The 56,367-nt window shown below is 67.4% G+C and carries 51 protein-coding genes (1 of these 51 only partly in view); 31 read left to right on the top strand and 20 right to left on the bottom strand.

Translation table 11 applies throughout. The features are described from left to right. Positions 1 to 106, bottom strand: partial view of a YggS family pyridoxal phosphate-dependent enzyme gene (locus PVZ72_RS00280; protein ID WP_273860892.1) — the 5' end (the start) only. 590 nt of this gene lie to the left of the window's left edge; the window shows 106 of its 696 coding nt (coding positions 1-106); its start codon is at positions 104 to 106; the stop codon falls past the left edge of the window. A 126-nt stretch (positions 107 to 232) separates the two neighbouring features. Between PVZ72_RS00280 and pilT the strand changes: the two genes are divergently transcribed. Then, positions 233 to 1,267, top strand: a complete 1,035-nt coding sequence (gene pilT / locus PVZ72_RS00275; RefSeq protein WP_007161666.1) for a type IV pilus twitching motility protein PilT — start codon at positions 233 to 235, stop codon at positions 1,265 to 1,267. Continuing rightward, positions 1,267 to 2,409, top strand: a complete 1,143-nt coding sequence (locus tag PVZ72_RS00270; RefSeq protein ID WP_133861457.1) for a PilT/PilU family type 4a pilus ATPase — start codon at positions 1,267 to 1,269, stop codon at positions 2,407 to 2,409. Before pilT ends, PVZ72_RS00270 begins: the two co-directional genes overlap by 1 nt. Here PVZ72_RS00270 and PVZ72_RS00265 read toward each other — a convergent pair. From PVZ72_RS00265 to PVZ72_RS00255, 3 genes are all read right to left on the bottom strand, one after another. After that, positions 2,406 to 3,848 carry a UdgX family uracil-DNA binding protein gene (locus PVZ72_RS00265; protein WP_273860891.1) on the bottom strand — a complete coding sequence of 481 codons (1,443 nt, stop codon included), beginning with the start codon at positions 3,846 to 3,848 and terminating at the stop codon, positions 2,406 to 2,408. The two genes, PVZ72_RS00270 and PVZ72_RS00265, sit on opposite strands and share 4 nt — an antisense overlap. Beyond that, positions 3,849 to 5,060 (bottom strand): putative DNA modification/repair radical SAM protein, encoded by a 1,212-nt coding sequence (locus PVZ72_RS00260; protein ID WP_017640984.1) that lies wholly within the window; start codon positions 5,058 to 5,060, stop codon positions 3,849 to 3,851. Between the two features lie 132 nt (positions 5,061 to 5,192). Further along, complete coding sequence (locus PVZ72_RS00255) at positions 5,193 to 5,750, bottom strand: C40 family peptidase (RefSeq protein ID WP_133861455.1); 558 nt, start codon at positions 5,748 to 5,750, stop codon at positions 5,193 to 5,195. A 434-nt stretch (positions 5,751 to 6,184) separates the two neighbouring features. On the opposite strand from PVZ72_RS00255, the gene PVZ72_RS00250 reads away from it, so the two are divergent. Further along, entirely contained in the window at positions 6,185 to 6,589 is a 405-nt protein-coding gene (locus PVZ72_RS00250) for an NINE protein (protein WP_133861454.1), read from the top strand. 50 nt (positions 6,590 to 6,639) lie between these two features. Here PVZ72_RS00250 and PVZ72_RS00245 read toward each other — a convergent pair whose 3' ends face one another. From PVZ72_RS00245 to gshB, 7 genes are all read right to left on the bottom strand, one after another. After that, positions 6,640 to 7,917 carry a dihydroorotase gene (locus PVZ72_RS00245; RefSeq protein ID WP_273860890.1) on the bottom strand — a complete coding sequence of 426 codons (1,278 nt, stop codon included), beginning with the start codon at positions 7,915 to 7,917 and terminating at the stop codon, positions 6,640 to 6,642. Then, complete coding sequence (locus tag PVZ72_RS00240) at positions 7,914 to 8,912, bottom strand: aspartate carbamoyltransferase catalytic subunit (protein ID WP_133861452.1); 999 nt, start codon at positions 8,910 to 8,912, stop codon at positions 7,914 to 7,916. Before PVZ72_RS00240 ends, PVZ72_RS00245 begins: the two co-directional genes overlap by 4 nt. Positions 8,913 to 8,927: 15 nt before the next feature. Continuing rightward, positions 8,928 to 9,437, bottom strand: coding sequence for a bifunctional pyr operon transcriptional regulator/uracil phosphoribosyltransferase PyrR (pyrR, locus tag PVZ72_RS00235; RefSeq protein WP_133861451.1), 510 nt, complete (start codon positions 9,435 to 9,437; stop codon positions 8,928 to 8,930). 2 nt (positions 9,438 to 9,439) lie between these two features. Beyond that, positions 9,440 to 9,892, bottom strand: a complete 453-nt coding sequence (ruvX, locus tag PVZ72_RS00230) for a Holliday junction resolvase RuvX (RefSeq protein WP_133861450.1) — start codon at positions 9,890 to 9,892, stop codon at positions 9,440 to 9,442. Then, on the bottom strand, positions 9,889 to 10,458 hold the full coding sequence (locus PVZ72_RS00225; RefSeq protein ID WP_133861449.1) for a YqgE/AlgH family protein: 570 nt from the start codon (positions 10,456 to 10,458) through the stop codon (positions 9,889 to 9,891). Before PVZ72_RS00225 ends, ruvX begins: the two co-directional genes overlap by 4 nt. 55 nt (positions 10,459 to 10,513) lie before the next feature. After that, entirely contained in the window at positions 10,514 to 11,392 is an 879-nt protein-coding gene (locus tag PVZ72_RS00220) for an energy transducer TonB (protein ID WP_187980360.1), read from the bottom strand. 103 nt (positions 11,393 to 11,495) lie between these two features. After that, the gene (gene gshB, locus PVZ72_RS00215) at positions 11,496 to 12,446 is read right to left on the bottom strand and encodes a glutathione synthase (RefSeq protein ID WP_273860889.1); all 951 of its coding nucleotides are present in this window, start codon (positions 12,444 to 12,446) and stop codon (positions 11,496 to 11,498) included. Between the two features lie 220 nt (positions 12,447 to 12,666). On the opposite strand from gshB, the gene pilG reads away from it, so the two are divergent. The 8 genes from pilG (at position 12,667) to PVZ72_RS00175 (ending at position 25,798) form a co-directional block, all read left to right on the top strand. Further along, positions 12,667 to 13,074, top strand: coding sequence for a twitching motility response regulator PilG (gene pilG / locus PVZ72_RS00210; RefSeq protein ID WP_007161679.1), 408 nt, complete (start codon positions 12,667 to 12,669; stop codon positions 13,072 to 13,074). Positions 13,075 to 13,114: 40 nt separating this feature from the next. Continuing rightward, positions 13,115 to 13,480: a twitching motility response regulator PilH gene (gene pilH, locus PVZ72_RS00205; RefSeq protein WP_007161680.1), complete on the top strand. Its 366-nt coding sequence runs from the start codon at positions 13,115 to 13,117 to the stop codon at positions 13,478 to 13,480. A gap of 49 nt (positions 13,481 to 13,529) precedes the next feature. Continuing rightward, positions 13,530 to 14,066 (top strand): chemotaxis protein CheW, encoded by a 537-nt coding sequence (locus PVZ72_RS00200; RefSeq protein ID WP_273860888.1) that lies wholly within the window; start codon positions 13,530 to 13,532, stop codon positions 14,064 to 14,066. 161 nt (positions 14,067 to 14,227) lie between these two features. Then, positions 14,228 to 16,258: a methyl-accepting chemotaxis protein gene (locus PVZ72_RS00195; protein WP_273860887.1), complete on the top strand. Its 2,031-nt coding sequence runs from the start codon at positions 14,228 to 14,230 to the stop codon at positions 16,256 to 16,258. A gap of 61 nt (positions 16,259 to 16,319) precedes the next feature. Next, positions 16,320 to 17,168 (top strand): CheR family methyltransferase, encoded by an 849-nt coding sequence (locus tag PVZ72_RS00190; RefSeq protein WP_273860886.1) that lies wholly within the window; start codon positions 16,320 to 16,322, stop codon positions 17,166 to 17,168. Positions 17,169 to 17,179: 11 nt separating this feature from the next. Next, a complete protein-coding gene (locus tag PVZ72_RS00185) occupies positions 17,180 to 24,307 on the top strand; it encodes a hybrid sensor histidine kinase/response regulator (protein WP_273860885.1) in 7,128 nt (2,375 codons plus the stop codon). Then, positions 24,300 to 25,319: a chemotaxis protein CheB gene (locus PVZ72_RS00180; protein ID WP_273860884.1), complete on the top strand. Its 1,020-nt coding sequence runs from the start codon at positions 24,300 to 24,302 to the stop codon at positions 25,317 to 25,319. The genes PVZ72_RS00185 and PVZ72_RS00180 overlap by 8 nt, the downstream gene beginning before the upstream one ends. 11 nt (positions 25,320 to 25,330) lie before the next feature. Next, entirely contained in the window at positions 25,331 to 25,798 is a 468-nt protein-coding gene (locus PVZ72_RS00175) for a chemotaxis protein CheW (RefSeq protein WP_007161686.1), read from the top strand. On the opposite strand, the gene PVZ72_RS00170 is transcribed toward PVZ72_RS00175, so the two are convergent. The 3 genes from PVZ72_RS00170 to PVZ72_RS00160 form a co-directional block, all read right to left on the bottom strand. Further along, positions 25,795 to 26,454, bottom strand: a complete 660-nt coding sequence (locus PVZ72_RS00170) for an HAD-IA family hydrolase (protein ID WP_273860883.1) — start codon at positions 26,452 to 26,454, stop codon at positions 25,795 to 25,797. The two genes, PVZ72_RS00175 and PVZ72_RS00170, sit on opposite strands and share 4 nt — an antisense overlap. A gap of 64 nt (positions 26,455 to 26,518) precedes the next feature. Beyond that, complete coding sequence (locus tag PVZ72_RS00165; RefSeq protein WP_273860882.1) at positions 26,519 to 27,247, bottom strand: 16S rRNA (uracil(1498)-N(3))-methyltransferase; 729 nt, start codon at positions 27,245 to 27,247, stop codon at positions 26,519 to 26,521. Between the two features lie 13 nt (positions 27,248 to 27,260). Next, positions 27,261 to 28,661: an adenosylmethionine--8-amino-7-oxononanoate transaminase gene (locus tag PVZ72_RS00160; RefSeq protein WP_133861439.1), complete on the bottom strand. Its 1,401-nt coding sequence runs from the start codon at positions 28,659 to 28,661 to the stop codon at positions 27,261 to 27,263. Between the two features lie 173 nt (positions 28,662 to 28,834). Between PVZ72_RS00160 and PVZ72_RS00155 the strand changes: the two genes are divergently transcribed. From PVZ72_RS00155 to PVZ72_RS00125, 7 genes are all read left to right on the top strand, one after another. Then, positions 28,835 to 30,412, top strand: a complete 1,578-nt coding sequence (locus PVZ72_RS00155; protein WP_273860881.1) for a flavin monoamine oxidase family protein — start codon at positions 28,835 to 28,837, stop codon at positions 30,410 to 30,412. 173 nt (positions 30,413 to 30,585) lie between these two features. After that, positions 30,586 to 31,140 carry a cytochrome b gene (locus PVZ72_RS00150; protein ID WP_064307485.1) on the top strand — a complete coding sequence of 185 codons (555 nt, stop codon included), beginning with the start codon at positions 30,586 to 30,588 and terminating at the stop codon, positions 31,138 to 31,140. Between the two features lie 35 nt (positions 31,141 to 31,175). After that, positions 31,176 to 31,754, top strand: a complete 579-nt coding sequence (locus PVZ72_RS00145; RefSeq protein WP_059313566.1) for a YceI family protein — start codon at positions 31,176 to 31,178, stop codon at positions 31,752 to 31,754. A gap of 347 nt (positions 31,755 to 32,101) precedes the next feature. After that, positions 32,102 to 33,295: an efflux RND transporter periplasmic adaptor subunit gene (locus PVZ72_RS00140; protein ID WP_187980355.1), complete on the top strand. Its 1,194-nt coding sequence runs from the start codon at positions 32,102 to 32,104 to the stop codon at positions 33,293 to 33,295. Between the two features lie 12 nt (positions 33,296 to 33,307). Continuing rightward, positions 33,308 to 36,445, top strand: coding sequence for an efflux RND transporter permease subunit (locus PVZ72_RS00135; RefSeq protein WP_133861435.1), 3,138 nt, complete (start codon positions 33,308 to 33,310; stop codon positions 36,443 to 36,445). Between the two features lies 1 nt (position 36,446). Beyond that, positions 36,447 to 37,949 (top strand): efflux transporter outer membrane subunit, encoded by a 1,503-nt coding sequence (locus PVZ72_RS00130; protein ID WP_273860880.1) that lies wholly within the window; start codon positions 36,447 to 36,449, stop codon positions 37,947 to 37,949. A gap of 118 nt (positions 37,950 to 38,067) precedes the next feature. Then, complete coding sequence (locus tag PVZ72_RS00125; protein ID WP_133861433.1) at positions 38,068 to 38,655, top strand: YajG family lipoprotein; 588 nt, start codon at positions 38,068 to 38,070, stop codon at positions 38,653 to 38,655. 60 nt (positions 38,656 to 38,715) lie between these two features. Here the strand turns inward: PVZ72_RS00125 and PVZ72_RS00120 are convergent, their stop codons facing one another. After that, on the bottom strand, positions 38,716 to 39,876 hold the full coding sequence (locus PVZ72_RS00120) for a 1-acyl-sn-glycerol-3-phosphate acyltransferase (RefSeq protein ID WP_187980353.1): 1,161 nt from the start codon (positions 39,874 to 39,876) through the stop codon (positions 38,716 to 38,718). Between the two features lie 107 nt (positions 39,877 to 39,983). Here PVZ72_RS00120 and PVZ72_RS00115 point away from each other — a divergent pair, with 107 nt between their 5' ends. The 4 genes from PVZ72_RS00115 (at position 39,984) to PVZ72_RS00100 (ending at position 41,954) form a co-directional block, all read left to right on the top strand. Then, positions 39,984 to 40,166, top strand: coding sequence for a CPXCG motif-containing cysteine-rich protein (locus PVZ72_RS00115; RefSeq protein ID WP_017639858.1), 183 nt, complete (start codon positions 39,984 to 39,986; stop codon positions 40,164 to 40,166). Further along, entirely contained in the window at positions 40,166 to 40,426 is a 261-nt protein-coding gene (locus tag PVZ72_RS00110; protein ID WP_133861431.1) for a putative signal transducing protein, read from the top strand. Before PVZ72_RS00115 ends, PVZ72_RS00110 begins: the two co-directional genes overlap by 1 nt. A gap of 10 nt (positions 40,427 to 40,436) precedes the next feature. After that, positions 40,437 to 41,054, top strand: a complete 618-nt coding sequence (locus tag PVZ72_RS00105) for an SOS response-associated peptidase (protein WP_273860879.1) — start codon at positions 40,437 to 40,439, stop codon at positions 41,052 to 41,054. A gap of 78 nt (positions 41,055 to 41,132) precedes the next feature. Beyond that, positions 41,133 to 41,954 carry a M48 family metallopeptidase gene (locus tag PVZ72_RS00100; RefSeq protein ID WP_133861428.1) on the top strand — a complete coding sequence of 274 codons (822 nt, stop codon included), beginning with the start codon at positions 41,133 to 41,135 and terminating at the stop codon, positions 41,952 to 41,954. Between the two features lie 126 nt (positions 41,955 to 42,080). Here PVZ72_RS00100 and PVZ72_RS00095 read toward each other — a convergent pair whose 3' ends face one another. Beyond that, the gene (locus PVZ72_RS00095) at positions 42,081 to 43,082 is read right to left on the bottom strand and encodes a class I SAM-dependent methyltransferase (RefSeq protein WP_273860878.1); all 1,002 of its coding nucleotides are present in this window, start codon (positions 43,080 to 43,082) and stop codon (positions 42,081 to 42,083) included. 29 nt (positions 43,083 to 43,111) lie between these two features. Continuing rightward, positions 43,112 to 44,071, bottom strand: coding sequence for a 2-hydroxyacid dehydrogenase (locus PVZ72_RS00090; protein WP_273860877.1), 960 nt, complete (start codon positions 44,069 to 44,071; stop codon positions 43,112 to 43,114). A 95-nt stretch (positions 44,072 to 44,166) separates the two neighbouring features. On the opposite strand from PVZ72_RS00090, the gene PVZ72_RS00085 reads away from it, so the two are divergent. Then, complete coding sequence (locus tag PVZ72_RS00085; RefSeq protein WP_273860876.1) at positions 44,167 to 44,754, top strand: acyl carrier protein phosphodiesterase; 588 nt, start codon at positions 44,167 to 44,169, stop codon at positions 44,752 to 44,754. Here the strand turns inward: PVZ72_RS00085 and PVZ72_RS00080 are convergent. Next, positions 44,697 to 45,494 carry a lysophospholipid acyltransferase family protein gene (locus PVZ72_RS00080; protein ID WP_273860875.1) on the bottom strand — a complete coding sequence of 266 codons (798 nt, stop codon included), beginning with the start codon at positions 45,492 to 45,494 and terminating at the stop codon, positions 44,697 to 44,699. The genes PVZ72_RS00085 and PVZ72_RS00080 overlap by 58 nt on opposite strands. Further along, positions 45,491 to 46,219 (bottom strand): GNAT family N-acetyltransferase, encoded by a 729-nt coding sequence (locus PVZ72_RS00075; protein ID WP_273860874.1) that lies wholly within the window; start codon positions 46,217 to 46,219, stop codon positions 45,491 to 45,493. The genes PVZ72_RS00080 and PVZ72_RS00075 overlap by 4 nt, the downstream gene beginning before the upstream one ends. Before the next feature lie 224 nt (positions 46,220 to 46,443). On the opposite strand from PVZ72_RS00075, the gene PVZ72_RS00070 reads away from it, so the two are divergent. The 8 genes from PVZ72_RS00070 to PVZ72_RS00035 all read left to right on the top strand — a co-directional run bounded on the left by PVZ72_RS00070 (position 46,444) and on the right by PVZ72_RS00035 (position 54,314). After that, positions 46,444 to 46,929: an FKBP-type peptidyl-prolyl cis-trans isomerase gene (locus PVZ72_RS00070; protein WP_017639847.1), complete on the top strand. Its 486-nt coding sequence runs from the start codon at positions 46,444 to 46,446 to the stop codon at positions 46,927 to 46,929. A 543-nt stretch (positions 46,930 to 47,472) separates the two neighbouring features. After that, the gene (locus PVZ72_RS00065; RefSeq protein WP_187980345.1) at positions 47,473 to 48,492 is read left to right on the top strand and encodes an isopenicillin N synthase family dioxygenase; all 1,020 of its coding nucleotides are present in this window, start codon (positions 47,473 to 47,475) and stop codon (positions 48,490 to 48,492) included. After that, positions 48,492 to 48,878, top strand: a complete 387-nt coding sequence (locus PVZ72_RS00060) for a VOC family protein (RefSeq protein WP_187980344.1) — start codon at positions 48,492 to 48,494, stop codon at positions 48,876 to 48,878. Before PVZ72_RS00065 ends, PVZ72_RS00060 begins: the two co-directional genes overlap by 1 nt. 20 nt (positions 48,879 to 48,898) lie before the next feature. After that, a complete protein-coding gene (locus PVZ72_RS00055; protein WP_443218228.1) occupies positions 48,899 to 49,990 on the top strand; it encodes a BMP family ABC transporter substrate-binding protein in 1,092 nt (363 codons plus the stop codon). 77 nt (positions 49,991 to 50,067) lie between these two features. After that, positions 50,068 to 51,582: an ABC transporter ATP-binding protein gene (locus PVZ72_RS00050; protein ID WP_273860872.1), complete on the top strand. Its 1,515-nt coding sequence runs from the start codon at positions 50,068 to 50,070 to the stop codon at positions 51,580 to 51,582. Continuing rightward, entirely contained in the window at positions 51,575 to 52,702 is a 1,128-nt protein-coding gene (locus PVZ72_RS00045) for an ABC transporter permease (protein ID WP_273860871.1), read from the top strand. Before PVZ72_RS00050 ends, PVZ72_RS00045 begins: the two co-directional genes overlap by 8 nt. Next, complete coding sequence (locus PVZ72_RS00040; RefSeq protein WP_187980340.1) at positions 52,699 to 53,625, top strand: ABC transporter permease; 927 nt, start codon at positions 52,699 to 52,701, stop codon at positions 53,623 to 53,625. Before PVZ72_RS00045 ends, PVZ72_RS00040 begins: the two co-directional genes overlap by 4 nt. Beyond that, positions 53,622 to 54,314: a cysteine hydrolase family protein gene (locus tag PVZ72_RS00035; protein ID WP_273860870.1), complete on the top strand. Its 693-nt coding sequence runs from the start codon at positions 53,622 to 53,624 to the stop codon at positions 54,312 to 54,314. The genes PVZ72_RS00040 and PVZ72_RS00035 overlap by 4 nt, the downstream gene beginning before the upstream one ends. Before the next feature lie 99 nt (positions 54,315 to 54,413). On the opposite strand, the gene PVZ72_RS00030 is transcribed toward PVZ72_RS00035, so the two are convergent. After that, positions 54,414 to 56,093 (bottom strand): ArnT family glycosyltransferase, encoded by a 1,680-nt coding sequence (locus PVZ72_RS00030; protein WP_273860869.1) that lies wholly within the window; start codon positions 56,091 to 56,093, stop codon positions 54,414 to 54,416. Positions 56,094 to 56,367 lie beyond the last annotated feature (274 nt).

Genomic DNA, 56,367 nt, shown 5'->3' with positions numbered 1-56,367 from the left:
TGCTCACCGCCAGCAGGCCGACAGTCGCGGGATCGCGGCCTGCCGTCCGGCTGGCGGCGGCGATGCGTTCGAGTACGGTTGCGCTATTCTCGGCTATCGTGGACATTCAGCCCCTGCTTGCGTCGGCGCATCCGGCAGGCCTCGGCGTACCGGATGAGTGAGTGGCGGTGACCAGGTCAGACCGCCAGTGCTGCGCGGCATTCTACCTGCTTGCTCGACATCTGGGAGTCCCATGGATATCACCGAATTGCTGGCCTTTTCCGCGCGGCAAGGCGCCTCCGACCTGCACCTGTCCGCCGGCCTGCCGCCGATGATCCGCGTCGACGGCGACGTGCGCCGCATCAACCTGCCGGCCTTCGAGCACAAGCAGGTGCACGCGCTGATCTACGACATCATGAACGACAAGCAGCGCAAGGACTTCGAGGAATTCCTGGAGACCGACTTCTCCTTCGAGGTGCCGGGCGTGGCGCGCTTCCGGGTCAATGCCTTCAACCAGAATCGTGGCGCCGGCGCGGTGTTCCGGACCATCCCTTCCAAGGTGCTGAGCATGGAAGAGCTGGGCATGGGCGAGGTGTTCAAGAAGATCACCGACGTTCCGCGCGGCCTGGTGCTGGTGACCGGGCCCACCGGTTCGGGCAAGTCCACTACCCTGGCGGCCATGCTCGACTATCTCAACAACACCAAGTACCACCACATCCTCACCATCGAGGACCCCATCGAATTCGTCCACGAATCCAAGAAGTGCCTGGTCAACCAGCGCGAGGTGCACCGCGACACCCTGGGCTTCTCCGAGGCCCTGCGCTCGGCGCTGCGCGAAGACCCGGACATCATCCTGGTCGGCGAGCTGCGCGACCTGGAGACCATCCGCCTGGCGCTGACCGCGGCCGAGACCGGGCACCTGGTGTTCGGCACCCTGCACACCACCTCGGCGGCCAAGACCATCGACCGGGTGGTGGACGTCTTTCCGGCGGAAGAAAAGTCCATGGTGCGCTCCATGCTGTCCGAATCCCTGCAGGCGGTGGTCTCCCAGACCTTGCTGAAGAAGGTCGGCGGCGGCCGGGTGGCGGCCCACGAGATCATGATCGGCACCCCGGCCATCCGTAACCTGATCCGCGAGGACAAGGTGGCGCAGATGTATTCCTCGATCCAGACCGGGGGCGGCCTGGGCATGCAGACCCTGGACATGTGCCTCAAGGCGCTGCTGGCCAAGGGATTGATCAGCCGCGACGCGGCCCGCGAGAAGGCCAAGACGCCGGAGAACTTCTGATGGATTTCGACAGGTTCCTGCAGCTGATGGTGGACAAGGGGGCGTCCGACCTCTTCATCACCACCGGCGTGCCCCCCTCGATGAAGATCAACGGGCGCATGACGCCGGTCACCAAGGATTCGCTCACGCCGGATCAGTGCCGAGCCATCGTGCTGGGGGTGATGAACGACGAGCAGCGCCAGGAATTCCAGCAGAAGCGCGAGTGCAACTTCGCCATCAGCGCCCGCGGCATCGGCCGCTTCCGGGTCAGCGCCTTCTATCAGCGCAACCTGGTGGGCATGGTGCTGCGCCGCATCGAGGTCAACATCCCCACGGTCGAGCAGCTGCGCCTGCCGGAGATCATCAAGAAGCTGGCCATGACCAAGCGTGGCCTGGTGATCTTCGTCGGCGCCACCGGCACCGGCAAGTCCACCTCGCTGGCGGCCATGATCGGCCACCGCAACAAGAACTCGGCGGGGCACATCATCTCCATCGAGGACCCCATCGAATACATCCACCAGCACCAGGGCTGCATCGTCACCCAGCGCGAGGTGGGCATCGACACCGAGTCCTTCGAGGTGGCGCTGAAGAACACCCTGCGCCAGGCACCGGACGTCATCATGATCGGCGAGATCCGTAGCCGCGACACCATGGAGCACGCCCTGGCCTTCGCCGAGACCGGTCACCTGTGCCTGGCCACCCTGCACGCCAACAACGCCAACCAGGCGCTGGATCGCATCATTCACTTCTTCCCGGCCGATCGGCACGGCCAGACCTGGATGGACCTGTCGCTCAACCTCAAGGGCATCGTCGCCCAGCAGCTGGTGCCCACCACCGACGGCCAGGGGCGGCGCGCGGTGATCGAGGTGCTGCTCAACACCCCGCTGGTCGCCGACCTGATCCGCAAGGGCGAGGTGCATGAACTCAAGGCGCTGATGAAGAAGTCCGGCGAACTGGGCATGCAGACCTTCGACCAGTCGCTCTACAGCCTCTATCGTGACGGTGAGATCAGCTACGAAGCGGCCCTGGCCCACGCCGATTCCGCCAATGACCTGCGGCTGATGATCAAGCTGGGGTCGGAGACGGATGCCGATCACCTCAATCAGACCACCCGCAATCTCTCGGTGGACATGGGCGACGATCCGCCCAAGCGCTTCCGCTAGCCTTCGCCTTCGGCTGCCAGGGTCCTGGCCTCGCGCAGGGCCGCCACCAGGGCCTGGCGCGCCTGCTCCTGCTGCTCGGCGTCCGGGGTGCGCAGGATGTAGGAAGGGTGATAGGTGGCGATGATCCAGCGCTCGTCCAGCCGCAGCGGTCGGCCCATGAACTGCGCCAGGCCCCGGGGCTTGCGCTTGAGCAGGGCTTCCAGGGCGGTCGAGCCCAGGGCCACCACCACCGTCGGCTGGATGTCGCGCAATTCCTGCTCCAGCCAGTAGCGGCAGGGGGCGATCTCCGGTCCCGGGGTGACGTGCTTGCGTCTGCGCCCCTGGGGAATCCACTTGAAGTGCTTGACCGCATTGGTCAGGAACACCTCGCTGCGCTCGAGGCCGGCCTCGGCCAGCGCCGCCATCAGCACCTGCCCGGCCGGGCCGACGAAGGGCCGACCCGCCAGGTCTTCCTGATCACCGGGCTGTTCGCCCAGCAGCAGGATGCGCGCGGTACGCGGGCCTTCGCCGGCCACCGGCTGGGTGGCCTTTTCCCACAGCTCGCAGCGGCGGCAGTCATCGAGGGTGGTGGGCAGCGGTCGCTCCGGCTGCGCACGTTCCGCGGCGATCAATACCTCGCGACCGCTCTGGCGACCCACGGCCTCGGCCTGGGCCAGGCGCTGGGCGCCAGCGCGGGCTTCGCTGAGCAGCGCCGGGATCAGCGACCCTTCCGGCAGATCCTTCCAGAAGCGCGCCGGCATGTTGCCCCTCAGGGTGCGCGGATTGGCCCGCGCCGGATTGAAGGTGCTGCGGTAATAGGCGCGCCAGAGTTCATCGCCGGCGTTGCGGTCATCGTCTTCCGGGGTCTGCCGCGCCAGCTGCTGTAGCTCGGCGGGGCAGGGCTCCACCAGTTGCAGCGCCTGGCCGTCCCAGAGCGCGGCCGCCTCGGGGGTCGCGATCAGCCAGCTGCTGTTGCCCATGCGGTCGCAGAAATGCGGCGCCGCCAGGGCCAGGACGTCGTGGGCCGGCTGGTGCCAGGCCACCCAGGCCGGCGGACCGGCGCTTTCCGCCCGCGGCCGAAAGCGCAGGAAGGCATGCACATGGTGGATCTCGCGGCGGATCGCCTTGACCCGGCGCTGCAATTCGCTGCCATCCTCGTCACCGGCCAGCATCGCCGCCCGTTCCCCCCGCGCGACCCGCCAGAGCACCTGGTAGAGCAGAGCCCAGCGATCATCGCTGCGAAAGCAGGCGGCGTAGTTCAGGGCCTCGGCCAGTTGGGGCGGAATGCGTATGGCGCCACTCGGCGGCGGTGCCGTGGCCTCGACCGGTTCGTCGAACAGATCGCCCAGCCCACGACTCTCCTGCCAGCTCACCTGGGCCGGGGCGATACCCGCCTGGAGCAACCGGCGCGCTTCCTTGCGCCAGCCGGCGAAGGTGCCGTCGAAATCGACTCTCTGCATCTAGAGCAGGGCGAGCTGAGCGGGCGGTTCGGCGAGTTGCCGGCGCAGGTCGAGGGACTCGGCCAGGCGCGGCTGTGGCCGGTAGTCCTGGGTGATGATGAAGGGTCGTGCCTTCTCGACGCTGCATTTCAGGCGGATCAGATCGGCGTAACGGATGCGCCGCTCGCGCCTGAGCTCCACCAGCCGCTTGGCCGAGAGCACGCCGATGCCGGGCACCCGGGCGATCAGCGCCTGGTCGGCCCGATTGAGATCCAGCGGGAAGATGGCCCGGTTGTGCAGCGCCCAGGCCAACTTGGGGTCCACGTCCAGCGGCAGCTGGCCGTCTTCGGTAGGCAACTCCTCCGCCTGGAAGCCATAGCCGCGCATGAGGAAGTCGGCCTGGTACAGGCGGTGCTCGCGCAGCAAGGGTGGCGGTTGCAGCGGCACCGTGCCGGGGCTTTCCGGAATGGGGCTGAAGGCCGAGTAGTAGACGCGCTTGAGGCGATAGGCGCCATACAGCGTCTGGGCGGTGTCGAGGATGGTGCGGTCGTCGGTGGCATCGGCACCCACGATCATCTGGGTGCTCTGGCCCGCCGGGGCGAAACGCGGTGCCTTGGCTTCGGCCTCGGCTTCCTCCAGGCCCAGGCGGATATTGCCCATGGTCTTGCGGATGCTGCTGCCGTTCTTTTCCGGCGCCAGCTTGATCAGGCTGCTCTCGGTGGGCAGCTCGATGTTGACCGATAGGCGGTCGGCATAGAGACCCGCCTGGGCGATGATCTCGGGATCTGCGTCGGGAATGGTCTTGAGGTGGATGTAGCCGCGGAACTGGTGCTGTTCGCGCAACAGCTGGGCCACCCGGGTCATCTGCTCCATGGTGTAGTTGGAGGAGCGGATGATGCCGGAGCTGAGGAACAATCCGCTGATGACATTGCGCCGGTAGAAGTCGAGGGTCAGCTGCACCACTTCCTCGGGCGTGAAGCGCGCCCGCGGCACGTTGCTGCTACGACGATTGACGCAGTACTGGCAGTCGTACTGGCAGAAGTTGGTCAGCAGCACCTTGAGCAGCGCTACGCAGCGCCCATCGGGGGTGAAGCTGTGGCAGATGCCCATGCCATCGGTCGAGCCCAGGCCGTCCTTGCCCTTCGAGCTGCGTTTGGGCGCACCGCTGCTGGCGCAGGACACGTCGTACTTGGCGGCATCGGCGAGAATGATCAGCTTGTCGGCGAGCTCCATCGAGATCTCCTGGACTGTGATTGCATACAGTATCCAGGAAGCGGAGCGTCGTTCAATGGCTTTGCGCCGGGCGGCGCCGAGTGGAGCGACACTCCGCCGGGCGGTAGCGACCCGGCGGAGCGAGGGGCGGGATCAGGACTTGCGGGTGCGCTTGGTGCGCGGCTTGTCCGCGACGGGATCGGTTTCCGCCGCCAGGGTATTGGGCTGCTGCAGTACGCGCTTGGCCGACGCGAACCTCTTGGTCCAGTAGGGCTTGCTCAGGTGGTCGACGCGCACGCTCTCGCCACTGCGCGGGGCATGGACGAAACGATCGTTGCCCAGATAGATGGCGACGTGATCGATGCCGCTGCGCTGTCCGGTCTTGAAGAACACCAGGTCGCCGGCCTTGAGATCGCCACGAGCGACCTTGGGGCCCTTGAGCTGGGACAGCTCACGGGAGGTACGCGGCAGCTTGACGTTGTGTACGTCGCGATAGACGTAGTTCACCAGGCCGCTGCAATCCAGGCCGTTCTGCGGATTGGTACCGCCGAAGCGATAGGGCGTACCGACCAGGTCCATGGCGCGGGTCGCGACCTGGGCACCGACGTTGCGGGTGGCAGCCTGGGCGGTGGCCTGCTTACGGTGCAGGGCGCTGGTGGCGCGGGCGGCGTGCTTGGCGCGGGCGGCGGAGGCGGCCTGGGTAGGGTCCACCTTCGCGACGCGGCGAGCGGCGGCCTTGGGTGCGGGAGCGGCGGAGGCGTGCCGGGCGGCGGTCTTGGGAGCTGAGGCGGCGGTGACATGCCGGGCTGCGACCTTGTGGACCGGAGCGGCAGTGCGCGCTGCAGAGTTCTCTTTCGCTTGCACTGCCGCTGGCAGTACAAGACAGGCGGAGAGCCATGTCAGAAGAAATAAACGCATTGTCGTAGGGGTGTCTGAAGATCGAAGCGAGGGATTCTATACCAACCCTGTGGATATTTTGTGCACCTCTCATCAAGAAATTATGTAATTTTTAGCGGAAAGTGAGGTCCCTTGAGCGCCAACCAGTGAGACTCCCTGGGCATTCATCCAGTTTTCGACATAAAGTCACGGTGAAGGTAAGGGTGTAGGTAAGGCGGGTCTTTTCCTTAAGTCGCGAGGTCGTAGGCATGCGGTATCAGGACACCCACAGCAAGGTCATGGGCTATCTGCTGTGGATCTTCGGTTTTCTCGGCGCCCATCGCTTCTACTATGGCAAGCCGGTCACCGGCACGATCTGGTTCTGCACCCTGGGCCTGCTGGGCATCGGCTGGCTGATCGATCTGTTCCTGATCCCGGCCATGGATCGCGAGGCGGATCTGCGCTTCCAGTCCGGCTCCCTCAACTACAGCCTCGGCTGGATCCTGCTGACCTTTCTCGGCCTCTTCGGCGTCCATCGCCTCTACCTGGGCAAGTGGATCACCGCCATCCTCTATTTCTTTACGGCGGGTTTCTTCCTGCTGGGCGTGCTCTACGACTTCTGGACGCTCAACTCGCAGATCTCCGAGGAGAACCGCCGGCGGCTGGTGCGCTAGGTTCGGTTGGGCGACAAGCAGAAGGGGCTCCGCGGAGCCCCTTCTGCTATTCAGGCATCACGCCGGTAGGTGGTGCGACCACCCACCAGGGTGCGCTCGACGCGTCCCGCCAGGGTGAGGCCCCGGAAGGGGCAGTTGCGGCCGCGGGACAGCCAGGGCGTCGCGGCCTGGGCGGTCGGCTGCTGGGCGAACAGCACCAGGTCGGCCGGCAGGTCCTTGGCCAGGCGGCCCGCGTCGAGGCGCAGGGCCTGGGCCGGACCCTGGGTCAGGCGGGCCAGCAGGGTCGGCAGATCCAGCAGGCCGTCTTCCACCAGCGTCAGGGCCAGCGGCAGCAGCAGTTCGACACTGCTGATGCCCGGCTCGGTGGCGGCGAAGGGGGCCAGCTTGGCATCCGCCTCATGGGGCTGGTGGTGGCTGGAGATGGCACCGATCACGCCGTCTCGCACCCCGGCTCTCAGGGCGTCGCGATCTCGCGCGGTACGCAGCGGCGGTTTGACGTGGTAGAGGCTGGAAAAGCCCTGCAGCGCCTCGTCGGTGAGCAGCAGCTGGTAGAGCGCCACATCGGCGGTCACCGGCAGGCCACGGGCCTGGGCGGCGGCGATCATCTCCACCGCACGGGCACTGGTCAGCTGCCCGAAGTGGGCGCGTACGCCGCTCTGCTCCACCAGCAGCAGATCGCGGGACAGGGCGATGGTTTCCGCCGTCTCCGGAATTCCGGTGAGCCCCAGGAAGCTGGCGGTGGGGCCTTCATGGGCCAGGCCGCCATGGGCCAGATCGGCGTCGAGGGCGGTAAAGACCACAGTGAGGTCGAAGGTGGCGGCATATTCCAGCGCGCGCCGCTGTACCCGCAGATTCTCGAACGGCTGCAGGCCGTTGGTGAAGGCCACGCAACCGGCGTCGCGCAAGGCCATCAGCTCCGACAGCTGCTCGCCAGCCAGGCCCTTGGTCAGGGCGCCGATGGGATGGACGCGGGCGTGATCGGCGGTGCGCGCCCGATCAAGGATGAGTTCGGCAACCGCGGTGGTGTCCAGCACCGGACGGGTGGTGGGCGGGCAGCACAGGCTGGTGACGCCTCCGGCCGCAGCGGCGCGGGTCTCGCTGTCGACATTGCCCTTGCGGGTCAGGCCCGGTTCGCACAGGGCGACATCCAGGTCGACCAGGCCGGGGGCCAGGATCAGGCCGCTGGCGTCGAGCTGCTCGTCGGCCTGAAAGCCCTGGGGCGCTTCACCGAGGGCCAGGATGCGACCCTGGTCGACATGGACATCGCTGATCTGGTCGAGACCGGTGGCCGGGTCGATCAGCCGGGCATTGCGGATGCTCAGGCTCACTGCGCATTCTCCTGTAGCTGACGCTGGGCCGTCTGCCCGCTCATGGTCATCGACAGCACCGCCATGCGGACCGCGATGCCGTAGGTGACCTGGTTCAGGATGACCGATTGCTCGCCATCGGCGACCGCCGATTCGATCTCCACGCCGCGGTTGATCGGGCCGGGGTGCATGACGATGGCATCGGGCTTGGCGCGGGCCAGGCGCTGGCGGGTCAGGCCGAACAGCCGGTAGTACTCGCCTTCGCTGGGCAGCAGGCCACCCTGCATGCGCTCGCGCTGCAGGCGCAGCATGATCACTACGTCCACGCCGTCCAGGCCCTCGGCCAGGTCGGTACAGGTGCGCACGCCATAGAGCTCTTCGAGGCCGACCGGCAGCAGAGTGCGCGGCGCGACCACGCGGATGTCGCGGCAGCCCAGGGTGCGCAGCGCCAGCATGTCGGAGCGGGCGACCCGGGAGTGCAGGATGTCGCCGACGATGGCCACCGAGAGGTTGGCGAAGTCGCCCTTGTGGCGGCGGATGGTCAGCATGTCGAGCATGCCCTGGGTGGGGTGCGCATGGCGGCCGTCACCGCCATTGATGATGGCCACGTCCGGGCAGACGTGCTCGGCGATGAAGTGGGCAGCGCCGGAGTCGGCATGGCGCACCACGAACATGTCGGCGGCCATGGCCTCCAGGTTGCGCAGGGTGTCGAACAGCGTCTCGCCCTTGCTGGTGGAAGAGGTGGAGACGTTGAGGGTGATGACGTCCGCCGACAGCCGCTTGGCCGCCAGCTCGAAGGTGGTGCGGGTGCGGGTCGAATTCTCGAAGAAGACGTTGCACACGGTCTTGCCGCGCAGCAGTGGCACCTTCTTCACCGCCCGGGCTCCGACCTCCAGAAAGGAGTCGGCGGTATCGAGCAATTCGGTGAGGAGTTCGGCAGGCAGGTCGTCGAGTGACAGGAAATGGCGCAATTGGCCCTGGGCGTTGAGTTGCAGCGAGCGCGTAGCGTCGGTCATGGCAGCGAATCCAGGTCAGGCGGCGGGGACGTCGCGGTATTCGAGGGCGAGCGGCGAGGGGCCGGTCAGCTTGACGCGCTGGGTGGGGGCCAGGCTCAGGGTGGCGCCCACCACGTCGGGCTGGATCGGCAATTCGCGGGCATTGACGTCCAGCAGGCAGACCAGGGTCACACTGGCGGGACGGCCATAGTCGAAGAGTTCGTTGAGCGCCGCGCGCACGGTGCGACCGCTCATCAGCACATCGTCCACCAGCACCAGGTGGCGACCATCGATCTCGAACGGCAGGGCCGAGGGGCGCACCTGCGGGTGCAGGCCCTTCTGGGTGAAGTCGTCGCGGTAGAAGGAGACGTCCAGGCTGCCCAGCGGGGTGTCCAGGCCGAGTTCGGCCAGCAGGGCCTCGGCGACCCAGAGGCCGCCGGTGTGGATGCCGACGAAGCCGGGATCGGTGATGCCGCGGCGATTCAGCGACAGACGCAGGTCGGCGGCCAGCCGCGGCAGGAGCTCGGCGGGAGAGGGCAGGTGCATGGCTACTCCGATTGCGGGCGCGCGGCCCGTTCCAGTTGTTGGGTCAGCCAGCCTTCCAGGAGGAGGGCGGCGGCAAGGGCGTCCACCGGGCGTTCGCGATAACCGTCGCGCTGACCGCCCTGCAGGCGCTCGCCCTTGGCGGCATAGGTGGTGAGGCGCTCGTCATGGGTATGCACGGGCAGGCCGTAGCGCCCCTGCAGGCGGCGGGCGAAACGTTCGGCGCGCTCGCTCATCTCGCTGGGCGTACCGTCCATGTTCAGTGGCAGACCGACCACCAGGGCGGTGGGGCGCCACTCGTCCAGCAGGCGCTGGATCTGCTGCCAGTCGGGTACGCCGTTCTGCGCCTTGAGGGTGAGCAGTTCACGGGCCTGGCCGGTCACGGCCTGGCCGACGGCGACGCCGATCTGGCGGCTGCCATAGTCGAATCCCAGATAGAGCCCGCTGGGCGCGCTCATGCGTGACCCGCCTGACGCGAGAGCAGCCGCAGGTCGACCCCCAGCAGGGCGGCGGCCGCGCCGAGGCGCTGCTCGCTCGGCGTCTCGAACAGCAGGGCGCTGGTGGCCGGGGTGGTGAGCCAGAGATTGGCCGCCAGTTCCTCTTCCAGCTGGCCGGGGCCCCAGCCGCTGTAGCCGAGGGTGATCAGGTGGCGGCTCGGGCCGGTGCCGTCGGAGAGGGCGAAGAGCACGTCCGGCGAGGTGGTCAGGCTCAGTTCTTCGAGTTCCAGGGTGTTCTGGAACACCGGGCCGGCGTCATGCAGGACGAAGCCCCGATCGGTCTGCACCGGGCCACCGGCATAGAGCACGACCTGGGCATCTTCCTGGGTGACCGGTATCTCGGGGCGCAGCTGTTCGAGCAGGTCGTCCAGGTGCAGGCCATTGGGGCGGTTGATCACCAGGCCCATGGCGCCATCCGGGCCGTGGTCGACGAGGTAGATCACCGTCTCGGCGAAATGGGGATCGTCCATCTGCGGCATGGCGATCAGGAGCTGGTGCTGTAGGGTGGTGCTGGAGGTCGGCTTCATGACCGGCAAGTTTCCCGGTTGCGCGGTCCGGCTTCAAGTCCAACGGCGTCCCGGACTATTGACTGGACAGGCGGTCGCCACGCTCGAAGCGCCAGGTGCGGATGATCTCCAGCCGGTCGATGTCGGCCAGATCGCCGCTGAAGGGAGCGAAGGGTGCCGCCAGCCGGACGATGCGCAGCGCCGCCTGGTCCAGCACCTGGCGTCCCGAGGACTCCAGCACCTGGACCTCGTAGAGCGAGCCGTCCTTGTTGATGGCCACCAGCAGACGCAGGCTGCCGTAGAGGCGGTCGCGCTTGGCCTGCTCGGGGTAGTTGAGATTGCCGATGCGTTCGATCTTGCGCCGCCATTCTTCCTTGTAACGGGCGCCCTTGTCCTTTTGCGTCGAGGCGGCATTGATCCGCCAGATCTTCGGCCGCTTGGCGTATTGCTGGCGTTCCTCGGCGAGCTGGGCTTCCAGGCTGGCGAGTTCGGCGGCCTGGCTGTCGGACTCGGGGCTGGGCGCATCGCGCTGCTCCCGCTCCGGCGTCTCGCGACTGGGTTCGGCCTTGGTCGGCCGCGCGGCGCGGGTGGTCACCGCGGCCTTGGGCGCCTGGGCGCGATCCGCCGCCGGCGGGCGAGCCGGAGGCGCGGCCTGGCGGATCTCGCTGTCGTGGAAAGGCGCCTGCACCGGGGTGCTCGGCGCCGCCGCCTTGTCCAGCGTACCGCTGCCCTGCTGGTTTTCCTGGGCCAGGAAGTCGGCCTGCTTGGGCGCCTCGTCGCTCTTGAAGCTGGCCAGCGTCACCTCCAGGGTGCGACTGATCTGGGTAGGCTCGGGCAGCGAAAAGCCGACGCCGAGAATCAGCACGACGTGCAGCAGGGTCGCGATGAGCAGCGTGAAGCCCAGGCGGTCGGCGGGACGAACCTGGGCGGCGGGGGAGGAGGCGGTGCTGGGCATTGACTGGGTCGGCAAGGGCAGAGGACGCGCGGCAGGGCTGGCGCCAGTCTGCGGATTGTATCCGCGGTTGTCCATGCCGCCGCGGGCGGCATGGACGCGCGCCTCAGCCCGCGCGTTGCTGCGCGATCACGTCCATCAGGCGTTCGGCGATGCGGGTCTCGTAGGCCGCATCGATCTCGCGGATGCAGGTCGGGCTGGTGACGTTGATCTCGGTCAGGTGCTCGCCGATCACGTCCAGACCGACGAAGAGCAGGCCGCGCTTGCGCAATTCCGGACCCACCGTCGCGGCGATCTCGCGGTCCCGTGCCGACAGCGGCTGGGCGACGCCGCGGCCACCGGCGGCCAGGTTACCGCGGGTCTCGCCCTGGGCCGGAATGCGCGCCAGGCAATAGTCCACGGGTTCGCCGTCGATCATCAGGATGCGCTTGTCACCGTCCTTGATACCGGGCAGATAGCGCTGGGCGATGATCTGCTGGGTACCGTGGGCGGTCAGGGTCTCGAGGATCACCGAAAGATTCGGGTCGCCTTCGCGGTGACGGAACACCGAGCTGCCACCCATGCCGTCCAGCGGCTTGAGAATGACGTCGCCGTGGCTGCGGGCGAATTCGCGGATGATGTCGGCGCGGCGGCTGACCAGGGTTGGCGGCGCCAGCTCGGGGAACAGGGTGGCGAAGAACTTCTCGTTGCAGTCGCGCAGGCTGGCGGGACGGTTGACCACCAGGGTGCCGCCACGCTCGGCCTGCTCCAGCAGGTAGGTGGCATAGACGAATTCGTTGTCGAAGGGCGGATCCTTGCGCATCAGGATCACGTCCAGCTCGCGTAGCGGCAGGTCGACGTCTTCGCCAAAGGCGAACCAGCGCTCCGGATCCTGGAACACGTCCAGCTGCCGACCGCGACCGCGGGCCTCGCCATCGACCTGGTACAGGTCCTGCATCTCGAAATAGTGCAGGGTCCAGCCGCGCGCCTTGGCCGCCCACAGCATGGCCATGGAGCTGTCCTTCTTATAGGAGATGCGTTCGATGGGATCCATGACGATCCCCAGACGGATACTCATTGACGCTAGACCTCGGTTCTACGTGGGCAAGGCGTCAGGATAGCCCTTCGATCCCCTTCAGTGCCAATGCTTGCGCGATCGTCGTGGTGGGCGGGCCGGTGGTCCGCCACCAGGGGATCTGCGTGGTACGTCACGGTATTGTGTGCTACAAAGAGGCGCCGCCAAAGTGCCCGGATCGACATCATTCACGTTGCATCGACGATGAGCTGGTAGCTTGAACATGGAACAGTATTCGGAAGGGCTGAAGGTCATGGTGATCGACGACTCGAAGACGATTCGTCGGACCGCCGAGACCCTGCTCAAGAAAGTTGGCTGCGAAGTCATCACTGCCATCGATGGATTCGATGCGCTCGCCAAGATCGCCGATAGTCATCCCCACATCATCTTCGTGGACATCATGATGCCGCGACTGGATGGCTATCAGACCTGCGCGCTGATCAAGAACAACAGCGCCTTCCGCGCGACGCCCGTCATCATGCTCTCTTCCCGTGACGGACTCTTCGACAAGGCCAAGGGCCGCATCGTCGGCTCTGACCAGTACCTCACCAAACCCTTCAGCAAAGAAGAGCTGATCGGTGCGATCAAGACCCACGTCCCCAGTTTCACTCCGCTCGAACAAGCGTCCTGAGTGTCCTGAGGCGGGCGATTCTATCTAGTAGGAAATTTTCATGGCTCGAATTCTGATCGTCGACGACTCTCCCACCGAGATGTACAAGCTCACCGCCATGCTGGAAAAGCATGGTCATCAGGTGCTCAAGGCCGAGAACGGCGCCGACGGCGTCGCCCTGGCCCGCCAGGAGAAGCCCGACGCGGTCCTGATGGATATCGTCATGCCCGGCCTCAACGGCTTCCAGGCGACCCGGCAGCTGACCAAGGATGCCGAGACCAGCCATATTCCGGTGGTCATCGTCACCACCAAGGACCAGGAAACCGACAAGGTCTGGGGCAAGCGCCAGGGCGCCAAGGACTACCTCACCAAGCCCATCGACGAAGACACCCTGCTGCGCACCCTGGCGGGTGTCCTGCAAGGCTGAGGTCTTTCGTCCGTTTCTCGCGGCAGCGCCCCACTGGGCAGGGAATCCTATGAGCGACGCCTCCACGCCCTACGAGCTCTTGCGCCTGATCGATCTGCGCTGCCGCGAGCGGGCAGCCGGTCTGCCGGCGCAACAGGAAAACCAGCGCAGCTGGAGTGGCATCGGCTTTCGTCTCGGTGAATTGCGCTTCGTGATTCCCATGGGCGAGGTCAGCGAGATCCTGCCGGAGCCGCGTTTCACCGCCTTGCCCGGCGTCAAGCCATGGCTCAAGGGCGTGGCCAATGTGCGCGGTCGCCTGCTGCCGATCGCCGACCTGGGGCAGTTCCTCGGCGTGAAGATCCAGGCCCTGCGCAAACAGCGGCGGATCCTGATCGTCGACCATGGCGACCTCTTCGTCGGATTGGCGGTTGACGAAGTCCTGGGTATGCAGCATTTCGACATCGAGGCCTATCGCGAACACGCCGACAGCGTGCCGTCAGGCCTGCACTTCTTTCTGGAAGGTGTCTTCCAACGCGACGTGCCCTGGCTGGTCTGCAGCCCGCGCGCCTTGGTCGAGCATCCCGAATTCATGGACGTCGCGGCCTAGGTCGCCAGACGTCCGGACGCTGCAAGGCGGATCGGGGTCGGGATGGCAGGAGCCGTCGCCGACGGGTGGGGGTAGGGCGCCGAACACCGGCTTCAAGCGAACCGGTCTGGCGTCCGACAAGGATAGAACTAAAGGAACCAAGGTCCAGGCGGGGGCCGCTGATGAACAAACTCAATACCGGGAAACTCAACGCGTGGGTCGCGGGCATGTTCGTGGTGCTGATCGTCGCGATCGTGCTGCTGTTCGCCAACTTCGCGTACCTGGGCACCCAGACCAACTACGACAACCAGTACCAGGGCCAGGCCACCGAGCTGCGCATCCTCTCGCAGCAGCTGGCCAAGAGCGCCAGTGAGGCCGCCACCGGCAAGGCCGAGGCCTTCAAGGACCTGCGCCAGGCCCGTGCCGAGTTCGAGCGCCGCCTGAACATCCTGCGCAGCGGTGATCCGCAGACCGGCCTGCCGCCTTCGCCGGCGATCCTCGGTCCGCGTCTGGATACCCTGGAGTCCCAGTGGGAGAACCAGCGCAAGCAGGTCGACAGCATGCTCGGCAGTGAGCAGACCGTGCTGTCCCTGCACCAGCTGTCCGGCGCCCTGGCCGATACCATTCCCCAATTGCAGGTCGAGAACGAAGAGATCGTCGACATCCTGATCGAGCGCGGCGCGCCCGCCAGTCAGGTGGTGGTGGCCCAGCGTCAGGCACTGCTCGCCGAGCGAATCCTCGGCGCCATCAACAAGATCCTCACCGGCGACGAAGCCGCTGTGCAGGCTGCCGACAGCTTTGGTCGCGACGCCAGCCTGTTCGGCCGGGTGCTCAAGGGCATGCGTGAAGGCAATGCCTCCATGGGCATCGCCAAGATCACCGACCCCGAGGCGGTCGGCCGCCTCAACGAAGCCAACAAGCTGTTCGAATTCGTCTCCGGCAACGTCGACGAGATTCTCGCCACCTCACCCGAGCTGCTACAGGTCCGTTCCGCCGTGGGCCTGATCTATCGCGGCTCCCAGGCGCTGCTCGGTTCCGCCTCCGACCTCAGTGGCAGTTATGCCTCCCTGGCCCAGAGCCGCAAGATCAACACCGTGGGCAGCTACCTGCTGGTGTTCATCGCCCTCGGCGCCATCCTCTGCATCGGCTATATCCTGGTCCGCGACACCCGCCGCCGCCTGGCCGAGACCGACGAGAAGAACCAGCGCAACCAGACCGCCATTCTGCGCCTGCTGGACGAGATCGCCGACCTGGCCGACGGTGACCTGACCGTGCAGGCCACGGTGACCGAAGACTTCACCGGCGCCATCGCCGACTCCATCAACTACTCCATCGACCAGCTGCGCGAACTGGTGGAAACCATCAACCAGACCGCTGTCCAGGTGGCCGCCGCCGCCCAGGAGTCCCAGGACACCGCCACGGTGCTGGCCGAGGCCTCGGAACACCAGGCCCAGGAAATCGCCGGGGCTTCCGCAGCGATCAACGAGATGGCCGTGTCCATCGACCAGGTATCCACCAACGCCTCCGAATCCACCGCGGTGGCGGAGCGCTCCGTGGCCATTGCCAACAAGGGCAACCAGGTTGTGCACAACACCATCATCGGCATGGACAGCATTCGCGAGCAGATCCAGGACACCGCCAAGCGGATCAAGCGCCTGGGCGAATCGTCCCAGGAGATCGGCGACATCGTCGGCCTGATCAACGACATCGCCGACCAGACCAACATCCTGGCCCTGAACGCCGCCATCCAGGCCTCCATGGCCGGTGACGCCGGCCGCGGCTTCGCCGTGGTCGCCGACGAGGTCCAGCGCCTCGCCGAGCGTTCCTCGGGCGCCACCAAGCAGATCGAGGCCCTGGTCAAGGCGATCCAGACCGACACCAACGAAGCGGTCATCTCCATGGAGCAGACCACCTCGGAAGTGGTACGCGGGGCCGCCCTGGCCCAGGACGCCGGTGTGGCCCTGGAAGAGATCGAGAAGGTTTCCCAGAGCCTGGCCGGGCTGATTCAGAACATCTCCAACGCCGCGCGCCAGCAGTCCTCGTCCGCCAGCCACATCTCCAGCACCATGAACGTGATTCAGGAGATCACCTCGCAGACCTCGACCGGTACCACCGCCACCGCGCGCAGCATCGGCGAGCTGGCCAAGCTGGCCAGCGAGATGCGGCGTTCGGTTTCGGGCTTCAATCTGCCGAACGAGCAGCCGCTGGGCTGAACACAGCGGCCACATCGTGGTGTGGCGAGGGGGAGACGGGGTGGGGGAGTCGAGTTGGGCGTTGCGCCGTGCTCCCGAGCTGCCGGATGCGGACTTCGAGCGTTGGCGACAGTTGCTGGAAACCCGCGCCGGCATGGTGCTGGACGATCGCCAGCGCAGCTTTCTGCAGATCCAGCTGGCCGCGCGCATGCGCGAACTGACGATCGCGGACTACGACAGCTACTACCAGGTCGTCTGCGCCGGCATCGGCGGGCGCATCGAATGGGTTCGGCTGCTCGACCGCCTGACCATCCAGGCCACCCGCTTCTTTCGCCATCCGCCGTCCTTCGCGCTGCTGGAAACCTATGTGAACGAGTTCGCCAAGACCGCCGAGGGCGATAGCCTGACCCTCTGGAGCCTGGGGTGTGCCAGTGGCGAGGAAGCCTTTTCGATGGCCATCAGCACCGCCGAAGTGCTCACGCGGCAGACGCGCCCGCTGACGTTCGCCCTGACCGGTACCGACATCAGCAGCGAAGCCCTGCGCCAGGCGCGGCAGGGCACCTACAGCCTGCAGCGCCTGGCCGGGGTGCCGCCCGCCCTGCGCGAGCGGTATTTTCGTCCGCGCAGCGATGGCAACTTCGAGGTCGCCGCCGGCTTGATGGAGCGACTGTGCTTTGCCCGGCTCAATGTGCTGGAACTGGGCCAGGCCCCCTTGCAGGGGCTTAACGTCATTTTTTGTCAGAACTTGCTGATTTATTTCCGCCGCTGGCTGCGTCGAGACCTGCTCAACCAGCTGGTCCAGCGGCTTGCACCGGGTGGGCTCTTGGTCCTGGGTGTCGGTGAGGTGAGCAATTGGAGCCACCCGCAACTGATACCCGTCGATCATCCCGAAGTCCTGGCGTTCACCCGCCAGCTGGACCACCCGGCATGACAGGAGCCGAGATGATCGATCGACACGACTACGTAGCCCTCGAGTGGGTCAAGGGAGAGATCGCCGAAACCTTGCAGCAGGCCCGCAAGGCGCTCGAGGCGTTCGTCGACAACCCGCACGACCGTAGCCGCCTGGGTTTTTGTCGGACCTATGTGCATCAGGTCTACGGCACCTTGCAGATGGTGGAGTTCTACGGCGCCGCGCTGCTCGCCGAAGAGATGGAGCTGTTGCTGCAGGCCCTCCATGAAGAGCGGGTGAACAGCTCCGACGAGGCGCTGGAAGTGCTGATGCAGGCCATCCTGCAGGTACCGCCCTATCTGGATCGGGTTCTTGAAGCCCGCCGCGATCTGCCTCTGGCCATCCTGCCACTCCTCAACGACCTGCGTTCGGCGCGCGGCGAGAAGCTGCTCTCCGAGACCAGCCTGTTCTCTCCGGATCTCTCCGCCACGCCGCTGTCGCTGAGCGACGCCGAACTGGCCGACCGCGCCGCGCCGGACTGGCTGCCGCGCTTGCGCAAGTTGCGCCAGGCGCTGCAGGGCGCCCAGGTCGGGCTGTTCCGCGACCGCGATGTCCAGCTGCACCTGGATTACCTGCTGCGGGTCTTCGAGCGCCTGGACCAGCTCTGCGCCGGTTCGCCCTTCGGCGCGCTCTGGCCGGTGGCCGCAGGCCTCACCGAATTGCTGCAGGCCGGCGAGCTGGACAACAGCAGTTCGATCCGCGGCCTGTTGCGGCAACTGGATCGCGAACTCAAGCGACTAATCAGCGATGGGGTGACCACCCTCAATCAGCCGGCGCCGGCCGATCTGCTGAAGAATCTGCTGTTCTACCTGGCCAAGGCGCCGGTGCAGAGTCCGCGCATCGCCGCACTCAAGGCGCACTATCGCCTCGACGAGGCCCTGCCGGATGCCGAGCTGGTGGGTTTCGAACGCTCACGCATCGTCGGTCCGGATCGCGAAGCCATGCGCTCGGTGGTGACCGCGCTGTGCGAAGAGCTGGTGCAGATCAAGGACAGCCTGGACCTCTTCGTGCGCAGCGATCGCCAGCAGCCCGCCAGCCTGCGCGGTCTGCTGGCCCCGCTCAAGCAGATCGCCGATACCCTGGCGGTGCTGGGCTTCGGTCAGCCGCGCAAGGTGGTGCTCGAACAGCACGAAGCCGTCGCCGAACTGGCCGAGGGCGTGCGCGAGGCCAGCGACGCCGCCCTGATGGATATCGCCGGGGCGCTGCTCTATGTCGAAGCCACCCTGGCCGGCATGGTCAGCGGCAACGAGGTGGGCGATGCCGAAGAGAGCCGGCTGCCCACCACCGACATCGATCAGCTGCATCGGGTGGTGGTGCGCGAGGCGCGCAATGGCCTGGAGCAATCCAAGGATGCCATCATCGAGTTCATCGCCTCCCAGTGGAACCATGTCCACCTGGAGTCGGTGCCCCTGTTGCTGACCCAGGTCCGTGGCGGCCTGGCGATGATCCCGCTGGAACGGGCCGCGGGCCAGGTGCAGGCGGCCAACGACTACATCTGCCAGCAGCTGCTGGGCAAGCAGGCCGTGCCGGACTGGCAGAGCCTGGACACCCTTGCCGACGCCATCACCAGCGTCGAGTACTACCTGGAGCGCCTGGCGGAAGATCCCTCCACGCCCCACGACATGATCCTCGACATCGCCGACGAGAGTCTCATCGCCCTCGGCTATCCGCCCAGGGCGGCTGGCGACGGCGAGGCGGCGGCAGCGCCCCTGGCCTCCGGCGAGGTCGCGACGCCGGCTCTGGATCTGGATCTGCCGGAAGACCAGCCCCTGGTTGCGGAACCAGTGGCCGAAGAGGCGCTGGAACTCACCGCCCTGCCGGTCGAGGAGCCTGCAGCGGCTGGCGAAGCCTCCCCTGCCGAACTCGAGCCAACCGCAGCGGAAGCGTCGCTGACCGCCGATCTTCTGGAGGCAGACGCGGCGGCCGAGGGGGCGGATGACGAGCCGCTCGGCGAGACCGCGCCCGCGCATGACGAACCCGAGGCGCTGCTGGCCGACAGCGAGGCGGACAGCCTGTCGCTGGCGACCGCCGATGCCGATGCCGATGTGATCGCCGAGGTATTGGCCGCGCCGGTCAGTCCCATCAACCCCCCGGCAGCGCAGGTGCCGCAAGCGCTGCTGCCGCCCGCCGCCGACGCCGAGCCGGTCGAGGACGAACTGCGCGAGGTCTTTATCGAAGAGGCCGGCGAGGTCCAGGCGGAGCTGGAACGCTGGCTGCCGATCTGGGAGGCCGAGCCCGAGCAGCGCACCGCCCTGAGTGAATTGCGGCGCAATTTTCACACCCTCAAGGGCAGTGGCCGCATGGTCCAGGCACTGGTCATCGGCGAATTGGCCTGGGCCCTGGAAAATCTGTTCAATCGCCGGCTGGACCACAGCGTCGCCCACAGCACCGCCCTGCAGACGGTGGTCGAGCAGACCTGCGCCCTGCTGCCGGAGCTGGTCGAGGAGTACGCCGAGAATCGTCAGCGGCAGCGTGACGACGTCGACTGGCTGGCCCACGCCGCTCATGCGCTGGCCCGTAACGAAGCCTTGCCCGAGCGTACCTCACCGGGCAGCGCAGCCGCCTCCGCGTCGGCGACGCTCCCCGAAGCGGAGGTGCTTGAGCCTGAGGTCGCGGCACCCGTCGCCGCCGAAGCCGATACCCAGCTGCTGGATATCTTCCGCACCGAGGCCCAGGCGCACCTGGAAACCGTGCGCCGCTTTCTCGAGCAGTCCGAAGCCGGCAGTGCCCAGCCGGTCTCCGACAATCTGCTGCGTGCCCTGCACACCCTCAAGGGCAGTGCCCATATGGCGGGCAGTTCGCCGATGGCCGAGCTGGCATCCGCGCTGGAACGGCTGGCCAAGGAATACAAGCTCGCCCATGTCGCCTTCGCCGAACCCGAGTGCGCCTTGCTGGCCCGGGGTGCCGAGTTGCTGGAGCAGCGCCTGGGCGAACTCGACGAAGGGGCGCTGGCGATGCCGCTGGCAGGCGCGCCGGACGTCATCTCGTCCTGCGAAGCGCTGCTGGAGGAGCTGGATCCCCAGTTGCCGCTGCCCGAGGCACCGCTGCCGGAGCAGCGTGACATCCTGCGGCTGACCGATTTCCTGATGCCCGGAATGGACCTGTTGCTGGAGGCCGATGAGCGCCTGCATGCCTGGCGGACCGGTGGTGACCAGGCGGCCTGCGCGGATCTGCTGGCCGAGCGGCTGAATACCTTTGCCGATGGAGCCGCCCGGGTCGGCCTGGCCGATGTCGAGCAACTCGCTGAAGCGCTGCAGGTGGTCTATGCCGCTGCGGCGAGCGGTTCGCTGCCTGCCGACGAGGCCTTCTTCCGCGAAGCGGCAGAGGCCCAGGAAGCCCTGATCAGCATGCTCAACCAGCTGGCCGGTGGCATGCGGGCCACGCCGAGCGAAGAGCGGATCCAGGGCCTGCGCGGCCTGCTGGCCGGCATTCTCGCCGGGTTGCCCATGGCGGCCACCAACCTGCTGGCCGAGCCCGAACCCGAAGAGCTTTTCGATCCGGCAACGGCCACGCCGGTCGCACCCGAGCTGGCGCTGGACGTCGAATTGCCCGCCGAAGCCGAAGCCGAAGCCGAAGCCGAAGCCGAAGCCGAAGCCGAGCCTGAGCTGGAGTCGCTGGATCAGCCGGAAGAGCTGCTGCCACCTTTGGTGGACAGCGAGCCGGCGGATGCCGTCGAGGTCGAGCCCGAGGCTGCCGAGCCCGTCGATCCGGAGATGCAGCTGATCTTCCTCGAGGAAGCCCAGGATCTGCTGGACAGCGCCGACCGGGCCCTGAAGCGTTGGCTGGTGGAGCCGCAGCAGCGCTTCCACCTTGGCACCCTGCAGCGCGATCTGCATACCCTCAAGGGCGGCGCCCATCTCGCCGGGGTGATGCCGGTCGCGCGTCTGGCGACGGAGCTGGACGCCATCTACGAAGGCCTGCTCGATGGCCGTCTCGCCGGTGGCGCCGAACTGGGCAACCCCCTGCGTGACGCCCATGGCTGCCTCGCCGCGCAGCTCGAAGAGCTGGCGGCGGGTGACCCGGTCAGTGAGCATGGCGAGCAGGTCGAGCGCCTGCAGCGCATCCGTACCGGCCATCTCGATGAACGGCTGGGGTCGGACGCCGCCGGGTCTACCCCAGGCGAGTTTGAGCTCGGCGAAGCCATCGCGGACCAGCCGACGGCTGCGGAGTCGTCGCTGTGTGCGCCGACGCCCCTGGCCGCCGCGCCGGAGTCGGACGAGGGACCCGACGCCGAGTTGCTGGCCATCTACATCGAAGAGAGTCGCGACCTGCTCGACAGCATGGCGAACTCGCTGCGCGCCTGGGAAGCCGAACCGCACAACAGTCTCGAACTGGAATCCCTGCTGCGCGACCTGCATACCCTCAAGGGCGGTGCGCGCCTGGCCGAGGTGGATGCCATCGGCGATCTGGCCCATGCCCTGGAGGCCTTCTACGAGGGTCTGGCGCGGGGAAGGATCAAGCCCGGTGCCGACCTGGGCAGTCTGCTGCAGCGCTGCCACGATCGTCTGCACGAACAACTCGAAGCCCTGGCCCAGGGGCAGGCTTCGGCGCCGGCTGGCGACCTGATCGAGGCCTTGCGTGACTACCGCGGCGAGCCGCTGGCGGCCGGCGTGACGGCCGCGCCCGTGGTTGCCGCACCGGTCTTCGACGCCGACACCGATGCGGAAATCCTCGAAATCTTCATGGAGGAAGCCCAGGACCTGCTGGTCAGCATGGACGAGGCCCTGGCGAACTGGCCGGCCGCGCCCGACGTGGCGGTGGACGAGTTGCTGCGCTGCCTGCATACCCTCAAGGGTGGTGCGCGCCTGGCCGGTCTGCACGGCCTGGGTGAGCAGGCCCATGAGCTGGAACAGCAACTGGCGGAATTGCGCTCGCTCGCCGTGGGATTGAGCGAGGACGATCGCGAGCGGGTACGCGCCCTGGCGACCCAGGGGGTCGACGGACTGCAGCTGGCGGTCGCCCAGCTGGCACTACCGGCCGCCGCTCCGGCGAGTACGTCCCCGGTGCCGGTCGAGACGGCCGAAGCCGAAGCCGAAGCCGAAGCCGAAGCCGAAGTCGCGATCGAGTCTGATCTGCCGGCGGCCGCGGACCTGGCCGGGGATGACGAGACGCCAGGCCCAGACGCCGAGTCCGGCGTCGCGAGCCCGTTCGCCGCATCGCCTGAGCCGACCAGTACCACGGCACCGGTCATGGTGGCGGCCGAGACGCCTGCGCCAGCGGCTGCGCCGCTGCCGTTCGTGCAGCGCCTGCAGCAGGTCCGCCAGCAGGCGGCGCAGCGGCGCTCTTCCCAGGAACTGGTGCGGGTACCGGCCGCGTTGCTGGAACAGCTGGTCAACCTGGCGGGCGAGACCTCGATCTTCCGCGGCCGCGTCGAACAGCAGGTCAGCGACATCGGTACCACCCTCGGCGAGATGGAAGCCACCATCGAGCGGGTCCGCGATCAGCTGCGCCGGCTGGATACCGAGACCCAGGCGCAGATCATCAGTCGTCATCACGAAGACGTGGATCGCGCCGGCTACGAGGATTTCGACCCCCTGGAGCTGGATCGCTATTCCCAGCTGCAGCAGCTGTCCCGGGCGCTGTTCGAATCGGCTTCCGACCTCCTGGATCTGAAGAACACCCTGGGCCAGCGCAATCGCGATGCCGAGACCCTGCTGCTGCAACAGGCGCGGGTCAACACCGAGTTGCAGGAAAGCCTCATGCAGACCCGCATGGTGCCTTTCGAGCGCATGGTGCCGCGACTGCACCGGGTGGTACGCCAGGTCAGCGCCGAACTGGACAAGCCGATCGAGCTGCGCGTCGACAACGCCGAAGGCGAGTTGGACCGCACGGTGCTGGAGCGGATCATTCCGCCGCTGGAGCACATGCTGCGCAACGCCATCGACCACGGGGTCGAGGACGCCGCCGGGCGCCAGCGCGCCGGCAAACCGGCCGAGGGCGTGATCAGCCTGGATCTGCGCCGTGAAGGCGGCGACATCATCCTGACCCTGGCCGATGACGGCCGGGGCATCGACCTGGCCGCGGTGCGCCGCAAGGCCATCGAGCGCGGCCTGATGGCGGAGGACGCGCAACTCACCGATCAGGACCTGCTGCAGTTCATCCTCGAATCCGGCTTCTCCACGGCGCCGACCGTCACCCAGATTTCCGGGCGGGGCGTGGGCATGGACGTGGTGCACCAGGAGGTGAAGCAACTCGGCGGCAACATGGACATCCACAGCGTGGCGGGCGAGGGGACGCGCTTCACCATCCGCCTGCCGTTCACCGTGTCGGTGAACCGCGCGCTCATGGTGCATGCCGGCGATGACCTCTATGCCGTGCCGCTGAACACCATCGAGGGTATCGTGCGGGTGACCGCGGCCGATCTCGAGCGCTATTACCGCCCGGGGGCGACGACCTTCGAATACGGCGGCCAGCACTATGACCTGCGCTACCTGGGCCATCTGCTCAACAACGGCCAGCAGCCCAAGCTGAGCGGCCAGAGCCTGCCGCTGCCGGTAGTGCTGGTGCGTTCCGCCGAATACGCGGTCGCCGTGCAGGTGGATGCGGTGGCCGGCTCGCGGGAGATCGTGGTGAAGAGCCTCGGTCCGCAATTCGCCGGGGTACCGGGCCTGTCCGGTGCCACCCTGCTGGGGGACGGGCGCGTGGTGGTGATTCTCGACCTGCTGGCGATGATCCGCAGCCAGCGCGCCAGCGGCGAAGAGCTCGCCCGGCTGGCGCAGGGCCCGGCCACGGTGGCCGAGGTCACCCGGCCGGCGCTGGTCATGGTGGTGGACGATTCGGTCACGGTGCGCAAGGTCACCAGCCGCCTGCTGGAACGCCACGGCATGGAAGTCTTCACCGCCAAGGACGGGGTGGATGCCATCGCCCAGTTGCAGGAGCGGCAGCCGGACATCCTGCTGCTGGACATCGAGATGCCACGCATGGACGGCTTCGAGGTGGCGACCCTGGTGCGCCATGACCCGCGCCTCAAGGACCTGCCGATCGTGATGATCACCTCCCGAACCGGGGAAAAGCACCGCGAGCGGGCGCTGAGCCTGGGCGTGAACGAATACCTGGGCAAGCCCTACCAGGAGAGCGAACTCCTGGCCCACATCCATCGGTTGGTCAGGCAAGATGACTGAGATGCACACCGCCCGCGTCGCCATCCTGGCCGACAGTCCGCTGCAGCGCCACGTGCTGCAGCAGGTGCTGGCCGACAATGGCTATCACGTCGTCCTCAACAGCGATCCGGAGCGCTTCGACGAAGCGGCCTGGCCCACGGTCGCGACCGACCTGTGGCTGATCGACCTGAGCCAGACGGAGGAGTCGCCACTGGTGGACGCGCTGCTGGAGGGGGCCGAGGTGCCCATCCTGTTCGGCGAAGGCCAGGCTCCCGAGCGTTTCACCGACCCCTTCACCCAGTGGGAAAAGCGCCTGATCGGCAAGCTCAAGCGGCTGATCGGCGATCCGGTGGCGGCGGTCGGCCCGGCCCTGGAAACCCTGCTGCAGGACCAGCCGCGACCGCCGCGCCTGACCCTGCCGGAACCCCTGGCCAATCTGCCGCTGCCAGCCGGCGATCCGGCCCCCGAGGTCTGGTTGCTGGCCGCGTCCCTGGGCGGTCCGGCGGCGGTGAAGGCCTTTCTCGATGCCCTGCCGGGCGGTCTGCCGGTCGGCTTCCTCTATGCCCAGCACATCGGCGACGGCTTTGCCGCCAGCCTGCTGCGCGCGGTCGGCCGGCACAGCCAATGGCATATCCAGGGCGCGCGCCCGGGTGAGCCGGTACGCTGCGGCGAGGTGGTGGTGGTGCCGACCCAGCAGGAGCTGACCTTTCGCGCCTCTGGTGCCCTGGACATCGTCGAGCGCGCCTGGCCCGAGCCCTATACGCCGTCGATCAGCCAGATGATGCTCAATCTGGCGCAGCACTTCGGCGCGCGCTGTGGGGTCATCGTCTTCAGCGGCATGGGCAACGACGGCACCGCTTCGGCGCCCTATGTGCGGCGTCGCGGTGGCACGCTCTGGACCCAGTCGGCGAGCACCTGCATCGCCCCGAGCATGCCGGAAAGCCTGCGCGAATCGGGTCTTGCGACCCTTACCGCCGATCCCCGCGGCCTGGCCGAAGCCCTGGTGGCGCGCCTGGCCGAGCAGCGAAGCTAAAGGAATTCCCCATGTCGACCGCCGCTCCCGCCGAACACCTGACCGGTCTGCTGCTGACCCTGGCCGATCGTACCCTGCTGCTGCCCAACGCGGCGGTCGCCGAGCTGGTGCCCTGTCGCGAGATCCGGCCGCTGCCGGTGCAGCCGGACTGGTGCCTGGGCCAGGTCGCCTGGCGCGATCTGCGCCTGCCGCTGATCAGTTTCGAAGCGCTGTCCAGCGGCAGTGCCGCGCAATTCGATGGCGATCGCCATGCGCGGGTGGCCATCCTCAACGCCCTGGGTGGGCGTGAGCGGGTGCGCTTCCTGGCGCTGCTGATCCGCAGCATTCCGCGCTCGTTGCGCATCACCCCGGAGCTGGTCGCCGCCGAGGTGCCCCTGGCCGCCCTGGAGCTGGGCGCCGTGGCCTACGAAGGCGGCACGGCGCGCATTCCCGATCTGATCGGCGTAGAAGAACGGCTGGCCGCTGCTGGTGTGTTCTAGGACTGCCGGGTGAGGCGCATCTTGCCGTTTTCATCCAGGCTGACAGCGACTCCGCGGTAATCCGCCAGGGTCGGCAGCCCCAGGTCCAGCGGCTGGCGATGAGTCGCGGTGATGGCCACGGCATCGGCGCCGGCCGCCTTGGCCGCGGCAAAGCCGGCGTGGGCATCCTCGAACACCAGGCAGTCGCCGATCGCCACTCCCAGCTTGCGCGCACCCGCCAGGAAGCAGTCCGGCGCGGGCTTGCCCTGGGTGACGTCTTCGGCGCAGATCATCACCGGCGGCAGGGCCATGCCGGCCGCGGCGAGCCGCACTTCCGCCAGCCGGCGCGAGGCCGAGGTGACCAGCGCCCAGCTGCCGGTTGGCAGACTGGCGAGGAAGGCCGCCGCGCCGGGGATTTCCTGGATGTCGGCGACGTCGGCGATCTCCAGTTCGGTGATGGCGCGGGTCTCGGCGTCGATGTCCGCGCCCGCCGGAGCGAAGCGTTGCACCGTTTCCACGGCCCGCACTCCGTGCATCACGGCGAGGACGTCCGCCGGATCGAGGCCGTGGCCGAGTGCCCAGGTGCTCCAGGCGCGTTCGGCGGAGGCCACGCTGGTGAGCAGGGTGCCGTCCATGTCGAACAGGAAGGCGGCGTAGGGGCGAGAGGGCAGGGTCATCCGGGGCTCCAAAACTATCCGTGGGGAAGGGACGGACCGCCGTGGGCAGCGGCCCGCGGGCAGATCAGGGGGTCTGGAAATCACCCCAGAGTTGCTGGGCCACACTCAGGGCCACCACCGGGGCGGTCTCGGTGCGCAGCACCCGCGGTCCCAGGCGGGCCGGCTGGAAACCAGCGGCGCGGGCGGCCGTGACTTCGGCCTCGCTCAGGCCGCCTTCCGGGCCGATCAGCAGGGCCAGGCGGGTGGGGCGGGCATGGCTTTCCAGAGGCTCCGCCACCGGGTGCAGGACCAGCTTGAGATCGGCGTCCAGCCCGGCCTGCCAGTCGGCCAGCAGCTGCGGCGGATGGATCAGCGGCACCGTGGAGCGACCGCACTGTTCGCAGGCGCTGATGGCGACCTGGCGCCAGTGCTGCAGGCGCTTGTCGGCGCGTTCATCCTTGAGGCGCACCTCGCAGCGTTCGCTGACCAGCGGGGTGATCTCGGCCACGCCCAGTTCGGTGGCCTTCTGGATCGCCCAGTCCATGCGCTCGCCGCGGGACAGGCCCTGGCCGAGGTGGATGCGCAGCGGCGAATCGGGTTGGCCGGGCAGTTCCTCGGTCAGCTCGACGCTGAGGGTCTTCTTGCCCACCGCGGTGACCTGGCCGAGGTATTCGCGGCCGCTGCCGTCGAACAATTGCATGGCATCCCCCGGCGCCAGGCGCAGCACGCGGCCCAGGTAGTGGGCCTGGGCCTCGGGCAGGTCGAGGTGGCCGAGGGCCAGGGGCAGGTCGAGGTGGCAGCGGGTTAGACGCATGGCGGACTCCAGATCAGCCGGGATCGCGGTGGTTGGGGTGCAGGTCGCTCAGGGCGACGCTGACCGAGGTGCGGGTGGCAAGCTCGATGCCTTCGCTCGCCACCTCGGCGAGGAAGTCGATCTGCTCGGGGGTGATGACATAGGGCGGCAGGAAGTAGACCACGTTGCCCAGGGGTCGCAACAGGGCGCCACGGGAGAGGGCGTGCTGATAGACGGCGAGACCGCGGCGCTCCTGCCAGGGGTAGGGCGTACGGCGGGCCTTGTCGGCGCTCATCTCGATGGCCAGGGCCATGCCGGTCTGGCGCACCTCGCCCACGTGGGGATGATCGACCAGGTGCGCGGTGGCCTCGGCCATGCGCCGGGCCAGGGGCTTGTTGGCCTCGATGACGTCGTCCTGGGCGAAGATGTCCAGGGTCGCCAGGGCGGCGGCGCAGGCCAGCGGATTGCCGGTGTAGCTGTGGGAATGCAGGAAGGCGCGCAGGGTGTGGTAGTCGTCGTAGAAGGCCTGGTAGACCGCATCGGTGGTGAGGCAGGCGGCCAGCGGCAGGTAGCCGCCGGTGAGGGCCTTGGACAGGCAGAGGAAATCCGGACGGATGCCGGCCTGCTCGCAGGCGAACATCGTCCCGGTGCGACCGAAGCCCACGGCGATCTCGTCGTGGATCAGGTGCACGCCATAGCGATCGCAGGCCTCGCGCAGGAGGCGCAGATAGACCGGGTGGTACATGCGCATGCCGGTGGCGCCCTGGATCAGCGGCTCGACGATGACCGCGGCGACGCTGGCGTGGTGCTCGGCCAGGGTGCGCTCCATGTGCGCGAACATCTGCCGCGAATGCGCTTCCCAGTCCATGCCCTCGGGGCGCAGGTAGCAATCGGGACTGGGCACCTTGAGGGTGTCCAGCAAGAGACCCTGGTAGGTCTCGGTGAACAGCGCCACGTCACCCACCGACATGGCCGCGACCGTCTCGCCGTGGTAGCTGTTGGTCAGGGTGACGAAGCGGCGCTTTTCCGGCTGGCCCACGTTGCGCCAGTAGTGGTAGCTCATCTTCAAGGCCACCTCGATGCACGAGGAGCCGTTGTCGGCATAGAACACCCGGTCGAGGCCGGCCGGGGTCAGGGCGACCAGGCGCTCGGACAGTTCGATCACCGGCTGGTGGCTGAAGCCGGCGAGGATGACGTGCTCCAGCTGGTCGACCTGGGCCTTGATGCGCTCGTTGATGCGCGGATTGGCGTGGCCGAAGACATTGACCCACCAGGAACTGACGGCATCCAGGTAGCGCTTGCCGTCGAAGTCCTCCAGCCAGACGCCTTCGCCACGGCGGATCGGGATCACCGGCAGCTGCTCGTGATCCTTCATCTGGGTGCAGGGGTGCCAGAGCACCTCCAGGTCACGGCGCATCCAGTCGTGATTGGTCATTGGCGTCTCCTGGCGGCGGGCCCGGCGATAAAAAGGGGGCGCAAGCCTAAGCCAGGGCGCGCGACGGGAGCAAGGCGCGGGCCGATTGCCGGTCATGGCGCCGTCTGGTTGCCCCGGGGCCGCTGGCGTATGCTGCGCCACCGCCGTTTCCCGGTCCCAGGAGTCTAGAAAAGATGTCGTCGCGTTGGACAGGTTTTACCGTCTGCTTGGCAGCCGGCGTATTCGCTACCAGCCTGAGCGCAGGCGCTGCCGAGAAGGCCCATAAAGAGACGCACAAGGCGCCGGAAAAGGCTACCGCGGCACCCGTAGCGCCCAGTGGTCCCTCGGTGATCGTGGTCGGTGCCGGCATGGCCGGTCTGGCCTCGGCCTATGAACTGCAGCAGGCCGGCTGGAACGTGACCCTGCTGGAAGCCGGCGCGCGCGTCGGCGGTCGTTCCGGTCTCGCCTCCAGCGAATGGATCGGCGACACCAAGGCCCAGCCGGTGCTCAACCACTACCTGGACACCTTCAAGCTCAAGACCGTGGACGCGCCGTCCTTCGTGCGCACCCCGGGCTATCTGATCGAAGGCCAGTACTTTTCCCAGGAAGACCTGGCGCAGAAGATGCCGGCCGTGGCCGATGCCCTCAAACGCGTCGACAAGTCCCTGGACGATCTGGCTGCCGCCATCAGCGATCCGCTGCAGCCGACCGCCACCCCGACCCTGCACGCCCTCGACCAGATCAACGCCGCCACCTGGCTGGACAAGCAGAATCTGCCGCCGGTGGCGCGCCAGCTGATCAACCAGCGCATCCGCGTCCGCTACGACGAGCCCTCGCGGCTGTCGCTGCTCTATCTGGCCCAGCAGACCCGCGTCTATCGCGGCGTCGACGACAAGGACCTGCGCGCCTCCCGTCTGCCCGGTGGCAGCGAGGTGCTGGCCCAGGCCTTCGTCAAGCAGATCAAGACGATCAAGACTGACAACAAGGTCTCCAGCATCGTCCAGGACAAGGATGGTGTCGTGGTCAAGGCCGGTGCCACCGGCTACAAGGCCGACTACGTGGTGATGGCGGTGCCGCTGCGCGCCCTCGGCCAGGTGCAGATGACCCCGGCGCTGGATGCTACCCAGCAGGCGGCGATCAAGGGCACCACCTATGGCTGGCGCGACCAGATCCTGCTCAAGTTCAAGACCCCGGTGTGGGACAGCAAGTCGCGCATGAGCGGCGAGATCTACAGCGACCAGGGCCTGGGCATGCTGTGGGTGGAGCCGGACGTCAAGGGCGGCGCCAATGTGCTGGTTAACCTGGCCGGTGACAGCGCGCGTCTGGTGCAGGCCTTTGGCGACAAGCAGATGGTCGATCAGGTGCTGATCCGCTTCCACGCCTTCTACCCCAAGGCGCGGGGTGCCTTCTCCGGCTACGAAGTCCGTCGCTACAGCCGCGATCCGGGCGTGGGCGGTGCCTATCTGGCCTATGGTCCGGGCCAGATCACCCGCTACTGGCGGCTGTGGGAAAAGCCCGCCGGCCGGGTGATCTTCGCTGGCGAGCACACCGATCCGCTGCATCCGGGCACCCTGGAAGGCGCCCTGGCCAGCGGTCAGCGCGCTGCCGGTCAGGTCCGCGATCTCAAGGCCGGCAAGGCCGTGGTGCCGGTCGTGGCCAGTGCCAAGACCGCTGCCCAGCCGGCTGCTGCGCCCAAGGCCGCCGCCGCTGCGACGGCCAAGGACAGTGGCGAGCACGGCTTCTTCTGGAAGCTGTTCCACTGGTCGTTCTGATCCCTGCCTGAGCCCGGGCGCTGCCATCGCGCAGCGTCTGGGTCGGAGCGGACGGGGCCTTCGCGCGCCGTCCGATCCATCGATTCCTTCGATATTGATTCGATACTTTTTCCGCTTTCCATCGATACGTTTGCGGCTAGGCTTAGGCAAAGCTTTTTCAGGAGAGAAAAGCGATGCACTGGCGCAACGATGGCCTTCGCTACGGTCTGGTAAGTCTGGTTCTGCATTGGGTCATGGCCCTGGCGATCGTCGCCATGTTCGCCTCCGGCCTGTGGATGCGCACCCTGGACTACTACGACACCTGGTACCACACCGCCCCCGAACTGCATAAGAGCGCCGGCATCCTCTTGCTGATCGCCCTGGTGCTGCGCCTGCTCTGGCGCCTGGTCAGTCCGCCGCCGCCGGTGGAGGGCAGCCCCCTGGTGCGCCGCGCCGCCGGTGCCGGGCACTTCCTGCTCTATGGGCTGATGCTCAGCGTCATGGTGGCCGGCTATCTGATCTCCACCGCCGATGGCGTGGCCATCGATGTCTTCGGCTGGTTCAAGGTTCCGGCGACCCTGAGCGGCCTGCCGGATCAGGCCGATACCGCCGGCAAGATCCACCTCTGGTTCGCCTGGACGCTGATCGTCCTGGCCGGTCTGCACGTGGTGGCCGCGCTCAAGCACCATTTCGTCGACCGCGACGGCACCCTGGTCCGCATGCTCGGTCGGGTCCACACTCCTTCCTGATGTTCGCTTCCCACCACCACCTGGAGCTCCATCCAATGCTGAAGAAAACCGTTGCCGCCCTGGCCCTGGGTACCGCTCTGCTGGGCGCTGGCCAGGCCATGGCCGCCGACTACAAGATCGACAAGCAGGGCCAGCACGCCTTCATCCAGTTCCGCATCCAGCACCTGGGCTACAGCTGGCTGTACGGCACCTTCAAGGACTTCGACGGCAACTTCAGCTTCGATGCCAAGGATCCGTCCGCCGACAAGGTCAAGGTGACCATCAACACCGACAGCGTCGACACCAACCACGCCGAGCGTGACAAGCACCTGCGCAGCGCCGACTTCCTCAACGTCGCCGCCCATCCCCAGGCCAGCTTCGAATCGACCAAGGTCACTCCCACCGGCGATGGCACCGCCGACGTCACCGGCAACCTGACCCTGAACGGCGTGACCAAGCCGGTCACCATCAAGGCCCACTTCATGGGCGAGGGCAAGGACCCGTGGGGTGGCTACCGCGCCGGCTTCGAGGGCACCACCACCCTCAAGCTCAAGGACTTCAACATCCAGAAGGACCTCGGCCCGAAATCCCAGGAAGTGGAATTCATGCTGTCCTTCGAAGGCGTGCGCCAGTAACGGGACGCCCGCAGGTTGTAACCAAAGATGCCGGATTCGTCCGGCATTTTTATGCCTGGTCGTTTTTGCCGACGAGGCGGGCGACACCGGGATTCCCCGGCAGAACTCGCCTCCCGCCTCATGGTCTGCTACCGAGGTCGGTCGCACTGGCCTGACTTCTGTCGGCATAGCCATTTTCACGAGACGTCGGAGTAGCCGGCGAGATACCCGAGTAAGGCGCTTGGGTTATTTACAAACAGTCGTGAACGTAAGTATATTTGTCTGATAATAATTCCTATGCTCGAGCCGGTGCGGATCCACAAGGCGCGCTGCGCATGCTCATTTCCCCGCTTTCAAGGACTTTTGATATGCAGATCAAGCCGGCGCATGCCTTTTTCGCTCCCGCCCTGCTGGCCGTGGCCCTGGCCCTGGGTGCCTGCGGCAAGCAGGACAACAAGGACCAGCAGCAACAGCAGCAGAAGCCCCCGGAGGTCGGGGTGGTGACGATGCAGCCTCGCACCGTCACCCTGACCGACGAATTGCCCGGGCGCACGTCCGCCTTCCGCATCGCCGAGGTGCGGCCGCAGGTGAGCGGCATCCTGCTCAAGCGCTATTTCACCGAAGGCGCCGACGTGAAGGCCGGTACCCAGCTCTATCAGATCGATCCGCGTACCTACGAGGCCAACGTCAATTCCGCCAAGGCCTCCCTGGCCCAGGCCCAGGCGACCCTGGCCTCCAACCGGCTCAAGGCCCAGCGCTATGGCGCCCTGGTCAAGGAGCAGGCGATCAGCAAGCAGGAAGCCGACGATGCGCTGTCCATGCAGCGGCAGAACGAAGCCCAGGTGGAATCGGCCAGGGCCGCCCTGCGCAACGCCGAGATCAACCTGGCCTACACCAAGGTCGCCGCGCCCATCTCCGGGCGCATCGGGCGCTCGATGATGACCGAAGGCGCCCTGGTCACCGCCGACCAGACCAGCGCTCTGACCAGCATCACCCAGCTCGATCCCATCTATGTCGACGTGACCCAGTCCGCCACCGATCTGCTGCGCCTGCGCCGCGAGCTGGACAGCGGTCAGCTGCAGAAGGTGCAGGGCGAGAACGCCGCCCAGGTCAAGCTGATGCTGGAAGACGGCACTGCCTACAGCCGTCCCGGCAAGCTCAAGTTCGCCGAGGTTTCGGTAGACCAGGGCACCGGCTCGGTGACCATCCGCGCCGAATTCCCCAACCCCGACAAGCTGCTGCTGCCCGGCATGTTCGTGCGTGCCGAGCTGCAGTCCGGCGTGCGCCAGAATGCCCTGCTGGTGCCGCAGCAGGGTGTGACCCGCGATCTCAAGGGCCAGCCCACCGCCATGGTGGTCAACGGCGAAGGCAAGGTCGAGCAGCGGATCCTCAAGACCGAGCGCACCGTCGGCGCCGAATGGCTGGTCACCGACGGCCTCAAGGCGGGTGACAAGGTCATCACCGAAGGTCTGCAGAAGATCAAGCCGGGTGCCACCGTCACCACCAAGCCGGCGAGCAACATCGCCTCCGCCGAGCAGAAGCCGGCGGGTCAGGGTCAGTAAGGGGAGCGCCTGATGTCCAAGTTCTTCATCGACCGGCCCATCTTCGCCTGGGTAATCGCCCTGGTGATCATGCTCGCCGGCATTCTGTCGATCCTCACGCTGCCGATTAACCAGTACCCGAACATCGCCGCTCCGGCGGTCTCGATCCAGGTGAGCTACCCGGGCGCCTCGGCGCAGACGGTGCAGGACACCGTGGTTCAGGTCATCGAGCAGCAGATGAACGGGATCGACAACCTCAGGTACATCTCCTCGGAGTCCAACTCCGACGGCAGCATGACCATCATCGTGACCTTCAACCAAGGCACCAATTCCGACATCGCCCAGGTCCAGGTGCAGAACAAGCTGCAGCTGGCGACGCCGCTCCTGCCGCAGGAAGTCCAGCAGCAGGGCATGCGCGTCGCCAAGTACCAGCGCAACTTCATGATGGTGGTGGGCCTGGTCTCCATGGACGGCTCCCTGACCAAGGAAGACCTGTCCAACTACATCGTCTCCAACATGCGCGATCCCATCGCGCGGACCAGCGGTGTGGGCGACTTCCAGGTATTCGGTGCCCAGTACGCCATGCGCATCTGGCTGGATCCGCAGAAGCTGGTGAAGTACCAGCTCACGCCGGTCGACGTCAGCAGCGCCATCCAGAGCCAGAACGTGCAGATCGCCTCCGGTCAGCTCGGCGGCCTGCCGGCGGTGCCGGGGCAGCAGCTCAACGCCACCATCATCGGCAAGACCCGCCTGACCAGCGTCGAGGAGTTCGGCAAGATCTTCCTCAAGGTCGACCAGAGCGGTGCCCAGGTGCGCCTGCGTGACGTGGCGCGGGTCGAGCTGGGTGGCGAGAACTACTCCATCGATGCCCAGTTCGACGGCAAGCCGGCCTCCGGCATGGCGCTGCGTCTGGCCACCGGGGCCAATGCCCTGGACACCGCCAAGGCGGTCCGCGCCACCATCGAGCGCCTCAAGCCGTTCATGCCGCCGGGCATGGAAGTGGTCTATCCCTATGACACCACCCCGGTGGTGACCGCCTCGATCCATGAGGTGGTCAAGACCCTGGGCGAGGCGATCCTGCTGGTGTTCCTGGTGATGTTCCTGTTCCTGCAGAACTTCCGGGCCACCCTGATCCCCACCATCGCCGTCCCCGTGGTGCTCCTGGGCACCTTCGCGGTGCTGCTGGCCGCCGGTTTCACCATCAACATCCTGACCATGTTCGGCATGGTGCTCGCCATCGGCCTGCTGGTGGACGATGCCATCGTGGTGGTGGAAAACGTCGAGCGGGTGATGGCCGAGGAGGGGCTCTCGCCCAAGGAGGCGACGCGCAAGTCCATGGGCCAGATCCAGGGCGCCCTGGTCGGTATCGCCCTGGTGCTGTCGGCGGTGTTCGTGCCCATGGCCTTCTTCGGCGGCTCTACCGGGGTGATCTATCGCCAGTTCTCCATCACCATCGTCTCCTCGATGGTGCTCTCGGTGCTGGTGGCGCTGATCCTGACCCCGGCGCTGTGCGCCACCCTGCTCAAGCCGGTCAAGCAGGGGCACCACGAGAAGCGCGGTTTCTTCGGCTGGTTCAACCGCAAGTTCGAGAGCGGTCAGCACCGCTACGAGCGCAGCGTGGCCGCGGTGATCCGGCACAAGGTGCCCTTCCTGCTGCTGTACCTGCTGATCGTCGGCGTCATGGTGTTCCTCTTCACCCGCATCCAGTCGTCCTTCCTGCCGGAAGAGGACCAGGGCGTGATCTTCGCCCAGGTCACCACGCCGCCGGGCTCCAGTGCCGAGCGGACGCAGAAGGTGCTCGACACCATGCGAGAGATGATGATGAAGAACGATTCGAGCGCGGTCAGCTCGATGTTCACGGTCAACGGCTTCAACTTCGCCGGTCGTGGTCAGAGCTCGGGTCTGGCGTTCATCCAGCTCAAGCCCTGGGAACAGCGCCCGGACGCCAAAGATGGCGCCAGCGCCGTGGCCGGTCGGGCCATGGGCTACCTGTCGGGCATCAAGGACGCCATCGTCTATGCCATCGTCCCGCCGGCGGTGCTGGAGCTGGGTAACGCCACCGGCTTCGACTTCTACCTGCAGGACCAGGGCGGCATCGGTCACGAGGCGCTCATGGCCGCGCGCAACCAGCTGCTCGGCATGGCCGCGCAGAATTCCAAGCTGGTGCAGACCCGTCCCAACGGCCTCAACGACGAGCCGCAATTCAAGCTCATCGTCGACGACGAGAAGGTGCGCGCCCTGGGCCTGTCGCAGAGCGACGTGAACCAGACGCTGTCCATCGGCTGGGCGTCCAGCTACGTCAACGACTTCATCGACCGCGGTCGGGTGAAGAAGGTGTACCTGCAGGGCGAAGCCAGCGCGCGGATGAATCCCGAGGACTTCAACAAGTGGTACGTGCGCAACAGCGCCGGCGAGATGGTGCCGGTGTCTGCCTTCGCCCGCGGCGAGTGGATCTACGGCTCGCCCAAGCTGGAGCGCTACAACGGCATCTCCTCGCTGGAGATCCTCGGTTCCGCGGCGCCCGGCTACAGCACCGGTGACGCCATGGCCGAGATCGAACGCATGGCCAAGGACCTGCCGCAGGGCGTGGGTATCGCCTGGACCGGTCTGTCCTACGAGGAGCGCCTGTCGGGCTCCCAGGCGCCGGCGCTCTATGCGCTGTCGCTGCTGGTGGTGTTCCTCTGCCTGGCGGCGCTGTACGAGAGCTGGTCGATCCCGATCGCGGTCATCCTGGTGGTGCCGCTGGGGGTGGTGGGGGCCCTGCTGGCCACCTACTTCCGTGGCCTGGCCAACGACGTCTTCTTCCAGGTCGGTCTGTTGACGACCATCGGCCTGGCGGCGAAGAACGCCATCCTGATCGTGGAATTCGCCAAGGAGCTGCACGAGGGCGGCAAGAACATCGTCGATGCGGCGGTGGAAGCCTCGCGCATGCGCCTGCGCCCCATCATCATGACCTCCATGGCCTTCATCCTGGGCGTGGTGCCCCTGGCGATCTCCTCGGGCGCCAGCTCCGGCAGTCAGCACGCCGTGGGTACCGGCGTGATCGGCGGCATGCTCACCGCCACGATCCTGGCGATCTTCTGGATTCCCATGTTCTACGTGGTGGTCAGCAGCCTGTTCAAGGACAAGGCCACCAAGGACCAGGAAGCCCATGGCAAGGAAGGACACTGATATGAAGAAGTCTGTCTTGGCGGTGGTCGTGGGCATGCTGGCCGTGTCCGGCTGCAGCCTGATCCCCGATTACCAGCGACCCAATGCGCCGGTGGAGAACGCCTGGCCCCATGGCCAGGCCTACGATGCCCTGACGGTCAATCGCGACCGGCAGGCGGCCGACATCGGCTGGCGCGATTTCTATCGCGACCCGGCCCTGCAGCAGCTGATCCAGCTGTCGCTGGACAACAACCGCGACCTGCGCCAGGCCGCGCTGAACGTGCGCCTCTACCAGGCGCAATACCGCGTGCAGCGCGCCGAGCTGTTTCCCGACATCGCGGTCAGCGGCACCGGGACCCGTACCCGCCAGCCGGAGGACCTGAGCCAGGTCTCCGCCATTCGCGAACTGCTCGCCGGCAACAGCGCCAATGGCGCGAGTGGCGGCGGTGGTGGCAGCATCAGCAGCCAGTACAGCGTGACCCTGGGGTTCACCTCCTATGAGCTGGACCTGTTCGGTCGCCTGCGCAGCCTCAGCGAGCAGGCGCTGCTCAACTACTTCGCCACCAGCGAAGGACGCCGCAGCACCCAGATCTCGCTGGTCTCGGAAGTGGCCAACGCCTACTACGCCTGGCTCACCGACCAGCGCATGCTGCAACTGACCCGCGAGACCCTGGCGGCCTATCAGCGCTCCTACGACCTGACCCGCCAGACCGTGGAGAACGGCGTGGCCAGCGGCCTGGACCTGCGCCAGTCGCGCACCGCCCTGGAAGGGGCGCGGGCGAATCTGGCGCAGTACACCCGCCAGGTGGCCCAGGATCGCAATGCCCTGGCCCTGCTGCTGGGTACCTCGATCCCGGTGGAGCTGCCGCAGAGCAAGGGGTTGGACGGTACCGATCTGCTCGCCGACCTGCCGGCCAATCTGCCGTCGGATCTCCTGCAGAAGCGTCCGGACATCCTCCAGTCCGAGTTGCAGCTGCGCGCCGCCAACGCCAACATCGGCGCCGCCCGGGCCGCCTTCTTCCCGCGCATCAGCCTGACCGCCCAGGGCGGCACGGCGAGCCGGGACCTGAACGGCCTGTTCGACGCCGGTTCCGGCTACTGGACCTTCTCGCCGAGCATCAACATCCCGATCTTCACGGCCGGCAGCCTCAAGGCCAGCCTGGATGCGGCCAAGATCCAGAAGGACATCAACGTCGCCACCTACGAGAAGTCGATCCAGACCGCCTTCCGCGAGGTGGCCGATGCCCTGGCGGCGAAGGGCACCTACGACGACCAGCTGCAGGCCCAGCAGGACCTGGTGCAGGCCAGCCAGGAGTACTACGACCTGGCCAACCTGCGCTATCGCCAGGGCATCGACAACTACCTCACGGTACTCGACGCCCAGCGCTCGCTGTACAGCGCCCAGCAGCAGCTGATCACCGATCGGCTCAACCAGCTCAACAGCGAGGTCACCCTGTACAAGGCGCTCGGTGGCGGCTGGCTGGAACGCAGCCAGACCCGGCCGCCGCTGGCGGCCAAGCCGTAACGCCTGATCTGAACGACGCCGGCCCCGTGCCGGCGTTTCCCTGTCCGGAAGGCCGGTCTATCGACGCCGCTGGGGGGCTGGGTATACTGCCCCCTGTCCCTTTCTTCGGAGTCTCTGCATGCGCTATCGCCTGTTGCTCGGCCTGCTCGCCGCCACTGGTCTGACCCTGGCCGGCTGCGCCAGCAGCCCTCAGCAATTGAGTCCGCAACCCCAGATCACCGCGCCCATCGCGCCGGTCGGCCAGGGCCAGCCGGTCTCGGTCCGGGTAGTCGACGGCCGTTCCTCCTTCACCCTCGGCACCCGCGGCGGTCTCTATCCCGACACCAGCGTGGTGGTGGTGCAGACTCAGGATGTGATTCCCAAGCTGCAGGCCGAAGCCGAGAAGGCCGTACGTCAGATGGGCTTCACCCCGTCGCCCAATGCCGGTCCCGGTGCGCCCCAGCTGACCCTGACCCTGGCCGAACTGAACTATCAGTCGCCCAAGGAGCTGTACGTCACCGCGTCTGACGTCGCCGCGGCCTTCCAGGTCGAGGTGCGCAACAGCCAGCGCGGCTACAAGGGTCGCTATGGCGCCAGTCTCAACCAGCGCTTCGGCATGGCGCCCAACGCCGAGGCCAACACCAAGCTGGTCAGCGATGTGCTGAGCGATGCCCTGACCCGGGTGTTCAAGGATCCGACCGTGGTGCAGGTGCTCAGCGGCCACTGAGCCGCGACCGTCCACAAAAAAGCCCGGCTCGTGCCGGGCTTTTTCATGAGCGCGCCTGGGCTATTCCAGACCGGCCAGGACGCGGTACTTGTTCAGCACCGGCTGGGCGTACTGGCGCACCAGTTGCTCTCGGTACTGCGCCGGACACTCGGCCAGTCGCCTTTCCCATTCGCTGCGGGCGACCGCGATTTCCTCGGCGGGAAACAGGCTGTCCACCGCGGGCACGGCCAGGTCCGGATCGCGGCCCTCCCAGGCGGCATAGGCCAGGTAACTGGCCGGGAACAGCCGGTAGTTGCCGAGAATCTGCCGGTCCATTTCCTGGGCCAGCGCCTTGGCATCCTCGAACTCACCCGTGACCGGCTCGCCAAAGGCCACGTGCACCCGGCCCTTGTAGCCGGTGATGCCCCGGGCGATGCTGACGTCGTCCTCGCCCGGCGCCTTGGCGTAGCTGCCGGTGGTGGCGCGGGTATGCAGTTCGCGGGCCTTGGCCTGGTCGCAGGGATCGAATTCGTAGCTGATGGACACCGGTACGATGTTCAGCGCCTTGACCAGCTCGGCGAAGGGCTCGTCCTTGCAGCTCATGTGGAACATCTTGAGGATGGCCGAATCGGTGCGGTCGTCGCCGTCCTTGGCCCGGCCCTCGGCCTGGGCGATCCAGATGGACTGGCCGTCCTGGCGGATCGAGTGATTGATGTAGGCGGACAGATTCTGGTACGCCGCCAGCTTTTCGCGCCGGCCGCTGATGGAGCGGTGCACGATGAAGCTCTTGTTCAGCCGCATCAGGTCGCTGACGAAGGGCTTCTGCAGCAGGTTGTCACCGATGGCGATGCGCGGCGTTGGCAGACCGGCGTGGTAGACGGCATAGTTGACGAAGGCCGGGTCCATCACGATGTCGCGGTGGTTGGCCAGGAACAGATAGGCGCGGCCGCTGCGCAGCTGGTCGATGCCGGAGTAGGTAACGCCGTCCGAGGCCTTCTCGATGGCGCGATCCACATAGGGTTCGAGCTTGTCCTGCAGTGCCGCGACGCTCTGGATACCACTCAGTTCCTGGCGCAGGCGGGTGCGCAGCAGGGGGCGCACTACCCAGCCGAGTCCCTTGGACAGGCGCGGGAACCGGTAGCCGGCGAGGATGCCGATGAAGTGGTCGTCGTCGATCAGGCGGGCCAGAACCCCGGGGACTTCCGCGTCGTTATAGGGTCGAATGGCTTCGAACTCGCCCATGGTGTTCTCTTGTAGAAATTCCGGCGGCCATAGTAGTGGGCGTGGCGCCAGATGCAAGCGCCAGGGGCCGGATGGGCGGCAGGTTGGCGATCAAGGAGTGCAGGCAGATGCTGGAAAGCCAGGAATACGATTGCCCTTATTGCGGCGAACCGGGCGAGGTGGTGCTCGACCTCAGCGGCGGTGATCAGGACTATTACGAAGACTGCGAAGTCTGCTGCCGACCGATCCGCTTCGGCCTGCACACCGATGGCGAGGACTGGAATCTCGAGGTTCGGCGGGAGGATGACTGATGCGCCGCATCTATGAGCCGGGGTCGCTGCACGAGGGCGAACTGCTCCTGGCGGTTCTCGCCAGCGAGGGCATCAGTGGCTTCCTCGCCGGTCGCCACCTGCTCGGTGGCATCGGTGACCTGCCAGCGGCAGGATTGCTCGGCCTGTTGGTCGACGACGAGGAGGCCCAGCGCGCGCAGGCGCTGATCGCCGCGTACAATGCCGCCACGCCTTTGCCGGGAGAGGATCCCTCCCCCGAACAGGGCATCCTCGTCTGCTAAAAAGGTTTTCATGTCCGGACGCTACGCCCTGTTCCGCTGGCCCGCCGAATTCGCTGGCTTGCCGGGATTCCCCGAAAAGCATCCGCCGCGCTGGAACATCTCCCCTCATCAGCAGGTGCTACTGCAGCGGCGGACCGCGGATGGCGAGCGGGTCGACAGTGGCCGCTGGGGACTGACCCCACCCTGGCTCACCGATCTCTCCCGCACCCCCACCCATGCCCGCGCCGAAAGCCTGGCCACCCAGCCGATGTTTCGCGAGCCCTTTCGCCTGCGGCGTTGCCTGCTGCCGGCCAACGGCTTCTATGAATGGCGCGGCAACCACCGCAAGCGCCCCTATTGGATGCTCAACGGCGAACCCCTGGCCTGGTTCGCCGCGCTCTGGGAAGCCTATCCGGCCGGGGATCAGCTCTGGCTGTCGGTGGCCATGGTCACCCAGGCCGCCGGCCCGTTGCGGCGGCCCATCCTGCTCGATGAAGCGGGGCGTGCCCTCTGGCAGGATCCGGACAGCACGCCCAAAGCCCTGCAGGCGCTGCTGGCCGCGGGCGGCATGCCGCTGCGCGAGCGGGTGCTGGCCGACATCGTCAACCGACCCGAGGTGGACGGGCCGGAGTGTCTGACACCGCTGTAGCGAGGACCGCCGCTTTCCTCGTTGCCGCCTCGCCGAGCTGCACCTACCATGTATCCGCCTCGATACCTGGAGATTCCCATGCGCCGTATCCTTCCCCTCGCAGGCCTGTCCCTGAGCCTGCTGCTGGTCGCCTGCCAGACCGTCAACACCACCTCGGGTGGTGCGGTCGGGGTGCAGCGCAAGCAGTACATGTTCAGCATGCTGTCCGAGCAGCAGGTCAACCAGATGTACGCCCAGTCCTATGCCAAGACGGTCAGCGAGGCCAAGTCCGCCGGCAAGCTGGCCAATGACAGCGCCGACGGCAAGCGCGTCGCCGCCATTGCCAAGCGCCTGATCCCGCAGACCGCGGCCTTCCGCCCGGACGCGGTGAACTGGGACTGGCAGGTCAACCTGGTGCAGAGCGACGAACTCAACGCCAACTGCGGCCCGGGCGGCAAGATCTTCGTCTACAGCGGGCTGATCGATCAGCTCAAGCTGACCGATGACGAACTGGCGGCGGTGATGGGCCACGAGATCGCCCACGCCCTGCGCGAGCACAGCCGCGAGCAGATGTCGCGGGCCTATGCCATCCAGATGGGCGAGAACCTCGGTGGCGCCCTGCTGGGCGTTGGCCAGGGCGGCATGCAGCTGGCCGACCAGGTGTCCCAGGTGGCCCTGACCCTGCCGTTCAGCCGCGGCAACGAGAACGAGGCCGACCTGATCGGCCTGGAGCTCTCGGCGCGCGCCGGCTACAACCCCAATGCCGCCATCACCCTCTGGCAGAAGATGGCCCAGGCCAGCCAGGGCAAGCAGCCGGCGGAATTCCTCAGTACCCACCCGTCCGACGCCAACCGCACCAAGGCCCTGCAGGCGGCGATTCCCAAGGTGATGCCGCTGTACGAGGCGGCGAAGAAGGGCTGAGGTTTTGGGTTGGCAGAGGAGGTTTTCCTCACCCCACCCTCTCCCAGGGGGAAGGGCCGGCTCTGGCGCCGAGGTATAGCCGTAGGTTGGGCTGAGCGCAGCGAAGCCCAACAGGGCTCGGTGTCGCTACCGTCGCCGGGCGCTGTAGACCTTGAAGCCGTCGCGTTCGGCCAGGGTACGGCAGTTGCCGAAGGCCGCCTCGATCAGTGGCGGATAGCGCAGGAAGCTGTTGGCCACCAGGCGCAATTCGCCGCCGGGCTTTAGATGACGCACCGCCTCGGCCAGCAGGGTCTCGGTGGTGCGGTAGTCGGTCTTCACGCCGCTGTGGAAGGGCGGATTGCTGACGATGGCGGCGAGGCCGGTGGGCGCCGCGGCGATGCCATCACCACTGATCACCGTTCCGCTCAGACCGTTGGCCGCCAAGGTCCGGCGGCTGCTGGCCACGGCGAAGGCGTCCACGTCGAGCAGATGCAGGGTGCTGGCGGGATAGCGGCGCGCCAGGGCGGCGCCGACCACGCCGGCGCCGCAACCGAAGTCGAGCACCGCACCTTCGGGCAGGCCATCCAGTTGCTCCAGCAGCAGCGCCGTGCCCACATCCAGCCGGCCATGGCTGAACACGCCCGGCAGGCTGAGTATCTCCAGCTTCACCCCCGCCCGCTCCAACAGGTGACGTTGCAGCCAGGCGTCCGGCTGCGGATCGGCCGAGGTGCGCGGTCCCTGCACCAACCACAGCTGGCAATGGCGGGCACTGTCGAGCTTGCTGGCCTGACCGAAGGCACCCAGCTGGCGCGCGGCGCGTTCGATACCGGCCTTCTTTTCGCCGACCAGAAAGAGACTGCCTTCGGCCGGCAGGCAGCGAGTCAGGGCGGTGAGCAGGAAGTCGGTGGCCTCGCGGGACTTGGGCAGAAACAGCACGGCACTGGCGAAGTCGCCCGCCGGCGGTTCGATCCCCAGGCTGACGCGACCCGGATAGCGCCGGACCAACTGTTCGGCCTCGCCCGCATGCCAGCTCCAGCCGCTGGCCGCGGGCAGGGTGCCGAGCAGGTCATCGGCCGGCAAGCCGGCGAGCAGCAAGGCGTCGCCAAAGCGCTCGGGGTGACGGAGGAGGACTTCGCTGCGCGGATCCATGGGGCTACCTGGCGAAAAAAGCGCGAACTTTAGCAGACCACCCGGTGCGGCGTGCCGGCGAAATGGCCCTCGGCATTGGCGGCGAGCTGGCCGATGATCCGTTGACGCGCCTCGCGACTACCCCAGGCGTTGTGCGGGGTGACGATCAGTCGCGGAATGTCGCCGGCCAGCAGCGGATTGCCGTCACGCGGGGGCTCCACGCTGAGCACATCGGTGGCGGCGCCGGCCAGGTGGCCGCGCCTCAGGCAATCGGCCAGGGCCTGTTCGTCGACGATGCCGCCGCGTGCGGTGTTGACCAGGAAGGCCGTGGATTTCATCGCCGCCAGTTCCGCCGCACCGATCAGGCCGCGGGTCTGCTCGGTCAGCGGGCAGTGCATCGTCAGGGCATCCACCTGGGGCAGCAGCTCGGCCAGCGGCAGGCTGCCGGGACGCGCCGGGCGACCGGGCAACTGGCCTACCAGGGTCTGCATGCCGAAGGCTTCGGCCAGGCGCTTCACCGCGCTGCCCAGCTCGCCGAGGCCGAGCAGGCCGAGGGTCTTGCCTTCCAGCTCGACGATGGGGTGGTCGAGCAGGCAGAACTGGCTGGCGGTCTGCCAGCGACCGGCACGGACGTCTGTCTGGTAGTCCGGCAAGCGGGTCGCCAGGGCCAGCAGCAGCGCCAGGGTGTGCTGGGCGACCGAGGCGGTGCCATAGCCCTGGCAGTTGCAGACGCGCACGCCCTGGGCGCGCGCGGCTTCCAGGTCGATGTTGTTGGTGCCGGTGGCGCTGACCAGTACCAGCTTCAAGTCCGGGCAGGCGGCCAGGATGGCGGCGTCCAGCACCACCTTGTTGACGATGGCGACCTGGGCGCCGGCCAGGCGCGCCGCGACCTCGTCCGGGGCGCTCGCCGGGTGGAGTTCCAGCTCGTCGAACACCCTGCGCAAGGGCGCCGGGTCCAGATCGCCGAGGTCGAGAGAGGCATAGTCGAGGAACACGGCGCGAACGGGCATGACGACTCCAGCGGAAAAGGGAAGGGAGGTCCGAGCCTAGCAGCCGCGGGTCGTCCAGGAAAACCGCCCGCTCGCGGCTGGAGTATGCTGAAGGGATGAATTATCTCGCGCACCTGCACCTGGGCGGCCCCAGCCGTGAAGATCGCCTCGGCAGCCTCTATGGCGATTTCGTCAAGGGCTCGGCGGACGCCTGGCCCGCTGGAATCGCCGCCGGTATCCGGTTGCACCGGCGCATCGACGTTTATACCGACGACCACCCCCTGGTGATCCGGGCCAAGGCCCGGTTGCCCGCAGCGCGGCGGCGGGTGGCCGGACTGCTGGTGGATGTCTTCTTCGATCACTGCCTGGCGCGCCTCTGGCACGACTATGCCGAGCAGCCGCTGCCGGGTTTCGTCGCGGACTGCTACCAGACCCTGCTGGAGGAGCCGGAACTGCCGCCACGGCTGGCCTCTATCGCCCCCCTGATGGCACGCCAGGACTGGCTGGGCAGCTATCGCGACTTCGCCGTGCTGGAGCGAGTGGTGGAGGGCATGGCGCGGCGGCTGTCGCGTCCGGAGCTGCTGGCCGGTGCCTTCGTCGAGCTGAAGGCCGCCTACGATGGCCTGCTGGCAGACTTTCGCGACTTCTATCCGCAGCTGCAGGCTTTTGCCGCCGCCGAGCGCGCGGCGCGCGTTTCCAGTTGAATCCCGAGGCGGGCGGCGATGGCCGCCTGGCATTCACCTGCCAGCACCTGGCGCGGCCGGTCCTGGGGCAGGATGGCTGGCAGCAACTCGATCCTCAGGGTGGTGCCGCCGTTGTCCAGCAGGCGCAGCAGGTGGCTCACCAGGTCGTCGTCGCCGATGAAGGCCGCGGCCCGGTCAGGCTCGCCGTGGCGCCAGTAGCTCAGGGCCACGGGTTGCAGCGGGGTACCGGTGGCGATGGCCGGACTCAGCAGCCGGCCATGAAAGGTGCGCAGCACACTGCCGTCGGTGGTGGTGCCCTCGGGAAAGAGCGCCAGTGACAGGCCCTGGGTCAGGCGCGTGGTCAGCGCCTCGCCCAGGGCGTCACCGCGTTCGGCGCCACGGCGGATGAACAGGGTGCCGGCCTGGCGCGTCAGCCAGCCGGCGAAGGGCCACTCCGCCACCTCCGCCTTGGACAGGAAGCCCAGCGGCCGCAAGCTGCCGAGGGCTACGATATCCAGCCAGGACACATGATTGGCCAGCCAGAGGTGGGTGCCGCGCGGTACCTCGCCGCGGACCTCCAGGCGCAGGCGCAGGGTCCGGGCCAGCAGCTGGAAGAAACGTCGCGTCAGCCGTTGCCGCAACCCCAGGCAGGGCCGGTGACTGAGCGCTACCGCCAGCGCCACCATCAGGGCGAACAGCGCTCCGAGCAGCAGTGCGGCCAGGACCGGCAGCAGCCGCACGGCGAGGCGCGGTCGCCTCATACCGCGGCCTTGAAATGGCGGGCATAGCGCGGGCAGAGGTCTTCGCGCTTGAGCAGGATGAAGACGTCGGCCACGCCGAACTCCGGATCCCAGCAAGGCGCGCCGCAGACCTGGGCGCCCAGGCGCAGATAGGCCTTGAGCAGCGGCGGCAGCTGCACCACCAGGTTGTCGGGCACGGCGACGAAGGGCAGCGGGCGCCGCGGCGTGGCGCGGATCGCCGGGATACGCTCGTCCCGCGCGGCCTGGCGCAGCAGGGCGGCGGCTTGCAGACCGCCGTCGGCCATGGGCACGCTGGCACAGCCCATGAGATAGCGATAGTCGCCGCAGGCCATGATCTCGGCGAGTTCCGCCCACAGCAGGGCGATGGCGGCGCCGGTGCGATGCCCGGGTGCCACGCAGGTGCGGCCGATTTCCAGCAGCGGACCCTGCAGGCCATCCAGGCCTTCCAGCTGGAATTCGCTTTCGCTGTAGAGACTGCCCAGGCGCTCGCGGCGGCGCCCGTCGAGCAGCCGCGTGGTGGCGATCAGCTCGCCGCTGCGCAGGTCGCACACCCCCAGGTGCAGGCAGTGGGCATCGTAGGCGTCCTGGTCGAGGTTGTCGGCGAAATGCACGCCGTAGGTGCTGCCGAAGACCGCAGCTCGCAGGCGCTGGGCAGCGAGGATATCCGCGGCGGTCGACAGGCGTTCGGCGCGCAGCGCGGGCGGTGCGGACACTGGAATCGGCATGGCAGGGCTCCGGCAGTGGGTATGCAGCAAACCCTAGGTAGCCGGGATGACAGCGCCGTGAAGCGGCCATGGCGATTGCGTGACGAGCGGTCGAGTACCGTTGCAGGGGCGCCCTCCAGATGCCTCCGGGCGCCAGGGGACTGACCGAACGCATTCGCAATTGCTAGGTTGGACGCGTAGACTGATGCGTCATCCTATTTTTTCCCAGCATGAAGGTTCTGGCCATGCAGATCGCGGCGAACACGGCAGTATCCATCGACTACACCCTGACCAACGACGCCGGCGAAGTCATCGACAGCTCCGCTGGTGGTGCTCCGCTGGTATACCTGCAAGGCGCGGGCAACATCATTCCCGGCCTCGAGCGCGCCCTGTCCGGCAAGCAGGCGGGTGACGAGCTGAAGGTGGCCATCGAGCCGGAAGACGCCTACGGCGAATACACCCCCGAACTGGTTGCCACCCTGGGCAAGGAAATGTTCGAAGGCGTGGACGAGCTGGAAGTGGGCATGCAGTTCCACGCCTCCGGCCCGGATGGCGCCATGCAGATCGTCACCGTGCGTGACATCGACGGCGACCAGGTTACCGTCGACGGCAACCATCCCCTGGCCGGTCAGCGTCTGAATTTCGACGTCAAGGTGGTCAACGTGCGTGCGGCCAGCGACGAAGAGATCGCCCACGGCCACATCCATGGCGAAGGCGGTCACCAGCACTAAGCCTGGCAACAGGTTCCCACAACGCCCGTGTCCGGCAATGCCGGCACGGGCGTTGTCGTTTGTGGCGTCCGTGCAGAGTGACCTCACTCCAAGCCTCTCCCGCGGGGAGAGGGGGTTGGTTGGCTGGTGTGGCGGCTCCATCGCCGCAGCCCAACAGCGGGAAGCTGCAGTATCCGGTGTGATGGTCCGGATTCGTTGGGCTTCGCTGCGCTCAACTCAACCTACTCGGAGGCTAGCCGCGGGTTGAGTCGAGGCGGCTACAGTGCCGAAGCCCAACGTCGCCAAGCCGTTCCCTCTCGCCAACGCCTTCCCGCTCGGCGCCGCCCCCCCCATGGGCGCCACCCCGGTGCACGCTGATCGCTCAAGGTGCAGCGCGCCGTCAGCAGATTCTGAATCTCTTCCTCAACCTGCTGTTTTCATTGGCTTTTCAAGTTTTTACCAAATGGTCCAAAGATGGCACAACGGTTGCAATTTCCCTGCTGCCGTCCTGCCCGGTGAACGTGCGTCGCGCTGTCTCCTTTCGTCCAACCCGTGAGGTCCGTCATGCCGCTGTCCAGTGTTCCCATCATCGATCTGGCTCCCTATTTCGCCGGCTCGGCCGCCGGCAAGCAGGCGGTGGCCAAGGCCGTCGACCAGGCCTGCCGCGATATCGGCTTTCTGGTCATCACCCACCATCAGGTGCCCGAGGAACTGGTCGAGCGCGTCTCGCGTCTCTCGCGGGCCTTCTTCGAGCTGCCGCTGGCGGAGAAGCGCAAGGCCGATCGGCCGCGCCCGGATCAGGTGCGCGGCTACAGCGCGGTGGCCGAGGAGAGTCTGTCCTACAGCCTGGAGGAGGCGGCGCCAGGGGATCTCAAGGAGTCCTTTTCCATAGGTCCGCTGGACGTCCCGGAGACGGCCTACTACCGCGGTCCGGAAGCCGGGCCGCACTTCGCGCCCAACGTCTGGCCGACAGCCATCCCCGGTTTCCGCGAGGCCTATGCCGAGTATTTCGCCGCCATGAGCGACCTGGCACGCACCCTGATGCGCCTCTTCGCCCTGGGGCTGGCGTTGCCGGAAACCTATTTCGACAGCCGCATCGATCGCCACATCAGCATGTTCCGCACCCTCTGCTATCCCCACCAGCAGGAGGCGGCGCTGCCCGGCCAGCTGCGCGCCGGGGCTCATACCGACTACGGCAGCCTGACCATCGTCCGCCCCGACGACGCGCCCGGTGGCCTGCAGGTGCGCAATGCCGACGGCGAGTGGGTGGACGTGCCCAAGGTGCCGGGCGGCTTCGTGGTCAACATCGGCGACCTGATGATGCAGTGGACCAACGACCGCTGGGTCTCGACCCTGCACCGGGTGGTGAATCCACCGGCGGATGCCGGTTGCGACACCCGCCGCCAGTCCCTGGTGTTCTTCCACCAGCCCAACTACGACACCCTCATCCAATGCCTGCCCGGTTGCGCCACGCCCGGCACGCCGCCGCGCCATGCGCCCATCACCTCGGGCGACCACCTGAGATCCAAGTTCGTCAAGCAGACCACCTTCGGCGGGACCCAGACCGGCGTGCGGGTGGCCTGATGCCGAGTCTTTCCTACGTCAACGTCTTCGCCCAGGACGTGGTGGCCCTGAGTGGCTTCTACCAGCGGGTGTTCGATTTTCCCGAGATCGAGGCGATCCGCTCGCCGATCTTTCGCGGCCTGGACACCGGCAAGACCGCCATCGGCTTCAATGCGCCGGAGGCCTATGAGCTCTTGGGGCTGGGCGAATTCGCCGGTAGTGAGGGCTGCCGCTTCCTGCTCAACCTGGAGGTGGACAGCCGCGCCGAGGTGGACCGGCTGGTGCCGGTGGCCGAAGCCGCTGGTGCCCGCCTGCTGAAGGCGCCCTACGAAACCTACTACCACTGGTACCAGGCCGTATTGCTGGACCCGGAAGGCAACGTGTTCCGCATCAACCACATGCTGTAGACAAGACTAAGGACGAGACGATGCTGAGCAGATGGCTGGGAAGAGTGGCGTGCGTGCTGGCGTTGGTAGGGCTGGGTACCGGGGCGCGGGCGGACGACGAGGGCTTCACCCTCAAGGGCGAGCCGAAGATCGCCATGCTGTATTTCACCGCCAAGAACGACGGCGGCTGGACCCAGGCCATGGACGAGGCGCGGGTGAAGATCGAGAAGGAACTGGGTATGAAGATCCAGTTCGTGGAAAACGTGCCGGAGACCGCCTCGGCCATCCGCCCGGCCGCCGAGCGCTTCATCAAGCGCGGCGCCAACATCGTCATCGGCACCGCCTTCGGCTATTCCGACACCTTCAAGCAACTGGCCGAGCAGTATCCCGAGGTGGCCTTCCTCAACGCCTCGGGCACCACCAACGGGCGCAACCTGGAATCCTTCTATGGCCGCACCTACGAAAGCCAGTACCTCTGTGGCATGGCCGCGGGCGCGGCGTCCAAGACCGGCAAGCTGGGCTTCGTCGCCGCCAATCCCTTCGGCGTGGTGAACTGGACCATCAACGCCTACGAGCTGGGCGCCCGGCAGATGAATCCCAATGCCACCCTCACGGTGATCTACACCGGCAGCTGGAACGATCCGGTCAAGGAGCGCGCCGCCGCCGCGGCGCTGATCGACCAGGGCGCCGACGTCATCGGCCAGCACGTGGATACCCCCACGCCGCAGATCGTCGCCCAGGAGCGTGGCGTTTATGGCACCGGCCACCACCGCGACATGCGCCAGTTCGCGCCCGAGGCCACCCTCTGCTCCTCGGTGTGGGTCTGGGATCGCTTCCTGGTGCCGGAGCTCAAGCGCGTCATCGCCGGCCACTGGAAACCCGCACCCAACGGTGCCCTGGTGTCCATGGCCGACGGCGGCACCGACATCGCCGGCTTCGGCGACGCCGTGCCCAAGGCGGCCCAGGAAAAGATCCTCGCCGAGCGCGAAGCTCTGCTCAAGGGCAAGCAGATCTATGCCGGTCCTCTGAGCGATCGCGACGGCAAGGAGCGGGTCGCCGCCGGCCAAGTGCTGTCCGACCCGGCGCTGTGGCAGATGGACTGGTTCGTCCAGGGCGTGACGACGCAGAAGTAGCGGTTCACCCCCTGGGTAGGGTGGAAAACCGCGCAGCGTTTTCCACGGAGGCGATCCTTGGACAAAGGCCGACCAGCATGAAAAGACACAACGCCCTGCAACTGCGTGGCGTCGGCAAGACCTTCGATGGCTTCCAGGCGCTGCAGCAGGCGGACTTCCTGGTGCGCTGGGGCGAGGTGCATGCGCTGCTCGGCGAGAACGGCGCGGGCAAGTCGACGCTGATGAACATCGCCGCCGGCCTCTATGCGCCGGAGACCGGCGAGCTCCTGGTGGACGACAACCTGGTGCGGCTGCGCGGTCCGGCGGACGCCGCCCGGCTGCGCATCGGCATGGTCCACCAGCACTTCAAGCTGGTGCGACCCTTCAGCGTGGCGGAGAACGTGTTGCTCGGCCTGCCGGCGGGGCAGGGTAGCCATCGCCGGCGTCTGGCCGAGATCAGCGAACGCATCCGCCAGCAGGCCGCCGCCCTGGACTTCGCCATTCGCCCGGAGCAGCGCGTGGCGGAGCTGTCCATCGCCGAACAGCAGCGGGTGGAGATCCTTAAGGTGCTGCTGGCCGGGGCGCGCATCCTCATCCTCGACGAACCCACCGCGGTGCTCACCGACGGCGAAGGCGAGCGGCTGTTGCAGACCCTGCGCGCCCTGGCGGCGGAGGGTGCAGCGGTGGTGCTGGTGACCCATCGCATGCAGGACGCCCTGAGCTACGCCGACCGCCTCACGGTGATGCGCGGCGGCCGCACCCTGCGCAGCCTGGACCCCGCCGAGGTGTCGGTGGACGAACTGGTGCGCCTCACCGTGGGCGATGCCCAGCCACTCGCCGACACTCCGCGAGGCGCCGCCGGGGTACCGCTGCTGACGGTGCGTGGCCTGCGCACCCCGGAACGCGGCGGACGGCGCGCGCTGGACGGTATCGACCTGGAGCTGCGCGCTGGCGAGATCTATGGCATCGCCGGGGTTGGTGGCAACGGGCAGGGCGAGCTGGCCGACGTGCTGATGGGCCTGCCGCAGCCCTACGAAGGCGAGGTGCGGCTGGAGGGCTTCGGCGATCTGGCCGCGGCCGCCAGCGCCCGACGCCGCGACCTGCGCATCGCCGCCATTCCCGCCGACCGCTATGGCAGCGCCCTGGCCGGGTCCCTGTCGGTGGCCGACAACTTCGCCATCGGCGCGGTGCACAGCGGTCGCTTCGGTGGCTTCGCCCGCCTGGATAGACGCGCCCAGGAAGCCGCGACCCAGGCGGCGGTCACGCAATTCGATGTCCAGGGCGTGCGCTCGGTGCGGCAGAAGGCGGCGCTGCTGTCCGGCGGCAACGCCCAGAAGCTGGTGATCGCCCGGGAATTCGGCCGCGAACCGCAGCTGGTGCTGGCCCACAGTCCCAGTCGTGGCCTCGACGTGCGCGCCGGTGCCGAGGTGCAGGCACGGCTGCTGGCCGCCCGCGAGGCCGGCGCCGCGGTGTTGCTGATCAGCGAAGACCTGGACGAGGTACTGGCCCTCGCCGACCGCATCGGGGTGATGAGCGCCGGACGCCTCGTCGCCGAATTCCAGCGACCCGCCGATCGCCAGGCGATCGGCCATGCCATGGTGAATCATGCTTGAACCCCTGAGTGCTCCCCTGGCCGAGGTCGCTAGCCCGCGACCACGGCAACCGCTGTTCAGCCGCCGCTACACCCTGGAGATCCGCCAGCAGCTGGCCTGGCCCTGGCAGGCGCTGATCCTCGGTCTTGCGCTGCTCTTGGGCCTGGGCCTGTCGGCCGCCATCCTGGTCTTGGCGGGGGTGCCCGCTGGCGAGTTGCTCAACGAATTCGTGGTCGCCACCCTGTTCGATGCCCAGAGCCTGCAGGCCACCCTGTTCCAGGCCGCGCCGGTGATCCTGGTCGGTCTGGCCGGCTGCCTGGCCTTTCGCGCGCGCTTCTGGAATCTGGGGCTGGAAGGCCAGATGATCTGGGGGGCCCTCGGCGCCACGGCAGTGTCACTGTTCGAGATCGGCCCGGAAGCCCTGCGCCTGCCGCTGATGCTGGTGGCGGCGCTGCTCGGCGGCCTGCTCTGGGCACTGGCGCCCCTGCTGCTCAAGCTGCGCCTGGGGGTGAACGAGATCATCGCCTCGCTGATGCTCAACTACATCGCCGCCAACTTCCTGCTGCACCTGGTATTCGGCCCCTGGAAGGACCCGCGCGACGCCTTTCCCTATTCGCCGCTGTTCCGCTCCTTCGAGCGGCTGCCGGAGTTGCTACCCGGGCTGAGCCTGGCGGTGCCCCTGGCGCTGCTGGTGGCGGTGCTGGCCTGGTGGTTCGTCGCCCTGAGTCGCGCCGGGCTGTACCTGAGATTCGTCGACGCCAATCCGCGGGTGGCCGGCGCCGTCGGCGTGCCGGTGCGCGCCACCATCCTTGCCACGGTGCTGGCTTCCGGCGCCCTGGCCGGGCTGGCCGGTTTCGTGGTGGCGGCCGGGCAGGAGGGGCGGCTGACCCAGTCCTTCTACCAGGGCTACGGCTTCTCCGGGATCCTCATCGCCTTCCTGGCGCGCAACAATCCGCTGGCCGCCGCCGTGGTGGCCTTCCTGGTGGCGACCCTGTTCGTCGCCGGGCGCAATCTGCAGGTGTTCTACCAGATCCCCTTCGCCATGGTGCAGCTGATCCAGGCGCTGATCGTCATCTGCGTGGCGTCCTCGGATTTCTTCATCCGCCATCGGCTCAGACGCAGCCAGGGAGGTGCCGCTTGAACCTGCTCGCCAGCTGGCTGGGTAACGTCCCCGACTTCGCCATACCCTACGCCCTGGCGGCGCTGGGGCTGATCCTCACGGAAAGATCCGGGGTGCTGGCCCTGCATGCCGAGGGCCTGATGCTGGTCGGCGCGCTGTTCGGCATCGGCGCGCAACTGGCCTTGGGCAATGCCGGCCTGGCGCTGCTGGCGGCCATGGGCGCCGCGGCGCTGGTGTCGCTGCTGTTCGCCGTCATGGTGATCTGGCTGCGCATCAACCAGGTGATTGCCGGCCTGACCCTGGTGTTCTTCTGCCAGGGCCTCACCGGCCTGCTCGGCACCCTCTGGGGCTGGACCAACCAGCCGGTGTCCGGGCTGCCGGCGCTGGCACTCTGGCCGCTGTCGGACCTACCGCTGGTGGGACGGCTGTTCCAGCAGAACCTGCTGGTCTATCTGACCCCGCTGATCTTCTTCGCGGTGATCGCCTGGCTTGAACGCACCACCCCCGGGCTGCGCCTGCGGGCGGTGGGCGAGAATCCCCAGGCGGCCGATGCGGCAGGACTCTCGGTGGCTGGCTACCGGCTGCTGGCGATCCTCGCCGGCGCGGCGCTGGTCGGTCTGGCCGGGGGCTACATCGCCGTGCTCAGCACCAAGCTGTGGATCGCCGAGATGACCGGTGGTCGTGGCTGGATCGCCGTGGCCCTGGTGATCTTCGCCCGCTGGTCGCCCTGGCGCGCCCTGGCCGGGGCGCTGCTGTTCGGCTGCATCGAGGCGCTGATTCCGCAACTGGCCGCCGCCGGGGTGCGGCTGTCGCAATACTTCATCCTGATGGCGCCCTATGCCGTCACCCTGGGCGTGATGATCTGGGTCGCCCTGGCCGGGCGTGACCGCCTGAGTCAGCCCGGCGCCCTGGGCGAAGCCTATGTCCGCGAGGAGCGTCGATGAACCTGCGTGCTTTCGTCTACGAGGAGCCCCGCCTGCTGGCGCGGGCGGACTTCGCCGATTACCTGGACCCGAGCACCACGGCGGTGCTGTCCATCGACCTGCACCGCGGCCACCTGGACGCCTCGCCGGAGTGCCCCTGCCCGGCGCCCCGCGCCCGCGATCTGGTGGCACCGGTGGACGCCTTCCACCGCCAGGCCCGCGCCCTGGGCGTGCGTATCGTCCATGTGAAGTCGGTACTGCGTGCCAATGGTGCCGACGACCTGGGCGGTATTCCTGCGGCCTGGCGGCGGACCTTTCCGCTGCACGTCGGGCCGATTCCCAATGCCGACGCCCATGCCCTGGAAGGCTCGCCCTGGACCGAGCTGTTCACCGAGGTCCTGCCCGAGGATCTGCGGGTGGAAAACAAGCGGCGGCTGTCGGCCTTCTATCCCACCGATTTGGACTTCCTGCTGCGCAACCAGCGCATCACCACCCTGGTGCTGGATGGCGGCTTCACCGACTGCTGCGTGCTCAACACCGCCTTCGACGCCAGCAACCGCACCTACCGGGTCATCGTCCTGCGCGACCTAGTGCGGGGAACCGATGAAGGCCTGGAGCGGGCGGCGCTGAGCATGGTCTCCCTGCACCTGGGGCTGGTGATGGAATCCCAGGATCTGCTCGCGGCCTGGGGTAATGGCGGCGACCTTTGAGTACGGCCCGTTGGGCTTCGACGGTGGAGCCGTCTCAACCAACCTACCGGGGGAATGAGTTCTTGTAGGTTGGTGTTGAGCGCAGCGAAGCCCAACGCCTCAGGGCACCCTCGGCAACACCGTGAAGGCGCGGAAGCGCTCCTTGAGATTGCCGGGGCGGGCGCCCTGCCAGAGCAACTGCCAGCCTGGCGGTACCGTCACGGCTTCGTGCCACTCGTCCTGCACTACCAGTACCCGGCAGGGCACCTGGTGCAGACCGCTCAGCTCCTGTGGGGGATAGCCGCTGTAGACGTGCAGCATGGAGCGCTCCGACTCGCCCAGGCCGTAGCTGGCCACGCAATCCGTGGCGGGGAGCACCCGCTGCAGCGCGGTGAAGGGCCGCGCATAGCTGTTGCCCAGGTCGACCCAGGGTAGCCAGAGGCTGTTGGCCAGGGTCCAGCTGACCGTCAGGCCGACGAACCAGACGCTGGCGGCTGCCAGCTGTACACGCAGCGCCAGGGTGACGCCCCAGCCTACCAGGGCCAGCAGCGCGACCGCCCAGGCCAGGGGACTCGGCGCCAGGCGTTCCGTGATCGGCAAGTGCTCGCGGATCAGCTGCGGCCAGGGCAGGGCCCAACCCAGGGCCAGGCCGATACCGCCCAGGGCCAGCAGGACGATGAGCGGCGTCCAGAGTGCCAGGCTGGTATCACGGCCGAGGCGAGCGATGACCGGCGGTGGCTGCAACCTTGCCGCCAGCAGCGCCAGGGCCGGAAACAGCGGCAGCAGATAGAGGCTGCGAAACACCGCCGACTTGAGCAGCACCGCCAGGCAGACGAGCGCATAGAGCACCACCGTGGCCAGTCCCGGATGCCGACCCAGCCGCTTCAGCGGGCTGCCGCCACGGCGATACAGCTGCCAGAGGGTAGCGCCGAGCAGGATCAGCCCGGTGGGGAAGGACAGCGCCAGCAGATCCTCCAGGCTGGAAGCCAGACCATCGGTATCGCTGTTGCGCGCCTCCAGGCCGAAGAAGCGGCCGATGTTGTTGGTCCACAGCCAGGTATGGAACAGCTCCGGCGCCCGGTGCCAGAGCAGCGCCGGCCAGAGCAGCAACCAGGGCAGGGCGGCCAGACTGGCGGCGAGCAGCCAGTGACGCCCTTCCGGCTCGACCAGCCGCCGCGGCCAGCAGAGCGCGCAGAGCAGCCCGGTGAGGCCCAGCACCCCGGGCACCAGCAGACCCTTGCTCATGAAGGCGATACCCAGGCCGCTGCCGAACAGCAGGCCCTGGCGCCAGGGGTGGCGGTTGTCGTGCAGGTGCGCGGCCAGCCCGGCGAGGCCCAGGGTGGCGCCGGCCAGCTGGGGCACGTCGGCGATCAGCAGATGACTGTGCTGCACCACCCCGAGCATGCCCAGCAGCGCGAGCAAGGCCTCGCGCCGGCGACCTGGCAGCAGCCGCTGGGTCAGCCAGGCGAGCGCGGCCAGGGTCACCAGCGTCCAGCCCAGCACCGCCAGCCGCGCGCCGTCGGGGACGCTCAGCCAGGGCGCGGACAGCCGCGCGGCGAGGGCGCCGGTCCAGTACATAAGCGGCGGCTTTTCCATGAAGGGCGCGGTCCCGACCCGGGGAATCAGCCAGTCCGGGGTGGTGAGGAAATTCCACAGCATGCCGAAGGAGTAGGGCTCGTCGGCCTTCCACAGACCACGGCCGAACAGACCGGCGAGCAGGTAGGCGGCCAGGCAGCCGAGCAGCAGGGCTCGCTCCAGCTTTGCGGCTCTGGAGGAGGCAGGGGGCGAAGAGGGGCGCACGGCAGGGACTCTTGGTGGAATCCTGCCGGTATACGGGACTTGGCTTAGAGGGGGCTTAAGGGGTTGGCGGGGGATGATTGGCGTAGGAGCCAGTGGGACGATCGCGGCTGTGACGGTCCGTCGATGCGGTTGCTGCTACAGGGTTGGATTGGGCCTGTAGGAGCGGCCCATGGCCGCGATTGCTTTGGGTGTCTTGGCTGCTTATCGAGGTCTGCTGGAGATTCTTGTTTCGCCCACCCGGGCGAGTCACTTTTGTCAGTCGCGACAAAAGTAA

The organism is Pseudomonas sp. LA5, from assembly GCF_028640825.1.
In the GTDB taxonomy this organism is placed as follows: Bacteria; Pseudomonadota; Gammaproteobacteria; order Pseudomonadales; family Pseudomonadaceae; genus Chryseomonas; species Chryseomonas aestiva.
This window is presented reverse-complemented; position numbering and strand designations above follow the sequence as displayed.

Coding starts and splice junctions, on each gene's coding strand:
- PVZ72_RS00225 (WP_133861449.1), bottom strand. CDS start 10,458: ATGAAGCCGACCTCCAGCACCACCCTACAGCACCAGCTCCTGATCGCC.
- PVZ72_RS00145 (WP_059313566.1), top strand. CDS start 31,176: ATGCTGAAGAAAACCGTTGCCGCCCTGGCCCTGGGTACCGCTCTGCTG.
- PVZ72_RS00125 (WP_133861433.1), top strand. CDS start 38,068: ATGCGCTATCGCCTGTTGCTCGGCCTGCTCGCCGCCACTGGTCTGACC.
- PVZ72_RS00180 (WP_273860884.1), top strand. CDS start 24,300: ATGACTGAGATGCACACCGCCCGCGTCGCCATCCTGGCCGACAGTCCG.
- PVZ72_RS00060 (WP_187980344.1), top strand. CDS start 48,492: ATGCCGAGTCTTTCCTACGTCAACGTCTTCGCCCAGGACGTGGTGGCC.
- PVZ72_RS00085 (WP_273860876.1), top strand. CDS start 44,167: ATGAATTATCTCGCGCACCTGCACCTGGGCGGCCCCAGCCGTGAAGAT.
- PVZ72_RS00130 (WP_273860880.1), top strand. CDS start 36,447: ATGAAGAAGTCTGTCTTGGCGGTGGTCGTGGGCATGCTGGCCGTGTCC.
- PVZ72_RS00065 (WP_187980345.1), top strand. CDS start 47,473: ATGCCGCTGTCCAGTGTTCCCATCATCGATCTGGCTCCCTATTTCGCC.
- PVZ72_RS00155 (WP_273860881.1), top strand. CDS start 28,835: ATGTCGTCGCGTTGGACAGGTTTTACCGTCTGCTTGGCAGCCGGCGTA.
- PVZ72_RS00195 (WP_273860887.1), top strand. CDS start 14,228: ATGAACAAACTCAATACCGGGAAACTCAACGCGTGGGTCGCGGGCATG.
- PVZ72_RS00260 (WP_017640984.1), bottom strand. CDS start 5,060: ATGGAGCTCGCCGACAAGCTGATCATTCTCGCCGATGCCGCCAAGTAC.
- gshB (WP_273860889.1), bottom strand. CDS start 12,446: ATGAGTATCCGTCTGGGGATCGTCATGGATCCCATCGAACGCATCTCC.
- PVZ72_RS00105 (WP_273860879.1), top strand. CDS start 40,437: ATGTCCGGACGCTACGCCCTGTTCCGCTGGCCCGCCGAATTCGCTGGC.
- PVZ72_RS00050 (WP_273860872.1), top strand. CDS start 50,068: ATGAAAAGACACAACGCCCTGCAACTGCGTGGCGTCGGCAAGACCTTC.
- PVZ72_RS00220 (WP_187980360.1), bottom strand. CDS start 11,392: ATGCCCAGCACCGCCTCCTCCCCCGCCGCCCAGGTTCGTCCCGCCGAC.
- PVZ72_RS00200 (WP_273860888.1), top strand. CDS start 13,530: ATGAGCGACGCCTCCACGCCCTACGAGCTCTTGCGCCTGATCGATCTG.
- pilT (WP_007161666.1), top strand. CDS start 233: ATGGATATCACCGAATTGCTGGCCTTTTCCGCGCGGCAAGGCGCCTCC.
- PVZ72_RS00165 (WP_273860882.1), bottom strand. CDS start 27,247: ATGCGTCTAACCCGCTGCCACCTCGACCTGCCCCTGGCCCTCGGCCAC.
- PVZ72_RS00045 (WP_273860871.1), top strand. CDS start 51,575: ATGCTTGAACCCCTGAGTGCTCCCCTGGCCGAGGTCGCTAGCCCGCGA.
- PVZ72_RS00135 (WP_133861435.1), top strand. CDS start 33,308: ATGTCCAAGTTCTTCATCGACCGGCCCATCTTCGCCTGGGTAATCGCC.
- PVZ72_RS00140 (WP_187980355.1), top strand. CDS start 32,102: ATGCAGATCAAGCCGGCGCATGCCTTTTTCGCTCCCGCCCTGCTGGCC.
- PVZ72_RS00070 (WP_017639847.1), top strand. CDS start 46,444: ATGCAGATCGCGGCGAACACGGCAGTATCCATCGACTACACCCTGACC.
- PVZ72_RS00150 (WP_064307485.1), top strand. CDS start 30,586: ATGCACTGGCGCAACGATGGCCTTCGCTACGGTCTGGTAAGTCTGGTT.
- PVZ72_RS00090 (WP_273860877.1), bottom strand. CDS start 44,071: ATGCCCGTTCGCGCCGTGTTCCTCGACTATGCCTCTCTCGACCTCGGC.
- PVZ72_RS00100 (WP_133861428.1), top strand. CDS start 41,133: ATGCGCCGTATCCTTCCCCTCGCAGGCCTGTCCCTGAGCCTGCTGCTG.
- PVZ72_RS00160 (WP_133861439.1), bottom strand. CDS start 28,661: ATGACCAATCACGACTGGATGCGCCGTGACCTGGAGGTGCTCTGGCAC.
- pilH (WP_007161680.1), top strand. CDS start 13,115: ATGGCTCGAATTCTGATCGTCGACGACTCTCCCACCGAGATGTACAAG.
- ruvX (WP_133861450.1), bottom strand. CDS start 9,892: ATGAGCGCGCCCAGCGGGCTCTATCTGGGATTCGACTATGGCAGCCGC.
- PVZ72_RS00175 (WP_007161686.1), top strand. CDS start 25,331: ATGTCGACCGCCGCTCCCGCCGAACACCTGACCGGTCTGCTGCTGACC.
- PVZ72_RS00270 (WP_133861457.1), top strand. CDS start 1,267: ATGGATTTCGACAGGTTCCTGCAGCTGATGGTGGACAAGGGGGCGTCC.
- PVZ72_RS00075 (WP_273860874.1), bottom strand. CDS start 46,219: ATGCCGATTCCAGTGTCCGCACCGCCCGCGCTGCGCGCCGAACGCCTG.
- PVZ72_RS00110 (WP_133861431.1), top strand. CDS start 40,166: ATGCGCCGCATCTATGAGCCGGGGTCGCTGCACGAGGGCGAACTGCTC.
- PVZ72_RS00265 (WP_273860891.1), bottom strand. CDS start 3,848: ATGCAGAGAGTCGATTTCGACGGCACCTTCGCCGGCTGGCGCAAGGAA.
- PVZ72_RS00080 (WP_273860875.1), bottom strand. CDS start 45,494: ATGAGGCGACCGCGCCTCGCCGTGCGGCTGCTGCCGGTCCTGGCCGCA.
- PVZ72_RS00240 (WP_133861452.1), bottom strand. CDS start 8,912: ATGACCGACGCTACGCGCTCGCTGCAACTCAACGCCCAGGGCCAATTG.
- PVZ72_RS00170 (WP_273860883.1), bottom strand. CDS start 26,454: ATGACCCTGCCCTCTCGCCCCTACGCCGCCTTCCTGTTCGACATGGAC.
- PVZ72_RS00095 (WP_273860878.1), bottom strand. CDS start 43,082: ATGGATCCGCGCAGCGAAGTCCTCCTCCGTCACCCCGAGCGCTTTGGC.
- PVZ72_RS00115 (WP_017639858.1), top strand. CDS start 39,984: ATGCTGGAAAGCCAGGAATACGATTGCCCTTATTGCGGCGAACCGGGC.
- PVZ72_RS00250 (WP_133861454.1), top strand. CDS start 6,185: ATGCGGTATCAGGACACCCACAGCAAGGTCATGGGCTATCTGCTGTGG.
- pyrR (WP_133861451.1), bottom strand. CDS start 9,437: ATGCACCTGCCCTCTCCCGCCGAGCTCCTGCCGCGGCTGGCCGCCGAC.
- PVZ72_RS00185 (WP_273860885.1), top strand. CDS start 17,180: ATGATCGATCGACACGACTACGTAGCCCTCGAGTGGGTCAAGGGAGAG.
- pilG (WP_007161679.1), top strand. CDS start 12,667: ATGGAACAGTATTCGGAAGGGCTGAAGGTCATGGTGATCGACGACTCG.
- PVZ72_RS00035 (WP_273860870.1), top strand. CDS start 53,622: ATGAACCTGCGTGCTTTCGTCTACGAGGAGCCCCGCCTGCTGGCGCGG.
- PVZ72_RS00120 (WP_187980353.1), bottom strand. CDS start 39,876: ATGGGCGAGTTCGAAGCCATTCGACCCTATAACGACGCGGAAGTCCCC.
- PVZ72_RS00055 (WP_443218228.1), top strand. CDS start 48,899: ATGCTGAGCAGATGGCTGGGAAGAGTGGCGTGCGTGCTGGCGTTGGTA.